This window comes from Agrobacterium sp. LR_9 (assembly GCF_041954855.1).
GTDB lineage: Bacteria > Pseudomonadota > Alphaproteobacteria > Rhizobiales > Rhizobiaceae > Agrobacterium > Agrobacterium leguminum.
In genome coordinates this window covers 1-57,671 of the sequence record NZ_JAVAYA010000024.1, presented here as the reverse complement: position 1 = coordinate 57,671, position 57,671 = coordinate 1, and the positions used below count along the sequence as shown (strand labels likewise).

The window sequence follows — 57,671 nt, the reverse complement described above, 5'->3', positions numbered from 1 at the left end:
CCGCCGCTGGATCGCACCGGGCAATCCATATCCTTTGCCGCCAGCAATGCCAGGGTCTCGCGAAGGAAGTTTTCCACCGTCGCGGCGCCTCCCGGTGCCGGATAGGTCAAAATGCCTTTGAATGTGAGGCCCGGTGCTGCAGCGATCTTTTCCGCAAGCGCCAGTGCCGCTTCCGGCGTCTGCACACCGCAGCGCTTGCCGCCCGTGTCGCATTCGACCAGTACGGCAAGCGGCCTTGTCGCATCGAATGTATCGGCAAGGCCGGCAATCGTGACCGCGCTATCGGCAACCACGCTCAACCGGCCGATGCGCGCATTCAGCGCCTTCAGCCGCGACAGCTTTGCTGCACCGAGAATATTATAGGTAATCAGAATGTCATCAAAACCGGCATCCGCAAAAACCTCCGCCTCACTGACTTTCTGGCAATTAATGCCGATGGCGCCGGCCTGAAGCTGCTGCTTTGCGACGGCGGGTATCTTGTGCGTCTTGATATGCGGCCGAAAGGCCTTGCCGTGATCATCCAGATAAGATTGCGCCTTGAGGATATTGGCTGCGAGCCTGTCCTCGTCGATGACAGGCATCGGCGTCGAAATCGCATTGAGGGGTGTGCCCGCATCAGGCCAGGGATAGGTCATCATCTACTCTCAAACATCGGCAAATTGGGCTTCAGGTCAGCGGCTTATAGGCGATAACGTCCATTTCCACCTTGGCATCGACCATCAACGGAGATTGCACGGTGGAGCGTGCGGGCGGATGATCGATGAAATATTTCTGGAAGACAGCGTTAAAGCTCGAAAAATCCCGGGCATCGTCCAGCCAGACATTGACCTTGACCACATCCGCAAGCGTACAATCGGCAAGCGCCAGAACATCCTTGATATTCGCAACCACCTGCTCGGTCTGCGCCACGATTCCGCCGGTCACGACCTCGCCATCGACGGTCGGCACCTGCCCGGAAACATAAACGAAATCGCCGGCCCGGACGGCCTTGGCAAATGGTCGCCGCTGTCCACCAGCCTGATTGTCCGCCGCCTCATATCGTATCAGTTTCGGCTTTTGCATAAGTCCTCGCAAATTATTTTCATAATTTCAGAAATTTTCGCGATTTGTAGCTGATTTCATGGCACATTTCCATAAGAGATGTAAATTATTTAGCAATCGGGCACATTACGAGCGAACTCCGCCGCCACGCTTTCTGCTGTTGATTACAGGGAAATATACGGCTTATGGTCGATATATGCCATGATTCAAGTAAGAACAGCGCGCTTATCTTGCGGTTCCCATCGGCATTCGCGCTGCGTTCCACTCGCCAATTGGGCATCCATGGAATTTCCAGCACATTATTCAGAGAACAAGTTTGCCGCGGCTAACCTCTTAGGACAGGTACTAGGCACGTCTGACTGCGGCCGGCCCTTCACCAGCTCATCCCCGTGCGGAAAGCCGATCGCTCGCTGTCACTCTGTCCGTGATCTCTTGCGCGATCTTCTGCGCCTGCACACGAATATCCGGAACGGCGGTAATTTCCCAGAAGCGGCCCGCCGTCAACGCACCGGCGGCGAAAAGACCGGGCCAGCTTCGTCCGTCAGTCCGCAGCAAACGAGACTGGCGATCGACTTCTACACCGAGCCCGAAGGGATCGAGCAAAATAACACCGTCCCCACGCATCGTTTCAAGAAGCCGCGAATGGCCGATGCCGGCCCGCTCCATTCCCGTGCAATTGACGACCCAATCGACCTGCAGTTCCTTCAATATCTGCGTATGCCTGCGGCGGTAACGCACGGCGATCCCCTCCTCCACTTCTTTTATGGAGCGAAGGTAACCCGCATGAATTTCAAGAACACCATCTGAAAGCAACCTCCCGAAAGCGCCAGACACTTCCGGCGCGATACGGTGCCGATGGATGTTCCACCAGGGCAAGGCATGCCGAAGGAACCGGCTGCGTTGCGCAGGTGTAAGACGCTGCCAAAGCAATTGAGTTTGCGGCCGCAAGCCATCCATGACGGTGCGCCATGGCGTCCCATCGCGCACCTGCTTGCGCAGAGAGTGCAGCAACCAGCTAATCTCCGTCGAGCCTTCGGGTAAATTGGGCTCCACGGGCGGTGACGGTGGACTGACATGCGGATGAGGCACCAGACCACGACGGGACAGGACATGGATTGGCCCTTGATGTCCCTTTCCCCTCAGAGTCAAAACCTGATCGATCATCGTCAGGCCCGACCCCAGAATACAGATGCGATCCCCGGCTTTGATTTTGGACAACCATCCCGGCTGCCAGCAGTGGCCAATGATACGTTGCGGCCCCTCTTCTTCCCTTGCGACAGTTTGCACCGGCAAACTCGCAGCGCCGACACCCAGACACAGAACGACATTCTGCGCGCGCAGCTGCTCACCATTTTCCAGCGCAAAAGAAAACCCGCCTGCACCATCCGGCCGACAGGCAGAAGCCTTGGCCCGAACGAAGTCCACCCGGGCCCGTTGCTCCCTGCTTCTGAGCAGGCCGGCCAACCTGTCGCGAAGATAAAGACCGTAATCACCGCGCGAGGCGAACAGAAGGGGATTGTCCGCGATCCCGTTTTCCGCCAACCAGTCGACAAAGTCATCAGGCCTGTCAGGGAAGACACTCATTCGCCCGGCCGGCACATTCAGACGATGATAGGGCAGTTCCGTGCGATAGGCGGTGCCGCGCCCGAAATCCGACTCATCACCGACGATAGCGATAGAGGCTTCCGCGGGCAGTGATGATAGAAGATGGGCAGCGGTACAGATTGCCGAAAAACCCGACCCGACGAGAGCGACATCATAGGACATTCATTCCTCCAACCTGCGACAGCTTGAACAGCCAGACGACGGGTGCCGAACCCAACGATACTCTAGTCAACGAGTAGAGATTAAACAGATGCGAATGTCCACCCTTCACTTTCTGGCGCCGGGATTATCGGAGGCATAGAAGATCAAACCCAAAAGTTAGCCGCGGCAAACTTCCGCAAGGGGGCGGATATTCGGGCACCAAACGACGCGACAATGCCCTTCTTTGTGATCAACAACGAGAAGTTAGCCGCGGCTAACCGTCAAACGGTCACAAAAAGCAAATGTGATTCTTCCACAATGCTTTAGCGGCACTTTCCAACCTGAGAAAAAAGCCTATTGCGCCAAAAAGAGAATCGGCGCTTATATCTCAGTTGCGGAAAAAACCGCCTTTTTCGAAAAAAACCGCTACTGCAATTTCGAGCGAAAGAAGACCGATGACACAGAGTGCCGATTTAAGACGTGCCGCAGGAGCACCCGACCTGACGAGTCTTATACAACAGCATTCGGCTGCGTTGTCAGCCCAATTGCAGGCTCATAATGCAAATACATTTTCACCGCACACCGAAAAGAGCATGCGCCATTTTTCACCGGCGGAAACCGCACGGTTGATCGGCATCGGCGAAGCCTATCTTCGCCAGATCGCCGCTGAGCGTCCGGAGCTCGATGCGGCGCAGGCTTCCGGTCGTCGTTCCTATTCCGTCGAGGATATGGACGAGATCAGAAAATTCCTCGATCAGGGCGCGCGTGGCACACGCCGTTATCTGCCGCACCGCCGTGACGGCGAAGAGTTGCAGGTCATTGCGGTCATGAACTTCAAGGGTGGCTCGGGAAAAACCACGACATCGGCGCATCTGGCGCAATATCTGGCGTTGCGCGGTTACCGGGTGCTTGCCATCGATCTCGATCCGCAGGCCAGTCTGTCCGCTCTCTTCGGTCATCAACCGGAGATCGATGTCGGTCCGAATGAAACGCTTTACGGCGCGATCCGCTACGACGATGAACGCCGACCGATCGCGGAGATCGTTCGTGGTACCTATATTCCCAATCTCCATATCGTTCCGGGCAATCTGGAACTTATGGAATTCGAACACGACACGCCCCGCGCGCTGATGCGTCGCGCACCGGGAGATACCTTGTTTTTTGCCCGCATCGGCCAGGCAATAGCCCAGGCGCAGAACTTCTATGACGTTGTGGTCATCGATTGCCCGCCACAGCTCGGTTATCTGACACTTTCGGCGCTGACGGCTGCCACATCGGTTCTCGTCACCGTTCATCCGCAAATGCTCGATGTGATGTCGATGAACCAGTTCCTTGCCATGACCGGCGATCTTCTCGCTGAAATCGGCAGGGCGGGCGCGCGTTCCGACTACAACTGGATGCGTTACCTGATCACCCGTTTTGAACCGAGCGATGGGCCGCAAAACCAGATGGTCGCGTTTCTGCGCTCGATTTTCGGCGAAAACGTCCTCATCCACCCGATGCTAAAGAGCACGGCCGTCTCGGATGCCGGACTGACCAACCAGACACTTTTCGAAGTGGAAAGAACCCAGTTCACCCGGTCCACCTATGACCGCGCACTGGAAGCCATGAACAACGTAAACGCTGAAATCGAAGGACTGATTAAAAAAGCGTGGGGTAGGGCAGCATGAGCAGAAAACAGATTTTCGCCAATCTCGGTACGCCGGGCGCCGACAGCAACGAGGCTGCCACCGAGCGGTCGCGTCCGCGTATCCGGCCGATCCTCGGTTCTCCTCAACTCGTGACGGATGTTCTGAATTCCCCGGTCGGCATGATCGGCCAGTCGCTCAATGAAGTATCGGAACGCGCCAAGCGCGCAGAAGAGATCGAAAAGCAGCTCGCCGAAGGTCTTACGATCGTTTCGCTCAACCCTGCCGATATCGATCCCTCTTTCATACCGGATCGCATGCCAGCCTCGGAAGAGGCGGATGCGGGTCTGGTCGAGGCCATTCGTGAACAGGGCCAGCAGGTTCCCATTCTGGTGCGCCCGCATCCCGAATTCCCCGGCCGTTATCAGGTCGCCTTCGGCCATCGTCGCCTGCGCGCCGTCTCCAGCCTCAGTATTCCGGTCAAGGCGGTCGTTCGTGATCTCAGCGACGAGCAGCTGGTGGTCGCCCAGGGACAGGAAAATAACGAGCGCCGCGACCTCACCTATATTGAAAAGGCGCGTTTTGCCCAGAAACTGCAAATGCGGTTTCCTCGGGATACGATCATGGCCGCCATGTCGCTGCACAAGGGCGATCTCTCCAACATGCTTTCGGTTGTCGGCCGCATTCCCGAGGATCTGGTCGATCTGATTGGCCCGGCCCCGACTGTCGGCCGTCGTAACTGGATGGATCTTGCCGATCAGCTTTCCTCCTCGCAGGTCAAGGAAGCAGCCCGCGCCTATGTCAAGGACGCATCGATTGCCGCCCTGCCATCGGAAGAACGTTTCAAGTCGCTTCTGGATTTTCTGAAGCCCAAGGCGCAGGCGAAAAAAACCGGCGTCTGGTCATCGCAAACCGGCGGCCGGCTGGCAAAGGTGGTCGAGAGCGACCGCAAGCTGGATATCTCCATCGACAAGAACGAAGCCCCGGAATTTGCCGAGTTCGTTCTCGAACATCTTCAGACGCTGTATGCCGAATACCGGTCCAAGCAGTGATTTTTAACTCGAACGACTAACAGGAGACGCATCACAAAAGAAAAAAGCCCCCGAACGTTGCCGCGCGGAAGCCTTTCTTTGATTTAAGCACCCGAAGAATCTCATTTCCGCGAATCATAGTCAAGAGTCTTGGCATCGAATTTTTCGGTGAGCGATTTTCTTTTGCCTTGTGAAAGGTGAAAGACATGGACAGCACATGTGTAACGACGCCCTTTGGGCGGCGAGCGATGTCGTTTGGCGTCCTCGCAACCCAGTTTGCCGCGCAGAAAAACAAGAAAATCGAAGCGGTCGATAAATGGAAACTCTATCGTTCGGTCTGCGAAGCCAGGCCATTGCTCGGCGTGACTGATCGCTCGCTCGCGGTTCTGAACGCGCTTTTGAGTTTTTATCCGAAGAACGAGCTTTCCAGCGAAGCCGGATTGGTCGTCTTCCCGTCGAATACGCAATTGTCACTCAGGGCCCATGGCATGGCCGAGCAGACATTGCGCCGGCATCTTTCGGCTCTTGTCGAGGCCGGTCTTATCATTCGCAAGGACAGCCCGAACGGAAAACGATACGCGCGCAAGCATAGGGGAGGGGAAATCAGCGAGGCTTACGGTTTTTCGCTGGCGCCGCTTCTTGCCCGCAAAGCGGAAATCGAGGAACTGGCCGAACGCATCGTCAGCGAGCGGCTCGATCTTCAGCGGCTTCGTGAAAATATCAGCCTTTGCCGCCGCGATATCCAGAAACTCTGCGAGATGATTGCCGCAAGCGGAGAAGTCGAAACCTTCGAAGGGTTTCAGACCCGCTACAATGCCATTGCCCGCTCTCTCGGCCGCAATTCCAAGCCTGCGGAGCTTCGGGAAATCGCCGGATTTTTGGCCTCTTTGCGCGCGGAAGTGACCAACTATCTGGAAAATATTGAAAAATCGGAAAAAACGGGCGGCAATGACTGCCAAAATGAGCGCCTCATAAAGAATTCAGAATCCGAATCCATATCTGAACGGCAAGATTTGTGCGAACCGGCAACCGTTGCACCTGCCAGCACAGCAAGCACCCAGCCGGCATATGTGGCGCCCGTCAGTGCAAAAGCTTCGCCGCAGTCAGCAAAGCCTGTTTTTCATAAGCAATTTTTTGTTCCTGATATTGTTTTGGTTTTGAAGGCTTGCCCGGATATCTCGCTCTATGCCCCAGGCGGAGCGGTTACCGGATGGCGCGATCTTGAAGTGGCGACATCCGTCATCAAAACAATGTTCAACATCAGCCAGTCAGCGTATCAGGATGCCCTCCTCACATTCGGCCGACAGGGAACGGCAGCCATTCTCGCATGCCTTTTGCAGAAAGCGGACCAGATAAGCTCGCTCGGCGGATATCTGCGTAATCTGACCCGTAAGGCGCAGGAAGGCGGCTTCGATGTGCAGACAATGCTTCTGGCGCAGTTGCGAGGGCGTAAGGACACCATGGAGGCGAACATGCTTTCGTGAGTTCTCACGGGCCGCGGGAAATGGTCATCGCTTGCGGAAAAAGCAGACGGAAGTTACATTAACGCCGTTTCCGCAAGTAGAAAGAGATTCGCATGAGGGTGCTGTAGCAACAGTGCAGCCTGTGGATTTCTATGGTTAATGCAAAGTAATGAAAACTAAGTTCTGTTTAGCTTTCGTTTGCGTTTTTCCGTGATTGGTTTCAATCGCTTGAGTCGAGGGTGTTTTTCGTCGAAATTGCGACGAGAGGAGCGGAAAGCGCAATTTGTCTGCGCAGAGCACCTGGCAAAACAGGCATGTGGTACTGAATAGAAGTGCATACGCGGGCGCCACAAAACCACGATATGGCCCGTCGGAAGTAAATGCACTGTCGACAGACAAAGCCCCGCGCCGAGGGCGGCGAAGTTGAACTTTCTGCAAGGTCCTGCGTTTGGGCTTGATTGCTTGAACGGATGGCTGAGCTGATGAATTTTCCGGATGACATGGAACTGGCCGTCGCCCTCTACATGGCGGATAACGCCTTGCCGCGGGAAAGGGCTATCGAAAAGCTCCTGAGAGCGGAGCTCGAAAACACTGGCCATCTGCCCGGTGGTGAAGGTCGACCGCCGGAGATTGTCGGTGGGCAACCGAGCGCCGACTATGTTCAATATAGCTCCTACCTTGATGGGGATCGCTGACGAGCGGCGGAACCAAAGCGGGCGAGGGCTGTTTATGGCGCAACTAACTGTGCCAGGATATGCGCCCCATGTTTCCCAGATCATTTATTATCTCAGCCGCACTCACCGCGATGACGAGCCTGCCTGCAATTGCCCAGCCTCTCGAGGTCAGCACGCTTGCGGTTTCCAGCGCCGACAGCATTCCACTTTCGCCCAAGGCTGTGACCCCGAACTACATTACCGACGTCTCTGGGAAGAAAGTCCGTCTGGTTGGGCCGCGCTTTTATCCCGACAATGCGCGGGCGCTGGAGTTTCCCGGCCGAAGGTCGAACCCGGTTGTATCGGGGAGCGAAGAGGCTTTATCGCAACGGTGAGGGGGCGTGGTGAGAAGACCGGTCGAAATCTTGCGGCGGAGGTGGAATGAGAACCGGGGGTGAGCTTCAACGACGCAAAGCGGATGCGGAAAGCTGGATAAGGCAGGAGGGCCAGGACGCCGGCAAAGCCAGTTTCCCCGAACTGTTCTTCGATCTGGTCTTTGTTTTCGCGCTGATCCAGCTCTCCCACGCGCTGGCCAAGGATTTTGGGCCGACGGCTGCGCTTGAGGCTGGCATCCTGATATTGTCGCTCTGGTGGCTGTGGATACACACCACCTGGATCACAAACCTGCTGAACACGGAAAAGGAGCCAGTCAGGATCCTGCTGTTCGTGCTGATGTTCGGCGGCGTTCTGCTGGCCATCGCGCTGCCGGAGGCTTTTGCGGAACAGGGCCTTGTCTTCGCCCTGATCTACAGCGTGATGCAGGTCGGTCGAAGCCTGTTCGCCCTCTATGCGTTCAGGGGTGAAGACCGGCAGTCTTATCTGGTCTTCGTGCGCGTGACGATCTGGCTCGTGGTATCGAGCCTGTTCTGGCTGGCCGGTGGGCTTGTCGATCTGGCGGATCGCATTCTCCTGTGGGGCATCGCACTTGCAATTGAATATGCCGGCCCCGCCTGCCGTTATGTCGTGCCGGGCGTAGCCTCGAGCGACGAGGACAGGCTGCATCTTTCCGGCGAGCATCTGGCGGAGCGATGTGCGCTCTTCGTCATCATCTGCCTTGGCGAAACGATCCTGACCACGGGACGCACGGCCACCGAATATATGAATTCGGGCCTGACGTTCATCGTCTTCTGCTCCGCTTTCGTCAGTACCGTGGCGATGTGGTGGATTTATTTCCATCACGGGCAGGAGGAGGCGTCGAGAAAAGCCGAGAATGCCGAAGAAAAGGCGAAGATCGCCCATAATCTTTTTAACTACGGGCATTTGCCCATCGTGGCCGGTATCATCCTGACGGCGGTGGGTGAGGATTTCAGCCTCTCCCATGCGCGGGATGGCGCAACGATGCGCGAGGCGCTTGCCATTCTCGGCGGTCCGGTCCTGTTTCTGGCCGGCAATATCGGCGTCAAGATCGCCGTCGCCTATCAGCGCCCGGTTTCGCATTTTGCCGGCGTGGCGGCGCTCTGCCTGCTTTTGCCGGTGCCGGGTATTCCGCTTTTCGTGCTGCAACTGGTGAGCACGGCAATTCTTCTGCTTGTCGCCCTTTGGGAATATCTGGCGCTGAAAAGGGCGGTCGCCAATGCCTGATCGCTGATCAGGCGTTGACCAGATTGCGCGCCCTGTCGTTCCAGAGCCGAAGGCTGCGGGCATAGGCTTCCTCGAAGGGCAGCGCCATATCGTTGACCAGCATCAGCGCGATGGCTGCCGTCGAGATGATAATGGTTTCTGCCCTTTCGTCCCTTGCGGCGCCCGTCCAGACCGCCCGCCAATATTCGAAGGTTGTGAACATGGTCGGCATTTCGGCGGGCGGCGTTTCGCGTGCGGGAACGATGAATTCCACATCCCTGCCCTTCGAAAGACCGAAAATCCGGGTGCTGCGAAACGGCGTGAATTGCGCGAAATCCCGCGTATTGCCGAGAATGGCGAGGTTTTCCACCGAAAGCAGTCGCGCGGTGTCCCGATGAAGTTCCTGATAGGACGGGCGGGCGACGCCGATGATCGTGCTTCTGGCGCGAAGCGGATTGAGAAGATGCACGACCGTGTTGAGCGGCAGGCGCATCTCCAGAATGCCGTACAGGCCGAGCAGGCTTTGAAACTGCTGGGACAGACCACCGATCGGCAGGTAGGCGATGCGTTCCGAGGCTGTGGCTTTCGCCGCCTGCGAAAGCGAGTGGCAAAGGGGAATGCCGCAGGCCTGTGCTGCAAGTTCAAGCTTGCCGCCGTTTTCTCCCTGCCCCACATGCCCGTGCAGCAGGACGCTGTATCCCGCCATGGCGACAAGACGCGCGGAATGGAGGAACCACGGCGCATCGCGATGTTTCGGCGACATATAAGCGGGCCAGTCGAGATCCGCCGATGCAGGAGCTTGCTGGTCCCTCTCTATATGTCGCCACATGGCTTCGATGAAACCGGCAAGCTCCGCCGCGGTCACTCCGCGATAATTCATGGTGGCGAGCAGCGCGCCTATCTGTATAGGGTCGGCATCGCCGTCGAGAATGATCGAGAGCGCATCCATCGCTTCCACCTGGCTGAGCGGGCGGCTGTTGCCGATGCCCATCGCGCAGGTTGCGATATATTTGGCAAGCCTCTGCTGCGGATCGGCATTGTGGCCGATGCGCGCAAGACGGTCGGCGATGTTTTCCGGTGTTGGCTGACCTTCCAGAAGAACGCTGGGGCGAAGCGAAAGCGGCGGCGCCTTCATCAGCACGGGCCGCTCCCAGCCGCTTGCACTGGCGTTGGCCGGGGCGGCGGGTTTTTCCTGCGAATAGTCGATAAGGTTCTCGGCCTCCGCCGCCAGCGAACGAATGCGCAGCCGCATGTTTTCGGCAAAGGGGGTGGGACGCAGGCCTTGACCGGTGCGCAGAAAAAGCTGATCGCCATATCTTTCGCGCAGCTGCTGCAAGATGCGGCTCATGGAAGATGTCGGCAGTCCCATGCCCGCCGCCGCGCGGCTGACGCTGCCTTCCCGCAACAACGCATCGAAAGCGACAAGTAGTTTCAGCTGCCCAAGCCTGTCGGGCCTTGTCGTGGAAGCTGGTTCATCTTTTCTCTTGCCGGTTGTCATCTTGCGATTTTTTTACTCCACCGCTTGTCCGGGGAGCCCTTTTTGCAATTTCTGGAATTTAGAACTGTTCGAAAACAAACGCGTTGCGCCCGCACTCCCTCCTAAATAAGTGGGGTTAAATTCTCAAGTTAAATGCGGGGGCATAACATGGAATTGAAGTACCGCGGCCGCGAAAAGTCCGCGACGGTAATAAAGGCCGGTCTTTCGGCAGCAATGGCGGGAACGGCCCTTAGCATTGCTCTGCCCGTTTTTGCGCAGCAGGCGTCTGAGGGGAACACGGTTCTTCAGCAGATCGTCGTCACCGCATCCGGTTTCGAGCAGAATGTGAAGGACGCTCCGGCCAGCATCACGGTTGTGACGCGGGAAGATCTGGAAAAGGGGTCCTATCGCGATCTGACCGATGCCCTGCGGGAAGTTCAGGGCGTATCCGTCACCGGCATTGCTAATGAAAAGGATATTTTCATTCGCGGTCTGCCCGGTGCTTACACGCTGGTTCTGGTTGACGGCAAGCGGCAGAGCACGCGCGATGCCCGCACCAACGGCAATTCCGGTTTCGAACAGAGTTTCGTGCCGCCGGTTTCGGCGATCGAGCGCATCGAAGTGGTGCGCGGGCCGATGTCCTCGCTTTATGGTTCGGATGCCATGGGCGGTGTCATCAACATCATCACCCGCAAGGTCGGCGATGTCTGGTCAGGTTCCGTCACCACCGAAGGCACGGTTCAGCAGCATTCCAAATTCGGCAATAGCGGCCAGGTCTCCTGGTACGCTAACGGACCGATCCTGAAGGACCAGCTCGGTCTGCAGCTCTGGGGCAGGGGTTTCACACGCGGCGAAGACCGTATTCTGAGCGGCACCACGGGCGCCAAGGAATATGATTTCAACGGTCGTCTGACGTTTACGCCGAACGAGGATCACGACATCTATCTCGAAGGCGGCAAGACGCGGCTGCGGCGCAGCGCCGAGCCCGGCGACACGCTGGCGGCAACCGACGCCAACGGCACCTACAATACCAACACGCGCGACCATTGGTCATTGTCGCATACCGGCCGCTGGGGGCCGACCACATCCGAATTCTCGTTCCAGCAGGAATGGGCGGAGCGTACCAACTTCACCAGAAATATCCGCACCGGCCGCGTGACAGAAAACCCGCGCTCGCCGGAAGTGCGCAACACCGTTCTCGATGGCAAGTTCACGACGCCGTTCGAATTGTTCGGCAACCACACGCTGGTCACAGGCGGACAATATTTCGAGGCGCGGCTGACCGACCAGAACCCGGGACGCCGCACCGGCCGCGACGAGACATTTTCGGCGACGCAATGGGCGCTCTTCCTTGAGGATGAATGGCGCATTGTCGATAATTTTGCGCTGACGGGCGGTCTTCGTCTCGATAATCACGAGAAATACGGCAATCATTTCAGCCCGCGCCTTTATGGCGTCTGGAGCGCGACCGAGGAACTGACCATCAAGGGCGGCATCTCTACCGGTTTCCGCGCCCCGGAAATCCGCCAGATCGCACCGGGTTACGCCTATACGACGGGTGGTGGCGGTTGCACCTATGGCCCGAGCGGCACCTGCGGCGTGATCATCGGCGATCCCAACCTCGAGGCGGAAAAGAGCACGAGCTATGAAGTGGCCGCGCTTTGGGACAATGGCGACGTCGCTCTCGGCGCTACCTATTTCTACACCGATTTCAAGGACAAGATTTCCAACGCGCTGGTGCTCAATCCGGATGGAACACCGGCCCGCTGGAGCGAAGACCGCAACTATCGTCTCTGGTATAATTACAACATCGACGATGCGGTCATTCAGGGCGTGGAACTGACGGCGACATGGTATGCGACGCCGGACCTGACGCTGCGCGGCAACTATACTTATACCCATTCCGAACAGAAAACCGGCGATTATGAAGGTTTCCCGCTGGCGCGCACGCCGGAACATATGGCCAATCTGCGCGGCGACTGGGTGACCCCAATCGACGGTCTGGAAGCCTGGGCCTCGCTGAACTACCACGGGTCGGAAATCAATGCCGGCCCGCGCATCGGCACCAACGGCACGCCTGTGACGATCAACGGCAAGGCCGGGCGTAAATATGACGCCTACACGACCCTCGATATCGGCGCGAAATATGCGGTTGCCGAAAATGTCGACCTCAATGCCGCCATTTACAATGTCTTCGACAAGGATGTCGGCACCGACGATTTCAACACCGTCATGGAAGGCCGCCGTTTCTGGATCAGCATGACAGCGAAGTTCTGATCCGTGGCCACATTCACGAAATTTGAAGGCGCCTTTGGGCGCCTCTTTTTTTTGGGCTATCGCCTATTGACCTCAACTATGGTTGAGGAATTATACCGGCTGCTCTTTACTATGTTTCCGCGTTTTCCGAGCGGAAATCGTTACGGAAGCAGGAGCCAGAATGGAAAATACCGTATTCAAGCACAGCCTGACGGTTGGGGAGGTTGCCCGCCGCAGCGGCATCGCCGTGTCCACCATCCATTTTTACGAGGCGAAGGGGCTGATTGAAGGTTGGCGAACCGCCGGTAACCAGCGTCGTTATCATCGCGCCGTCCTGCGGCGTATCGCCATCATCCGCATCGCGCAGCGGGCGGGTATACAGCTCAGCATCATCAGGGATGCGATGGCCGATCTGCCGCAGGATCGGGTGGCAACGACGGCCGATTGGCGCAGGTTTTCCCAATCCTGGCGGGAAATGCTGCAGCTTCGCATCAACAGCCTTATCATGCTGCGCGATCAGCTGACCGGCTGTATCGGTTGCGGGTGTCTTTCGCTGGATGATTGTCCGTTGCGCAATCCGAACGATGTTCTGGCCGATGACGGCGCAGGTCCGCGCCGCCTCGTTTCTGCGGAATGAACGGGATTTCCGAACCGGAAAGCTTGTTTCTCACTCGGAATCGGTGGCAACCCAGACGCTGACGCTGCCGCCATTGGTGGGAAAGACGCCCTTGCCACTCTCATCGAGGGTAATCCGTTCTTCACGGTGCCCGAGAAAGTCATGCCAGACCGCCCCGGCGTGATCGGGACCGAGATCGATCTGCTTTTCCGCCGGCTCGCCATTCGACATCACCACCACGCAGCCCGGCGCATCGGCGGCGCCGTGGCGAATAAAGGCGATGCAGCTTGCATCGTCGAGAATATCCGTCTGGGCTCCGTTGGCGAAACGGCTGCGGGCCTCGATGAGTTTCGGCAGGCATTCAATGGCGGGCATATCGATTTTATACTCGTTGCCGTCATTGCCGGTGTCGGTATAGCTCGTGCCGAACAGATCGGGATAAAAGACGCAGGGCACACCCTCTTCGCGCAGCAGGATGATCGCATAGGCAAGAGGCTTGAACCAGGGCTCCACCGGCGCTTCCAGCGATTGCAGCGGCTGCGTGTCGTGATTGTCGACCAGCGTGACGGCATGGTCGGGAACGGCGGAAACAAGCGAACCATCGAAGATGCTGCGCATATCGAAATCGCCGCCCTGTTTCGAGGCATCGTGGAAGCTGTGGTGAAGGGCGACATCGAAAAGCATCAGCTGCTTGTCGACGAGTTCCAGATAGCTTTTCAACGCCTCGAGATCGGGGTGCCAATATTCCGCCACGACGAAAAGATCGGGATCGACCGTTTCGCGCATATGGCCGACCCAGTCGCGGAAGAACCAGGCCGGAATATGTTTGGCGGCATCGAGGCGGAAGCCATCGACCTGCACCTGCTCGGAGAGCCAGCGGCCCCAATATTTGAGCTCTTCGTAAACCGCCCGGTTCCTGAACTCGACATCGGCACCCATCAGATAATCGAAATTGCCGTTTTCCTGATCGACTTCCTCATTCCATTCCCCATCGCCATACTCATTGACGAGGCGGAAAATGCCGTCTTCGGTCGGCTCTTCGATATGATCGACACCGCTGAAGCACTTCAAATCCCAGATGAATTTGGAGTGTTTGCCGTTGCGGCCGGGAAAGGTGAAGCGGGTAAAGGCCAGCGCCTGAAAGTCTTCATCGTCGATTTCGGTACGGTCTTCGGGATTGACGCGGCGAACCCGTACCTTTTCCTTTTCATCCGCACCCATCTTGTGATTGAGAACCACGTCATGAATGACGCGGATGCCGTTTTCCTTCAGCGTCCGGCCCGCATGTTCGAGGGCGGCGCGATCGCCATATTTGGTGGCGACGGTGCCCTTCTGGTCGAATTCACCGAGGTCGAAGAGATCGTAGGTATCGTAACCGACCGAATAACCGCCCGCAGCACCCTTATAGGCGGGTGGCAGCCAGATATCGGTGATGCCCATTTTGGCAAGGCTTGTCGCCTTTTCGGCCACCTCGCTCCATAATTTCCCTCCGTCCGGATAATACCAATGGAAGAACTGAAGCAAGGTGCGTCCGGCCATATTTCCCTCACAGTCGTTAGCAGGTCGCGCCATAAACGGCCCGGCGGCGAAAGGGTTCCGCCGCCAGCCATGCGCGATCTGCAATTGTGAGGCCGGTGGCCTGTCCGTATATTAGCCGGCTATCTCGAGAAGGGCTGCGCCCGCCTGCAGATAGTCGCCTTCCTTGACAATGAGGCGAACTTTGCCGGCCTTGGTGGCGATAATCTGCGTCTCCATCTTCATGGCTTCCATGACGGCCAGAAGATCGCCTTGCGACACCGCATCACCGTCTTTTACCTTGAAGGACTGCAGGGTGCCGGAAACCGGGGCGGTGATTTCGCCCTCCTTTTCCTTGGGGCCGGCGGTGCCGTGAACAATCGCGCCGCCGCCGCTAACCGCACCGAGGCTGGAGAGCAGCAGGCTGGGCAGACCGACCGATACACGCTTGCCGTCGATTTCCAGAAAAGTGCGGGTGACGGAAGGGTCGTCGGCCGGTGCCGGGCGCTCCATGGCATCCGGCATGGCGGCGAAATCGGTCTCGATCCAGCGGGTGTGAACCTTGAAACCGTCCGTGCCGATGAAGTCTTCGGTTTCGATTGCGGCCCGATGGAAGGGCAGCACCGTGGCGATGCCTTCGATACGGAATTCTTTGAGCGCGCGGCGGGCGCGGCGCAGAACCTGATCGCGGTCGGCACCCGTGACGATCAGCTTCGCCATCAGCGAGTCGAACACACCCGGCACGCTGGAGCCGCTGACGACGCCACTATCCACGCGAATGCCGGGACCGGAAGGGGCGTCGAAAACCGAGATCGACCCGGGGGTCGGCAGGAAGCCCCGGCCGGGGTCTTCGGCATTGATGCGGAATTCCATCGAATGTCCACGCGGTTCCGGCGTTTCGAGGACCCGCAGCTTATGGCCTTCGGCGATACGGAACTGTTCGATGACGAGATCGATACCGGTGGTTTCTTCGGTAACGGGATGTTCCACCTGCAGGCGCGTATTGACCTCGAGGAAGGAAATCGTGCCATCGACGCCGAGCAGGAATTCGACGGTGCCGGCGCCGGAATAACCTGCAGCGGCGCAGATAGCTTTTGCAGCCGCATGGATTTTCTGCCGCTGTTCGGCGGAGAGGAACGGGGCAGGAGCCTCTTCGATCAGCTTCTGGTTCCGGCGCTGCAACGAACAATCGCGGGTGCCAAGGATGAGCACATTGCCATGCTTGTCGGCCAGAACCTGCGCCTCGATATGGCGCGGCCGGTCGAGGAAGCGCTCAAGGAAACACTCGCCGCGGCCAAAGGCGGCCGTTGCCTCGCGCACGGCGGATTCGTAGAGATCGGCGATCTCTTCCATCTTCCACGCAACCTTCAGACCGCGACCGCCGCCGCCATGGGCCGCCTTGACGGCGACGGGCAGGCCGTGTTCTTCGGCGAAGGCCGTGACTTCGGCAGCGGAAGAAACCGGGCCGTCACTGCCGGCGACCAGCGGTGCGCCGACGCCGGTGGCAATGCGCCGTGCCTCTACCTTGTCGCCCAGTGCCTCGATGACATGCGGGTCGGGGCCGATCCAGATGAGGCCGGCATCGAGAACGGCACGCGCAAATTCGGCGCGTTCGGACAGGAAACCGTAACCGGGATGAATGGCATCCGCACCGGCGCGTTGGGCAATCGCAATCAGCTTGGCGATATCGAGATAGGTCTCGGCGAGACGCACGCCCTCCAGCGCATAGGCCTCATCCGCCAGCCGGGCGAAGAGCGCATCCTGATCGGGATCGGCATAAACGGCGACCGATTGCACGCCGTAATCGCGACATGCGCGGATGATGCGGACCGCGATCTCGCCGCGATTGGCAATCAGCACTTTTTTCATCGCTCTTCTCCTCGGAATTCTGTGTTCTTGGCCGCGATTTCGGCGAAGGGGCCGATTGGGTGGAATTTGATTTTGGCGTTGACGGGGATTTGTCCCGCAAGATCGAGATGATATTCGGCGACCGCGCCGATGACGGGATAACCGCCGGTTAGCGGATGGTCGGCAAGGAAGAGAACCGGCTGGCCGCTATGGGGAATCTGGATCGCCCCTGTCGCCGTGCCTTCGCTCGGCAATTCGGCGCTGTCCTTGCGCTCCACCGGCACGTCGCCGGCAAGGCGGATGCCAACGCGGTTCGATTGCGGCGTGACCTGCCAGAGCTGGCCGGTCAGCGTCTCGACGCCCTTCTGCGTGAACCAGTCGGTGCGGGGGCCGAGAACGACGTCCAGCGTGACGACCTCGCCCATTGCCGGCGCTTCGAAGGCCGGAACCTCGTCGATCGATACGCTGGAAAGGCCGGTCTTTTCGCCTTTGAGGGAAAGGATGGCGCCTGTACCCACCGGCTCTGGGCCGACGACAGCCAGCGTATCCGTTGCGAAACTGCCGAGCACCGGCTCGACATCGAAGCCGCCGCGCACCGCAAGATAACAGCGCATGCCCTTTGGCGGCTGGCCGAAAGTGACCACATCACCGGGTTCGAGCGGCACCGGGCCATGGGTCTTTGCCGCGAAGCTGCGATCTGCCGTGGTGATGGTGACGGGGCAGGGGGCGCCTGCAATGCCGATGACGGCGCGGCTCGTGCTTTTAAAGGAAAATCCACCGAGCGTCAGTTCGAGACAGGGCGTGTTGACGGGGTTACCAACGATGCGGTTTGCGGCATTGAACGCGCCACGATCCAGTGCGCCGGAGGCCGAAACGCCCTGTCCGGTCTGGCCGAAGCGGCCGAGATCCTGAAAGATGGCGGGCATGGGGGCTGCGAGCACCTCGAAATGCGGGCCTGCTTTTGCCTGGTCTTTCCCGGCGCTGCGCGGTTCCGAGACGGGGATGTCGACCGTTTTGCCGGCCTTGTCCATGTCGAAGAAACGCACGCGGTAACCCGGCTGGAAAAGCGCGCCGGGATCGCGGTCTATATCCCACATCTTCACCGGCGTGGTGCCGATGATCTGCCAGCCGCCGGGGCTGTTTTGCGGGTAGACGCCGCTGAAGGCGCCGGCCAGCGCCACCGAACCTGCCGGAATGCGGGTGCGCGGGCTTTGCCGGCGTGGCACATGCAGCGCCGGATCGCCGCCGACCAGATAACCGAAGCCGGGAGCGAACCCGCAAAAGGCCACAGTGAATTCGCTTTCGGTGTGGCGGCGGATGACCTCTTCGATGCTCATGCCGGTCAGTTCGGCAACATCGGCAAGGTCCTCACCATTATAGTGGACGGGGATTTCCACGAGATTGTCCGAAGGCGCGATTTTTGCCGAGAGATCGCGGCTTGCCAGTCGCGCGACCAGCGCTTCGGCACCGATCTTCTCAGGGCGAAAGCGGATCATCAGGGTGCGGGCAGCCGGCACGGTCTCTTCGATACCTTCGACCGGATTGTTCTGAAGTGAGGCGAAAAGCGCCAGCGTTTCATCGAGATCGGCAAGTTCGACAAGAATGGTGGTGAGGCTGACGGGGAGAAAACGCATCATGTCCTCACGCGTGATAGGCTGAATCGGGAATGTCGGTGATGAACATGTGCCCCGGCGCATGGGTGATCGCAAAGGGTACGCCCGACGCCATCACGGCGGCCTGGGGTGTGACGCCGCAGGCCCAGAACACCGGAACTTCGCCCGGCTCGATCCGCACCGCATCGCCGAAATCAGGCTTTGCAAGATCGGTGATGCCGATCTCTTCCGGTGCGCCGACATGCACGGGCGACCCGTGTACGGCCGGAAAACGTCCCGAAATGGTCGCAGCATCGGCGACCCGCGAGGCCGGGATCGGCCGCATGGAAACGACCATATTGCCCTTCAGCCGACCGGCCGGGCGGCAGGGTCGGTTGGTGAGATACATCGGCACATTGCTCTTGTCGGTCATATGGCGGATTTCGATGCCCGCTTCCACCATCGGCGTTTCGAAGGTGAAGCTGCAGCCGATCAGGAAGGCGACGAGATCGTCACGCTCCGCCCAGGCGGCGGTTGCATCCGCTGTTTCCTCGACGAGCTTGCCGTCCCGCCAGATGCGGTAGAGCGGCAGGTCGGTTCTCAGATCTGCGCCGGGCGCGAGCAGCGTGGTGGGCGAACCGGGATCGGACACGTCCAGCACCGGGCAGGGTTTGGGATTGCGCTGCGCGTAAAGCAGGAAATCGAAGGCCCAGTCGCGCGGCAGCACGATCATGTTCGCCTGCGTGAAGCCGGGTGCAATGCCGGAAGTTGGGGCGACGAGGCCGTCGCGATAGGTCGCACGGGCCTTTCGTGCGGCGTCCGCGTTGGTGTGGTTGAGATAGGATGTCGGTATCGTCATCGGCTATCCTTTCAACGATTGGATGCGAAAGAGCGGATGTCGATGCCATCAGCCTCGAAACGGCGGCGGATTTCCTGGGCGATGGCGACGGCACCGGGGCTGTCGCCGTGCACGCAGATGGATTGCGCTTCGATTTTTATGATGCTGCCATCGATGGCCTCCAGCGTGCCTTCGCGGGCAAGCTGCACCATGCGGTCGGCGATTTTGGCCGCGTCATGCAGCACGGCACCGGCTTCGCGGCGGGAGACGAGTTGGCCCTGAGGCGTATAGGCGCGATCCGCGAAAGCTTCGGCGACGACGGCAAGACCTGCCTTGCGGGCAAGATCGAGGATGGGCGCGTTCGCAAGACCCATCAGCACCAGCGAAGGATCGATGGCCTTGATGCCGTCAATGACGGCCTGCCCCTGTTTCGCATCGTTGGCGATGCGGTTGTAAAGCGCGCCATGCGGTTTCACGTAACGCACCGTTGTGCCGGCAGCGGCGGCGACGCCTTTCAGTGCGCCGATCTGGTAGATGACATCGGCGATCAGTTCTTCCGAGGTCGCGTCCAGATCGCGGCGGCCAAAGCCAACGCGGTCCGGATAGGAGACATGGGCGCCAACGACCACGCCTTTTTCGGCGGCGGCCTTGACGGTGCGGTAGATACCGGCCGGATCGCCGGCATGAAATCCGCAGGCGATGTTGGCGCTGGAAACGATGGCGAGCATCGCCTCATCGTCTCCCATGCGCCATGCGCCGTAACTTTCGCCAAGATCGCTGTTGAGATCGATAGCGGCCATGTTTGCCTCCCTTTAGAGCATTTCCAGCAAAAGTGCGTAGCGGTTTTGCGTCCGGAAAATGCGTAAAACACTAGTTTATTACAGGCCGAGCAGGCCGAAGATGGTGCCGGCGGACTTGTAGCCCATGTACCATGTCAATGCGCAGGTCAGAACGCCAAGCACAAGCAGGATGCGTGGGTAACGATAGCCGCCCATCAGGTCTTCGCGTTTCCATGCGGCGAACAGGAAGATGCTGAGGCCGATGGGCAGGATGAGGCCGTTCAGGCCGCCGACGAAGACCAGCATGGCGGCGGGCGGCGTGGTGATCAGCAGGTAGCAGACAAGCGAGACGGCGATGAAAACGACCGTCGCCATGTTGCGGGCACGTTCGGTCATGTCCTGCTTGAAGACGGGCAGGAATGAAACCGAGGTATAGGCCGCGCCGATGACGCTGGTGATGGCCGCTGCCCAGAAGATGATGCCGAAGAGCCGGAAGCCGAGATCGCCCGCGGCCGAACGGAAGGCCTGTGCGGCCGGATTGGCGGCCTGGCCCGACGTATCGATGATGACGCCGCTGGCGACGACGCCGAGAATGGCGAGGAACAGCACATAGCGCATGACGCCCGTGACGGCGATGCCGGTCAGCGCCGCGCGGTTGACGGCAGGCAGGTTTTCGATGCCGACCATGCCCCGGTCCAGCAGCCGGTGTGCGCCGGAATAGGTGATGTAGCCGCCGACGGTGCCGCCGACGATGGTGGTGATGGTTGCGAAATTGATCGTATCCGGCAGGAAGGTCTGGCGGAAGGCGTCACCCACCGGCGGTGCGGAAACGAAGGCCACATAAAGTGTCAGCACGATCATCAGGATGCCTGCGAAAATGATGAACCGGTCGACGGCAAGGCCTGCGCGTTTGGAAACGAAGATGGCGATGGAAAAGACCGCGCTGATGGCGCCGCCGATTTTCGGGTCCAGCCCGAAAATGGCGTTCAGGCCAAGGCCGGTGCCGCCAATATTGCCGATGTTGAAGAACAGGCCGCCGATAATGACGAGAATGGCCAGAAGATAACCGGAGCCGGGAATAGCGGCATTGGCAATATCGGATGCGCGCATGCGCGTCAGCGTCACGATACGCCAGATGTTGAGCTGGACGACGAAGTCGATGAGGATGGAGGCAAGGATGCCGAAGGCGAAGGCGGCACCGAGCTGGGTCGTGAATGTCGCCGTCTGCGTGATGAAGCCGGGACCGATGGCGGATGTCGCCATCAGGAAGATCGCGCCCATCAGGGATGCGCGTTTTGACATTTTCACATCGGCAGTCGGGGTGAGCTTTTTCTGCTCCATGGATTTTCTCCGCTCCTGTCGCAATCCGCCCCTCGCGGATGCTTTATGCGGACGATCTTGTCCTGTTCTGCGAAATTGTCAACTTTGTTCAACAATATAAAGTTATCGTTCTTTCATTTTGTCCATTTGTTGGACGTAATGAGCAGGATTTAATCACGTTTTTTTCGTGCTTTGCTAATGCTTTGTGCTATGGGCAATCATGCCGTGTCCGAACATGCCTGTCACGGAATTCCCGATGCTGCATTGCTCTTAAGGAAAGGAGCGCCATGACCGAAACGATAGAGGGTCTGCCGCTTGCGGATCGATTGGCCAAGGGTATTCGCACCCTACTGATCTCCGGCGAGTTGATGCCGGGACAGCGCCTATCAGAGGCAGCCTTCAGTGAACGTTTCGACGTCTCGCGCAATTCGCTGCGCGAAGCTTTCCGGTTGTTGACCAAGGACGGGCTTCTGCGCCACGAGGCAAATCGCGGCGTGTTCGTCGCCGTTCCCACCATGTCCTCGGTCATCGATATTTATCGGGTGCGACGCATGGTGGAATGCGGCGCACTTCGCCAGGCCTGGCACAAGCATCCCGCAATCAAGACGATGCGGGCAGCGGTCGAGGACGCCAAGGTCAAGCGTGAAGATGCAGACTGGCTGGGTGTGGGCAGCGCCAACATGAAATTTCACGCCGCCGTCGTCGATCTTCTCGACAGCGCTCGCCTCAGCGATTTTTACGAGCGTATCGCCGCTGAACTCAGGCTTTGTTTCGGTTTGCTGAAAGATCCCGAACAGCTTCATTCTCCCTTCGTGGACATGAACAGCAAGATCCTGTCGCTGATGGAAGAGGGCAAGGCGCAAGAGGCCGGCGACGAGATGGAAATCTATCTCAATCTGTCCGAGCGGACGGTTTTGAAGGCGCTTGAACGCGCCGTCGAACACGCTTCCTGACATGACGGGCGGCAGGGGAAAAAACGGCCCTTGCCGCTCCCGCCATTTTTTGCATCCGCAGCCGATTGCCAAGTTTGCTGCGCTGCGTCATCAATGCTGACATGACGCTTCGCGACCTGACCATTCTCGTTATCGACGAAAACGCGATCCGCGCCTCCATCATCGAGGAGGGGCTGCGCGAGGCCGGCTATCATCGCGTCACCGTCATCCACGAGGTGAACGGGGTGGCGCGCACCATCGAGACGCTGCAGCCCGATGTCATCTTCATCGATCTCGAAAATCCCAATCGTGACATGATGGAGCATCTGTTCCAGCTTACCCGCACGGTCGGCCGGCCGATCGCCATGTTTGTCGATCGCTCCGACACCGCGTCCATTGAGGCGGCCGTCGAGGCGGGCGTTTCCGCCTATGTGGTGGACGGGCTGAAGAAGGAGCGGGTCAAGCCCATTCTCGACATGGCGGTCAGCCGCTTCAATGCCTTCAGCCGTCTGCAGCGGGAACTTGCCGAAGCGAAATCGGCGCTTGAGGAACGCAAGGTCATCGAGCGCGCCAAGGGCATTCTGATGAAGATGCGCGGCCTTTCCGAAGAGGAGGCCTTTGCCCTTTTGCGGCAAACCGCAATGAACGAGAAGAAGAAGATTTCCGAGATCGCGCAAAGCGTGGTCACCGCGGCCGGTCTGTTGATGTAACGAACCGCCGGTCGGACAGTGTGGAGTGAATGATATGGCGGCACCGGAAAAAACGGCTGGATCAGACAGCGGCGTAACGCAAGCACCGGCAATCGTCGGCAGCGACCGGCAGAAAATTCTGCGTGCCGGCTTTATTCCGCTTGTCGACGCATCCGTCCTGATTGCTGCGGCCGAATTCGGTTTCGCAGAACGCGAAGGCCTTTCGCTCGATCTCGTCAAGGATGTTTCCTGGGCGAATGTGCGCGACCGGCTGGCGTTTCGGCAATTCGATATCGCCCACATGCTGTCGCCAATGCCCGTCGCCTCCATGCTCGGGCTTGGCTCAAATCCGTCGCCGACGATCACGCCCTTTTCACTCGGGCGCGGCGGCAATGCGATCACGCTTTCGACCCGGCTGTTTGCACGGATGAAGACTTTGACCGGGCTTTCCGAAACGGCCGGAGCGCTCGAAAATGCCGAGGCGTTGAAGCGGGTGCTCGATGATATGCGCGCCCGCGGCGAACCGCCGCCGACGCTTGGCATGACCTATCCATTTTCATCGCATAATTACGAGTTTCGCTACTGGCTTGCCGCCGGCGGCATTCACCCCGATCACGATGTCAAGCTTGTGGTCGTGCCGCCGCCATTGACCTCGGATGCGCTTGCCGCAGGGGCCATTGACGGTTTCTGCGTCGGAGCGCCGTGGAACATCGTCGCCGCCGAGCGCGGTGTCGGCCGGATCGTTGCGGCCAAGCAGGATTTGTGGCCTTCCGCACCGGAAAAAGTCATCGGCATGCGACCCGAATGGGCGGAAAACCAGCAGGAAACGGTCGGACGGTTGCTGAAGGCGCTCGATGCCGCCGCGCGCTGGTGCGACCTAGCCGAAAATCACGATGATCTCAGCGCTGCCCTTGCCGATCCCCGTTATATCGGCGCACCGGAAGGTATCATTCGCCGTGTGCTTGCCGGTGAATTCAGTATCGACAGCCAGGGCAACCGCCGGGTGATCGACAATTATTTCATCTTCCACGATGGTCACGCCAATTATCCGCGCCAGAGCCAGGCATTGTGGATCTACAGCCAGATGATCCGCTGGGGGCAGGCCGAGTTTTCCCAGGCCGGTGTGGAGGCCGCCCTGTCTGCCTACCGGCCGGATATTTATCGGGCGGCGCTTGGCGACGCCAATGCACCTGACGATGCCGATATCCGCATCGAAGGGCAGGAAGAGCAGGACCGTTTCGTGGATGGCCTCATATTCGATCCCGCCGACATTGCAGGCTACGTGAACGCCTTTTCCGTGCGCACCGCCGCACCGTTTTCTCCGACTTCAGGCGAGACGTAAGCGGCGTCTTGCCTTGCGGGCTGCGCAAATTTCAAGCGCAGGATTCTGCTCTTTGCACAAATGGAAGACAGAAAGCACGCTGATTAAAATTTAATCAGTAGATTGATTTTAAAAAATACTCTTTTATTTTCAATAATATAATCTGGTTTTTATAAACTGGCACGCCTCTTGCTTCTTGTTTTTTGCACCGGTCAACGGCGATCGGGGCAAAGCAAGGCGCGGCATAGGCGCTTTCAGAAGACACAGACGTCGCAAGGTTTTGCTGCCCGGAACACCTCCCGTTCCGCAGGCGCAAACACCGAGCGGCGTTTTTTTATTTTCAGGTTTTTTCGCAAGCGAAAGCGTCACCCGCAGAGGTGGCCCAATAAGGGGAACATGCGAATGAAAAAGATATTCTCCGGCGATGTCAGCCGCCGCACGATACTGAAGACGACAGCCACCGCCGCCCTTGTCAGCGCCGTGCGCGTGGCCTTTCCGTGCGGTGCTTTCGCAGCCACCGCTGAGCCCGAGGTGAAAGGCGCGAAAATCGGCTTCATCGCGCTCACCGATGCCGCCCCGCTCATCATTGCGGCGGAAAAGGGCCTGTTCGCCAAACACGGCATGCCGGATGTCGAGGTTCTGAAACAGGCCTCCTGGGGCGCGACGCGCGACAATCTCGTGCTAGGCGGCGCATCGAACGGCATCGACGGTGCGCATATTCTGACGCCCATGCCCTATCTCATGCATACCGGCAAGGTGACCCAGAACAATGTGCCGGTGCCGATGACCATCCTCGCCCGCCTCAACCTCGACAGCCAGGGCATTTCCGTCGCCAAGGAATATGCCGAAACCGGCGTTCAGCTGGATGCCTCCAAGCTGAAGGCGGCTTTCGAGAAAAAGAAGGCCGAGGGCAAGGAAATCAAGGCCGCCATGACCTTCCCCGGCGGCACGCATGATCTCTGGATTCGCTATTGGCTGGCCGCCGGCGGCATCGATCCGGACAAGGACGTCTCTACCATCGTCGTTCCGCCGCCGCAGATGGTCGCCAATATGAAGGTGGGCAATATGGACGTCTTCTGTGTGGGCGAACCCTGGAACGAGCAGCTCGTTAATCAGGGCATCGGTTTTACCGCCTGTACCACCGGCGAACTCTGGAAGGGCCATCCGGAAAAGGCGCTCGGCATGCGCGCCGACTGGGTGGAAAAGAACCCCAATGCCACCAAGGCGCTGCTGATGGCGGTGATGGAAGCGCAGCAATGGTGCGACGAGATGGCGAACAAGGAGGAAATGTCCACCATCCTCGGCAAACGCCAATGGTTCAATGTGCCGCCGAAGGATGTGCTTGGCCGCCTGAAGGGCAATATCAATTACGGCAACGGCCGCGTGCTCGAAAATACCGGCCTGCAGATGAAGTTCTGGCAGGACCATGCCTCCTATCCCTTCCGCAGCCACGACAGCTGGTTCATCGCGGAAAACATCCGCTGGGGCAAATTCGCACCCGATACGGATGTGAAAGCGCTGGTGGAGAAGGTGAACCGTGAGGATATCTGGCGCGCGGCGGCCAAGGATCTCGGCGTCGCCGATCTTCCCGCCTCCACCTCGCGTGGCAAGGAAACCTTCTTCGACGGCAAGGTCTTCGACCCGGAAAATCCGTCGGCCTATCTCGAAAGCCTGTCCATCAAGGCGGCCTCCTGAGGAGGAGACCCGGGGTGTCGCCCCTCATCCGCCAGGTGCGCTGCCCAACCGGCGCGACTGAAGACCGGATGAGGGGCGAGCCCCAGACCGCAACCGACATCAAGAGGAAATGCCCATGTCCGCATTGGCCCGAAAATTCAAGGAAGAGCCGCACCAGCCGGCAACGCAGAAAGCAAATGTCGTGTCGCTTGCGCCGAAACAGTCGCCGCGGATCGATCTGCGCAAATGGGGTGCGGCCGCTGCCCGCAACATCGTACCGCCGTTCATCGTCCTCGCCATTCTGCTGGGCGTCTGGCAATTGCTCTGTTCCGCCCCCGGCTCATCGCTGCCGCCCCCGAGCCAGGTTTTCGAGGAGAGCTACGATCTCATCGTATCGCCGTTCTTCCATAATGGTTCGCAGGATATCGGCCTTGGCTGGCGCGTGCTGGTCTCGCTGGAGCGTGTGGCTTACGGTTTCGGCCTCGCCGCCATTGCCGGCATCATTCTCGGCGCTGTCGTCGGTCAGTCGGTCTGGGCCATGCGCGGTCTCGATCCGATCTTCCAGGTGCTGCGCACCGTGCCGCCGCTTGCCTGGCTGCCGCTTTCGCTGGCCGCCTTTCAGGACAGCAATCCTTCGGCCATTTTCGTGATCTTCATCACCTCCATCTGGCCGGTCATCATCAATACCGCAGTCGGCGTGCGCAATATTCCGCAGGACTACCGCAACGTGGCGCAGGTGCTGCGACTCAACCAGCTCGAATTCTTCTTCAAGATCATGCTGCCTTCGGCGGCACCCTACATCTTCACCGGCCTGCGTATCGGTGTCGGCCTTTCGTGGCTCGCAATCGTCGCGGCGGAAATGCTGACCGGCGGCGTCGGCATCGGTTTCTTCATCTGGGATGCGTGGAACTCCTCGCGCCTGCCCGACATCATCGTGGCGCTTGTCTACATCGGCGTCGTCGGCTTCGTGCTCGACAAGCTGGTGGCGGCGCTCGGCAAGGTCATCACCCGCGGCGCTGCGGCAAATTAAGAGGGCGACGATCATGAACGCTTATCTGAAGCTCGATCACATCGACAAATATTTCGACAAGGGCGGTTCGCGCGCCGAGGTGCTGAAAGGCATCAATCTCACCATCGAAAAAGGCGAATTCGTCTCCGTCATCGGCCATTCCGGTTGCGGCAAATCCACCATGCTCAATCTCATCGCCGGACTGACGAAAGTGTCTGCCGGCGCCGTTCTGCTCGAAAACCGCGAGGTCAACGAGCCCGGCCCGGAACGCGCCGTCGTGTTCCAGAACCACAGCCTGCTGCCTTGGCTTTCGGTTTATGAAAACGTGAACCTCGCCGTCGAGAAGGTCTTCCGCAATACCAAGACCCGGGCCGAGCGGCATGACTGGGTCATGCGCAATCTCGATCTCGTGCAGATGGCCCATGCTAAGGACAAGAAACCGTCTGAAATTTCCGGCGGCATGAAACAGCGCGTCGGCATTGCCCGCGCGCTCGCCATGGAGCCGAAGATCCTGCTGCTCGACGAGCCTTTCGGTGCGCTGGACGCGCTGACCCGTGCCCATCTCCAGGACGCGGTGATGGAAATCCACGCCCGGCTTGGCAACACCATGGTCATGATCACTCATGATGTCGACGAGGCGGTGCTGCTTTCCGACCGTATCGTGATGATGACCAACGGTCCGGCAGCCCACATCGGCGAAGTGCTGGAGGTGCCGCTGGCACGCCCGCGCAACCGCATCGAGCTCGCATCCGACAAGACCTACCTCAAATGCCGCGAGGCCGTGCTGAAGTTCCTTTACGAACGTCACCGCTTCGTCGAAGCTGCGGAGTAACGACCATGACGCAAAAACTCGTCATCATCGGCAATGGCATGGCGCCGGGGCGCATGCTGGAGAACCTGTTCGAAACCGCTCCCGGCCTTTACGACGTCACCATTTTTAACGCCGAGCCGCGCGTCAATTACGACCGCATCATGCTCTCGCCGGTGCTTTCTGGCGAAAAGAGCTATGAAGACATCGTCATTCATAATGACGAATGGTATGCGGCTAACAATGTGACGCTGCACAAGGGTGCGAAGGTCACCGGCATCGACCGCGACAGAAAGACCGTGACCAGCGAAAACGGCATCACGGTTTCCTACGACAAGCTGGTGATCGCCACCGGTTCGTTGCCCTTCATCATTCCCGTCCCCGGCCACCAATTGCCGGGCGTGCTCGCCTACCGCGATCTCGACGATGTGACGAAGATGCTGGAAATCGCCGAGGGCAAGGGCCGCGCCATCGTCATCGGCGCCGGTCTTCTCGGGCTGGAAGCCGCCTATGGCCTCAAGCGCCAGGGCATGGACGTTACCGTCATCCACCTGATGCCGACGATCATGGAGCGCCAGCTCGATCCAGCAGCGGCCTATCTTCTCGAAAAGGCGCTTAACGAGCGCGGCATCGACATCATCACCAAGGCCAATACCAAATGCATTCTGGGTGAGGAGAAGGTCGAGGGCATCGAGCTGGAAGATGGCCGCGTCATCAAGGGCGACATGGTGGTGATGGCGGTCGGCATCCGTCCTGCCTCGGGCCTCGCCAAGGAGGCGGGTATAGCCGTCAATCGCGGCATCGTGGTGGATGATGGCATGATGACGTCCGACGCCTCGATCTATGCGCTCGGCGAATGCGCCGAGCATCGCGGCATGTGCTACGGACTGGTCGCGCCGCTTTATGAATCGGCGCGGGTGCTGGCGGACCGGCTGTGCGGCGGCTCGGCCGAATATCACGGCTCTGTCACCAATACCAAGCTGAAGGTCACCGGCATCAACCTGTTTTCCGCCGGTGATTTCGCCGAAGGCGACGACCGCGAGGAAATCGTGCTGCGCGATGCCACCGCCGGTGTCTATAAGCGCCTGATCCTCAAGGAAAACCGCATCATCGGCGCGGTGCTTTACGGCGAGACGGCGGACGGCTCGTGGTTCTTCGATCTGATGAAGAAATCGACCGATATTTCCGCCATGCGCGAAACCCTGATCTTCGGCCAGGCCTATCAGGGAGGGTCGCCACTGGACCCTATGGCGGCCGTTGCAGCCTTGCCGGATGATGCGGAAATCTGCGGCTGCAACGGCGTCTGCAAGGGCAAGATCACATCGGCCATCACCTCCAAGGGGCTGACATCGCTGGACGATGTGCGCGCCCACACGAAGGCATCCGCCTCCTGCGGCAATTGCACCGGCCTTGTCGAGCAGCTGATGACGATAACGCTCGGTGACAGCTACAATCCCGCTGCCGTGCAGCCCATGTGCAAATGCACCGATCTTGGCCACGACGATGTGCGCCGTCTCATCAAGGCGAAGGGGCTGAAGACCATTCCCGCCGTGATGCAGGAGCTGGAATGGAAGACCTCCTGCGGCTGCGCCAAATGCCGGCCGGCGCTCAATTATTACCTCGTCTGCGACTGGCCGGATGAATATGCCGACGATTACCAGTCGCGTTTCATCAATGAGCGCGTCCACGCCAATATCCAGAAGGACGGTACCTATTCCGTCGTTCCGCGCATGTGGGGCGGCGTCACCTCTTCCTCCGAGCTCCGGGCGATTGCGGATGTGGTCGACAAGTTCGAAATCCCGATGGTGAAGGTGACGGGCGGCCAGCGCATCGATCTTCTCGGCATCGAGAAGGAGGATCTGCCGGCGGTCTGGGCCGATCTCGGCAAGGCTGGTTTCATTTCCGGCCAGGCTTACGCCAAAGGTTTGCGCACGGTCAAAACCTGCGTCGGCCAGCAATGGTGCCGCTTCGGCACGCAGGATTCCACCGGCCTTGGCATCCGCATCGAAAAATTCATGTGGGGCTCGTGGACACCCGCCAAGCTGAAACTTGCGGTCTCAGGCTGTCCGCGCAACTGCGCGGAGGCGACCTGCAAGGATATCGGCGTGATCTGCGTCGATTCCGGTTTCGAGATCCATTTCGCCGGTGCCGCCGGCCTCGATATCAAGGGCACGGAAGTTCTGGGTCTCGTCAAAACCGAGGATGAGGCGCTGGAGCATATCGTGGCGCTGACGCAGATGTATCGCGAACAGGCCCGCTATCTTGAGCGCATTTACAAATGGGCCAAGCGCATCGGTTATGACGAAATCCGCCGCCAGATCATGGACGATGCGGAAAAGCGCAAGGCCTATTTCGATCGCTTCGTCTTCAGCCAAAAATTCGCGCAGGTCGATCCCTGGTCGGAACGCGTATCCGGCCACGACAAGCACGAATTCAGGCCCATGGCGGCGATCGGTTTCAATCAGGCGGCGGAGTGAGAACGATGGACAGCAACTGGATCGATATTGGCGATATCTCCGACATTCCCCTGCGCGGCGCGCGTTGCGTCAAAACGCCGATGGGCAAGATCGCCGTGTTCCGCACGGCGGAAAATCAGGTCTTCGCCATCGAGGACCACTGCCCGCACAAGGGCGGGCCGCTGAGCCAGGGCATCGTGCATGGCGCTTCGGTGACATGTCCTTTGCATAATTGGGTCATTTCGCTGGAAACTGGCAAGGCCTTGGGGGCGGATGAGGGCGAGGTGAGGACCATTCCGGTGCGTAATCTGGATGGAAGGCTTTCGATAGCGCTCGAAACCCTGATGATTGCGGCGGAGTGAATTGCGATGGCGGTGGCGTTACCCCCCTCTGTCCTGCCGGACATCTCCCCCTCAAGGGGGGAGATCACTCGCGGCACAAACGTCCATTCACAACTGGCGTCGTTGCCGGTGGAGAGGAAACGGGGAGCCATCCGCTTGTCGATCTCTCCCCTTGAGGGGGAGATGTCCGGCAGGACAGAGGGGGGTAACCGCCACGCACTGAGGGGGCAAACCCATGCCCACTGAAACAAAAACCACCTGTCCCTATTGCGGCGTTGGCTGCGGCGTCATCGCCACCGTCAACGACGATGGCGCGGTATCCGTCAGAGGCGATGAGGATCACCCCGCCAATTTCGGACGGCTGTGCTCCAAAGGTTCGGCTCTGGCCGAAACCATCGACCTCGACGGTCGCCTGCTCCACCCGGAAATCGCCGGCAGGCGGGCGTCATGGGACGAAGCGCTTGACCTCGTCGCTTCCCGGTTTTCTCAAGCCATCGCCGAACACGGCCCGGACTCCGTCGCCTTTTACGTCTCCGGCCAATTGCTGACCGAGGATTATTATCTCGCCAACAAGCTGATGAAGGGTTTCATCGGCTCGGCCAATATCGATACCAATTCAAGGCTGTGCATGTCGTCTTCCGTCGCCGGCCATCGCCGTGCCTTTGGGGCCGATACGGTGCCGGGCACCTATGAGGATATGGAGCTTGCCGATCTGGTGATCCTCACCGGTTCCAATCTCGCCTGGTGCCATCCAGTGCTTTACCAAAGGCTTGCGGCGGCAAAGGCTGCGCGGCCGGAAATGAAAGTCGTCGTTATCGATCCGCGTCGGACGATGAGCGCCGATATTGCTGATATGCACCTCGCCATCCGCCCGGATGGAGATGTGGCACTGTTTACCGGCTTGCTGGCGCATCTTTCTGATAGTCCCGCAATCGATCGCGGTTATGTGGAAAATCACACGCTCGGTTTTGATGCGGCGATGCAGGCAGCAAACGGACACAGCCTGCCGGAGATCGCCGAAGCCACCGGCCTGACGATTGCCGAACTGATTTCCTTTTACGAATTGTTCGAACGCACCGAAAAAACCGTCACCTGCTACAGCCAGGGCGTCAACCAGTCTAAAAGCGGCACCGACAAGGTCAACGCTATCATCAATTGCCACCTTGCCACCGGCCGCATCGGCAGGCCGGGCATGGGGCCGTTTTCGCTGACCGGCCAGCCGAACGCCATGGGCGGGCGCGAGGTCGGCGGGCTGGCCAACATGCTGGCCGCCCATATGGCCATCGAAAATGCCGAGGATCGCGACCGTGTGCGGCGCTTCTGGGCCTCGCCCGCCATTGCGGAAAAACCCGGACTGAAGGCGGTGGACATGTTCAGGGCGGTGGCCGATGGCCGCATCAAGGCGCTGTGGATCATGGCGACCAACCCGGTGGTTTCCATGCCGGATGCCGGTACCGTCGAGGCGGCCATCAAGGCCTGTCCTTTCGTCGTGGTGTCCGATGTCATGGCGAGTACCGATACGGCCCGCCATGCCCATGTGCTTCTGCCATCGCTTGGCTGGGGTGAAAAGGACGGCACCGTCACCAATTCCGAGCGGCGCATTTCCCGCCAGCGCGGTTTTCTCGATGTGCCGGGCGAAGCGAAAGCGGACTGGTGGCAAATGGCGGAAGTGGGCCGGCGCATGGGTTTCGGCACGGCCTTCGCCTATGGCCAGCCATCGGAGATTTTTGCCGAACATGCCGCTCTTTCCGGCTTCGAGAATGCCGGCAGTCGCGATTTCGATATCAGCGGCGTCGAGCGGAATTCCTATGATGCGATGACGCCGTTTCAATGGCCGAAGGCCGGGCCGGGCGATGCTGTCGTTACCCGCTTTTTCGCGGATGGGCGGTTTTACCATGCTGATGGCAAGGCGCGGTTCATCGCCACCGCTTTGCCGGAGACCGGCAGGACATCGGCGGATTATCCGCTGACACTGAATACGGGCCGTATCCGCGATCAATGGCACACCATGACCCGCACCGGCAAAAGTGCGCGCCTGACCGCCCATATCGCGGAACCCTTCGCCGAGCTTCATCCGCGCGATGCGCAGGCGCTGGGAATCGAAAGCGCCGATCTGGTGGAACTGGAAAGCCCCCATGGCAAGGTTCTGCTGCGGGCGCTGGTGAGCGAAAGGCAGGCGCGCGGCTCGGTGTTTGCGCCGATGCACTGGAACGACCAGTTCGCCTCGCAGGCGCGCATCGATGTTGTGGTTGCGCCGGTGACTGATCCGCATTCCGGCCAGCCCGCCTCGAAAAACGTTGCAGTAAGGGCAAGGCGCTTCGAAGCGAAGGCCTATGGTTTCGCCATCTCCCGCATCCGGCCGGATGCACCGGATTGTGCTTACTGGGCCATGGCCAAAGCGGATGGCGGTTATCGCATGGAGCTCGCCTTTGCCGAGGAGCCGCAGGACTGGACACTCTGGGCGCGACAGGTCTTCGGCATCGAGGCCAGGGTCGAGCCGCTGGGTTATAGTGACCGGCAGACGGGCGACCTGCGCCTCGCCTTCTTCGACGGCGATATCCTGCTGGCAGCGCTGTTCGTCGCCAGGCAGCCGGTGGCCGTCGCCCGCAACTGGGCGATCTCGCAACTTGCCGAGCGTCATGAGGATCTGCGCATGCGTTTTGCGCTGGTCGCTGGTCGCCCCGGTGCCGGCCGCGCCGATCCGGGCGCCACCGTCTGCTCCTGCTTTAACGTCGGAGTGAACCAGATTACCGCGGCCATCCGCGAAGGCTGCCGCAGCGTCGAAGCCATAGGCAAGGCGTTGAATGCCGGAACCAATTGCGGCTCCTGCCGCGCTGAAATCAGGGGGATCATCGATGGATGCCTTAAAACCGCAGCGGAATGAACCGGCCCGCATGGAAAGATTAGCCAAGTTGCCGGTCTTCTGGGGGCTTGAGGGCAAGCGCGTGGTGCTGGCGGGCGGATCGGACGGGGCCGCCTGGAAGGCGGAACTGCTGCTGGCCTGCGGGGCGGAATTGCATCTTTATTGCGAGGCAAGCGAGCTTTCGGAAAGCTTTGCAGTGCTTGTCGCAAAAAGCCAGATGCTGAGATGGCATGACCGTCCGTGGGGTCCGGATATCTTCGGCGGCGCGGAACTGGCTCTGGCGGATTGCGAGACCGATGCGGAAGCCGCGAGCTTCTACGATGCCGCGCGCGCGGCCGGCGTTCCCGTCAATGTCATCGACAAGCCGGAATTCTGCCAGTTCCAGTTCGGCTCCATCGTCAATCGCTCGCCGGTGGTGGTATCTATTTCCACCGATGGCGCAGCACCCATTCTGGCGCAGGCTATCCGCCGACGCATTGAGACATTGCTGCCGCTTTCGCTGAAGGATTGGGGCGCGCTTGCCCAGACAATCCGCGAGCGCGTCAATCTGCGGCTCGCTCCCGGTGCGTCGCGGCGCTCTTTCTGGGAAAAATTCGTCGATCGGGCTTTTACCGAAAGGCTGGATGAGCGCAGCGAGGAAAGGCTGCTTGCGGATATCGGAATGCAGGCTGCGCGGGCAGGATCGGGGCGCGGCCTTGTGACGCTTGTGGGCGCCGGACCGGGCGATGCCGAACTGCTGACACTGAAAGCGGTGCGCGCTTTGCAGGCGGCCGATGTCATCCTGTTCGACGATCTCGTCTCGGCGGAAGTGCTGGAACTGGCGCGGCGGGAGGCGAAACGCATGCTGGTCGGAAAGCGTGGCGGCCGGGAAAGCTGCAGGCAGGAAGATATCAATGACATGATGATCCGTCTCGCCAAGGCCGGCAAACGGGTGGTGCGGTTGAAATCCGGCGATCCCATGATTTTCGGGCGCGCCGGCGAGGAGATCGCTGCGCTGGAGGCTGAAAATATCCCGGTCGAGATCGTGCCCGGCATCACTGCCGCAAGCGCCATGGCCTCGCGCCTGGGTGTGTCCCTGACCCATCGCGACCATGCCCAGTCGGTACGCTTCATCACCGGCCATTCCCGACAGGGAAGGCTGCCGGAGAATATCGACTGGAAATCGCTGTCTGACCCTTCCGTAACCACGGTCTTTTACATGGGTGGGCGCACCGCAGCCGAGATCGAAGCTGCCCTGCTTGCCCATGGAATGCCTGCATTAACGCCCGTTGCCATCATGATTTCCGTCAGTCGCTCAAACGAACAGCGCTGGTGCGGTTCGCTTACGCAATTGGCTGCGGCCGTTGAGAGGCTGGGTGTAAACGAACCGGTGCTAATCGGCATCGGCGATGCATTTGGTGCCGCGTCTTCGGCGATGTCCCGTTCCAGCCCGCTCATTCAGAAAGTCGGCTAAATAATATCGTCAAATGGCGTCGTGGGGTTCACGACCTGTTTTCATCCCGCCACTATCGCTGCTGCAAAACCGTCCCTTGACATTGGTTTTTCGTTCGCTCTTCAATAAAACGAAAAAATTGAAAGAGGAGGGAGGGTGAAATGCTGCTCACACCGCGTCAGGATGAAATCGTTGCGCTGGCGAAAGCGAACGGGCGGGTGCTGGTCGACGAGCTGGCGGCGCGGTTCTCCGTCACTCCCCAGACGATCCGCAAGGATCTGAACGATCTCTGCGATACGCGGGTTTTAACCCGCATCCACGGCGGCGCGCTTTTTCCAAGCGGCAATGAAAACGTCAAATACGAGGCGCGTCGGGCGATAGCCTCTTCCGAAAAGCAGGCGATAGGCGCCGCCGCCGCCGCCCTTATCCCGAACAACTCGTCACTCTTCATCAATATCGGCACGACGACCGAAGCCGTGGGCGAAGCGCTGGCGGATCATCACGAGTTGATGGTCATTACCAACAACATCAATGTTGCCAACAGGTTGCGGGTCTTCCCCGGTATCGAGGTGGTGATTGCCGGCGGTGTCGTGCGCGGTTCCGATGGCGGTATCGTCGGCGAGGCGGCGGTGGATTTCATTCGCCAGTTCAAGGTGGATTTTGCGGTCATCGGCGTTTCGGCCATCGATGAGGATGGCGCTTTGCTGGATTTCGACTTTCGTGAGGTCAAGGTCGCGCAGGCAATCATCTCCAATGCACGCCATGTCATTCTGGTGTCGGATTCGCTCAAATTCGAGCGCACGGCTCCGGTTCGTATCGGCCATCTTTCCCAGGTGCATACTTTCATCACCGATCATTGTCCGGTGGATTCGATCCGGGCCATCTGTGCCGATCATGACGTCCGGTTGATCGAAACCGAGATGGTCGAGTCCTGATCGGGATAGCCCATGAATTTCGTTTGACATTCGTTTTGTCTTCGAATTAGATGTCCGTGCTTTCAGTATATCGATGAGGAGAGCGTCGATGAAAGCGCGGGAGGGTCCATGTCTGACGAGGCAATCCACGATATTTTCGTGATCGGCGGCGGTATCAATGGCTGCGGCATCGCGCGTGACGCCGTGGGCAGGGGCTATTCCGTCGCGCTTGCGGAAATGAACGATTTCGCCTCCGGCACCTCTTCCGCCGCTACCAAGCTTATCCATGGCGGTTTGCGTTATCTCGAACATTACGAGTTTCGTCTGGTGCGCGAAGCGCTGATGGAACGTGAGGTGCTGTGGGCCATGGCGCCGCACATCATCTGGCCCATGCGCTTCGTATTGCCGTTCCAGAAAGGTGGCGTGCGCCCGGCCTGGCTCGTGCGTCTCGGGCTGTTTCTGTACGACCATCTCGGCGGCCGCAAGCTTCTGCCCGCGACCCGCTCGCTCGATCTGCGCCGCGATCCCGCCGGGAAACCTTTGAAACCGATTTTTGCCCGCGCCTTCGAATATTCGGATGGCTGGGTGGATGATGCCCGCCTGGTGGTGCTGAATGCCCGCGACGCTGCCAATCGCGGCGCGCTCATCCTCAACCGCACGCAGGTGGTTTCGGCCCGACGCGAAGGCACCTTCTGGCATGTCGAAACGAAAAATGCGGCCGGAGAGGCCAAAACCTACCGGGCGCGCATGCTGGTGAATGCCGCGGGTCCCTGGGTGGACAAGGTGCTGTCCTCGGCGTTCGGCAAAAACAATGTCCATAATGTCCGCCTGGTGCAGGGCAGCCACATCATCGTGCGCAAGAAATTTTCCGATCCGCGTGCCTATTTTTTCCAGAATCCGGACGGGCGGATCATCTTCGCCATTCCCTATGAACAGGACTTTACGCTGATCGGCACGACGGATCGCGACTATACCGCCGACCCCCGGGCTGTTAAGATCAGCGACGAGGAGATCAGCTATCTTTGCAATGCGGCGAGCGAATATTTCGCTGAACCGGTGGAGCCGGCGGATATCGTCTGGACCTATTCCGGCGTGCGCCCGCTGTTCGATGACGGAGCATCGAAAGCGCAGGAAGCGACCCGCGATTATGTGCTGAAAACCGAAGGGGCGGAAGGTGAAGCGCCGCTTCTCAATATTTTCGGCGGCAAGCTCACCACCTATCGGCGGCTTGCCGAACATGCTCTTGAAAAAATCGGCGATGCGCTGGGTGAAAAGGGTGCGCCATGGACGGCGGGCTCGCATTTGCCGGGTGGAAATTTCGGCGCCGAGGCCTACACCGCGGAAGTTTCGGCGCTGCGGTCGCGTTACCCCTTTCTTGAAGAGCGTCATGCGGAGCGGCTTGTGCGCTGCTACGGAACGGATGCGGCGGTGCTGATCGGCAATGCCACGGAGGCGGCGGCGCTCGGGCGGTATTTCGGCGGTACGCTGTACGAGGCTGAGGTTCGCTGGCTGATGGCGCGGGAATGGGCGCTGACGGCGGAGGATATTCTGTGGCGTCGCACCAAGCAGGGGCTCTTTTTTACCCCGGAAGAGGTGCGTGAGCTGGAGGATTATGTCGAAGACATTGCAGGTGGGCGCTTAAGGGCAATCTGACGATCCGGATAAAAGCGGAGGAGGCTTTGGATCACCATGCTTGAATTGCGAAACGTCTCTAAGATGGTTGGCGGTGAATATCATATTCACCCGACCGATCTGACGTTGCAGCGCGGAAGCCTGAACGTCCTTCTTGGACCGACACTTTCGGGCAAGACGACGCTGATGCGGCTGATGGCCGGGCTGGACAAGCCGAGCGCGGGCTCGATCTTTTTCAATGGCGAAGATGTGACGGGGTGGCCGGTGCAGAAGCGCAACGTCGCCATGGTCTATCAGCAGTTCATCAACTATCCGGCGCTCAGCGTTTACGAAAACATCGCCTCGCCGATGCGCGTTGCCGGCAAGGACCAGGCGACCATCGACAGGGAAGTGAGGAAAGCCGCCGAGCTTCTGAAGCTGACGCCCTATCTCGACCGCACGCCGCTCAATCTTTCCGGCGGCCAGCAGCAGCGCACAGCACTCGCCCGCGCCATCGTCAAGAACGCCAATCTGGTGCTGCTCGATGAGCCGCTGGCCAATCTCGATTACAAGCTGCGCGAAGAGTTGCGCGAGGAACTGCCGCGCATTTTCGCCGAATCCGGCGCCATCTTCGTTTATGCCACGACCGAACCTTCCGAGGCGCTGCTTTTGGGCGGCAATACCGCAACGCTCAACGAGGGCAGGGTAACGCAGTTCAGCCGTACCATCGAGGTTTACCGGCGTCCGGTGGATATCGTCACCGCGGAAATTTTTGCAGACCCGCCGCTCAACACCATCGAGGTCATCAAGGCGGGCGGTGCATTCACCCGTGCCGACCAGGCGGTGATTGCGGTGCCGGCGCATCTTGCCGCCGTGCCGGATGGACCTTTGACCATTGCGTTCCAACCGCATCATCTTTTCCCGCAGGCGAAGGGCGAGGCCCGGCAGTCGATCCGGGCGCGGACGCTGATTTCGGAAATCGCCGGATCGGAAAGCTTCGTGCATGTGGAATTTTCGGGCCGGCGCTGGGTCATGCTCGCGCATGGCATTCACGACATCGAGCCGGACAGGGACATAGAGCTGTTTCTCGATACAAAACACCTGATGGCCTTTGACGCGAATGGCCGCGCCATCGGCGAAGCGGCTTGAGGGAGATCGGTCATGGCACGCATCACGCTCGATCACATCCGCCACGCCTATAACGCAAAGGCGCAGGCTGCCGGCGACTATGCGCTGAAGGAAGTCCATCATGAATGGGAGGACGGCGGCGCCTATGCTCTGCTCGGCCCTTCCGGCTGCGGCAAAACCACGCTGCTCAACATCATTTCCGGGCTGCTGCGCCCCTCCGAAGGCCGCATCGCCTTTGACGGAACCGACGTGACGGATTTCGCCACGGAAGACCGCAATATCGCGCAGGTATTCCAGTTCCCGGTCGTCTACGACACGATGACGGTCTATGACAATCTGGCCTTTCCGCTGCGCAACCGGCATGTGCCGGAGGCCGAGGTGGACCGTCGGGTGCGGGAAATCCTCGAAATGACCGATCTTTCCGGCATGGCCAAACGCCATGCGCGTGGTCTGACGGCGGATCAGAAACAGAAGATCTCGCTGGCGCGCGGGCTGGTGCGGTCCGATGTCAACGCCATCCTCTTCGACGAGCCGCTGACGGTGATCGACCCGCATATGAAATGGGTGCTGCGCTCGCAGCTGAAACGCCTGCATCGCCAGTCCGGTTTCACCATGGTGTATGTCACCCATGACCAGACCGAAGCGCTGACCTTCGCCGATAAGGTTGTGGTCATGTATGACGGGCAGATCGTCCAGATCGGCACGCCGGCTGAGCTTTTCGAACGGCCGGGACATACCTTCGTCGGTTATTTCATCGGTTCGCCGGGCATGAATGTGCTGCCCGCCAGTATCGACGGCGCGACCGCAATGGTCGGCGGCCTTGGTGTGCCGCTCGCCGGTGCGCCAAAGGTTGACGGAGCGCAACGCATCGAGATCGGCATCCGCCCGGAATTCGTCCGGCTGGAACGGGGCGGCATGCCCATAGCTGTCGACAAGGTCGAGGATATCGGCCGGCAGAAGATCGTGCGCGCCCGGTTCGCCGGCCAGAAACTCGCGATCGTCGTTGCCGAAGACGAGGAAATCCCGGCGGAAGCGGGTGTTCGCTTCGATCCGGCCGCCATCGGCGTCTTCGCCAACTCGTGGCGTGTAAAGATGGGGGCCTGACCATGGAAAAGAGCTGGAACAACAAGGCATGGTTCATGGTGCTGCCGGTGCTGGTGCTGGTCGCCTTTTCCGCCGTCATTCCGCTGATGACCGTCGTGAATTATTCGGTGCAGGATACGTTCGGCAATAACCAGTTCTTCTGGGCTGGAACGCAATGGTTCGAGGAAATTCTGGCCTCGGACCGTTTCTGGGATGCGCTGGGGCGCAACCTGCTGTTCTCCGGCATCATCCTCGCGATTGAAATTCCGCTCGGCATTTTCATCGCACTCAAGATGCCGAAATCCGGCATTGGCGTGCCTGTTTGCCTCGTCACCATGGCACTGCCGCTGCTTGTGCCGTGGAATGTGGTCGGCACGATCTGGCAGGTTTTCGGGCGCAGCGATATCGGGCTACTCGGTTATTATGCCAATCAGCTTGGGCTCGACTACAACTATGTCAACGATCCCGTCGATGCATGGATCACCGTCGTTATCATGGATGTGTGGCACTGGACGAGCCTTGTCGTCCTTCTGTGTTATGCCAGCCTCGTTTCCATTCCGGATGCCTATTATCAGGCGGCAAGGATCGACGGCGCCTCGCGTTTCGCGGTGTTCCGGTTCATCCAGCTGCCGAAGATGAAGCGGGTGCTGCTGATCGCCTTCCTGCTGCGCTTCATGGACAGCTTCATGATCTATACCGAGCCTTTCGTCGTCACCGGCGGCGGCCCGGGCAATTCCACCACCTTCCTGTCCATCGATCTCGTGAAGATGGCGCTCGGCCAGTTCGACCTCGGGCCGGCGGCGGCCATGTCGCTGATCTACTTCCTCATCATTCTGCTGCTGTCCTGGGTGTTCTACACCGTCATGACCAGCCACGACGCGGAGACTTGAGACATGAGCGCCTCGAATGTCACCACAAGCGTGGAGCGCAACGGCATCGGCAGTTCGCCGGTGAGAGCCACTGCGACGGGACGATCCGGCCTTGCCGTCAATGCACGGCGTCGCCACCATGGGCCGTCGCGTTTTTCCTGGCTGGTGCCGACGATCTATATCCTGCTGCTGCTGGTTCCCATTTACTGGCTCGTCAATATGAGCTTCAAGACGAACACGGAAATCGTCTCCTCCATGACGCTTTATCCGCATCAGCCGACGTTGCAGAACTACCGGACGATCTTCACGGATTCATCCTGGTATTCGGGCTATATCAATTCGATCATCTATGTCGTCATGAACATGGTGATCTCGGTCGCGGTGGCGTTGCCGGCGGCTTACGCCTTCTCGCGTTATCGCTTTCTCGGCGACAAGCACCTGTTCTTCTGGCTTTTGACCAACCGCATGGCGCCGCCCGCCGTCTTCGCGCTGCCGTTCTTTCAGCTTTATTCGGCTTTTGGCCTGATCGATACGCATATCGCCGTGGCGCTGGCGCATTGCCTGTTCAACGTGCCGCTGGCGGTGTGGATTCTCGAAGGTTTCATGTCCGGCGTGCCGAAGGAAATCGACGAGACCGCTTATATTGACGGCTACTCCTTCCCGAAATTCTTCGTGAAAATCTTCATGCCGCTCATCGCTTCCGGCATCGGTGTCGCCTGCTTCTTCAGCTTCATGTTCTCGTGGGTCGAGCTTCTGATCGCCCGCACGCTGACGACGACGGACGCCAAGCCGATTGCCGCGACCATGACGCGCACCGTTTCCGCCGCCGGCATGGATTGGGGCCTGCTTGCCGCCGCCGGCGTTCTGACCCTGATCCCCGGCGCGCTGGTGATCTGGTTCGTGCGCAATTACATCGCCAAGGGCTTCGCGCTCGGGAGGGTTTGACCATGACGAAGATGCCCGATTTTACCTGGATGGCATGGACTTGGCAGACGGCGGCCTTTTTCGGCGCCATCGCCCTGCTGCTCGTCGGAATGTGGTTCTGGGAATATCTCTCGCCCGGCGGCAATCCCCGCTTCGGCCTCTTGCGCTTCGAGACCACGCGCGGCGACAGGCTGTTTATCTCGCTGCTCGGCAGCGCCTTCATTCATCTCGCATGGCTCGGGCTGGTCGGCCCGAACCTGTGGTGGGCTCTCGCTCTATCCTTGGTTTACGCCATCGGCGTTTTCCGATTTGTCTAGAGCAGGAAAACGGTGCGGCGGAGGAAAACCGCACCCGCAGACTTCATGCAATCGCAAACCCCTGGGAGGACTGATATGCGACGGCATCTGATGACGACGACGGCGGCTATGCTGCTGGCAATGACGGGTTCCGCTTTCGCCGGAATGGAGGAAGCAAAGCAGTTTCTGGACAAGGAAATCGGCGATCTTTCGTCGCTTTCGCGTGGCGATCAGGAAAAAGAGCTGCAATGGTTTGTCGATGCCGCGAAACCCTTCGCGGGCATGGAAATCAAGGTCGTTTCCGAATCTCTGACGACCCATGAATATGAATCCAAGGTTCTGGCTCCGGCCTTCACCGCGATTACCGGCATCAAGGTCACGCACGACCTGATCCAGGAAGGCGACGTCGTCGAAAAAATCCAGACCCAGATGCAGACCGGCCAGAACCTTTATGACGGCTGGGTCAACGACAGCGACCTTATCGGCACGCATTGGCGCTACCAGCAGGTGCGCAACCTGACCGACTTCATGGCCAATGAAGGCAAGGACGTCACCAATCCCGGCCTCGACCTCAAGGACTTCATCGGCAGCGCCTTTACGACGGCGCCGGACAAGAAGCTCTACCAGCTTCCCGACCAGCAGTTCGCGAACCTCTACTGGTTCCGTTACGACTGGTTCAACAACGAAAAGAACAAGGCCGATTTCAAGGCCAAATATGGTTATGACCTCGGCGTGCCGGTCAATTGGTCGGCCTATGAGGATATTGCCGAATTCTTCACCGGCCGCGATGTCGACGGCAAGAAGGTCTTCGGTCATATGGATTACGGCAAGAAGGACCCCTCGCTCGGCTGGCGCTTCACCGATGCCTGGCTCTCCATGGCCGGCAACGGCGACAAGGGCCTGCCGAACGGTTTGCCGGTCGATGAATGGGGCATCAAGGTCAACGACAAGTCACAGCCGGTCGGCTCCTGCGTGGCGCGCGGCGGCGATACCAACGGTCCGGCTTCGGTCTATTCCATCGAGAAATACCTCGAATGGCTGAAGAAATATGCGCCGCCGGAAGCGCAGGGCATGACCTTCTCCGAATCCGGTCCGGTGCCGGCGCAGGGCAACATCGCCCAGCAGATCTTCTGGTACACGGCGTTTACCGCCGATATGGCCAAGCCCGGCCTGCCTGTCGTGAACGAGGACGGTTCGCCGAAATGGCGCGTCGCACCTTCGCCGCATGGCGTCTACTGGAAGGACGGCATGAAGCTCGGTTATCAGGACGTGGGTTCGTGGACGCTGATGAAATCCACCCCCGACGACCGTGCCAAGGCCGCCTGGCTCTATGCGCAGTTCGTGACCTCCAAGACCGTGGATGTGAAGAAGAGCCATGTGGGCCTGACCTTCATTCGCGACACCACCATCCACCACAAGAGCTTCACGGATCGGGCATCCAAACTCGGCGGTCTCATCGAGTTCTATCGTTCGCCAGCCCGCGTGCAGTGGTCGCCGACCGGCACCAACGTTCCGGATTATCCGAAGCTGGCGCAGCTTTGGTGGCAGGCGATCGGCGATGCTTCGTCGGGTGCGAAAACCGCGCAAGCGGCGATGGACTCTCTCTGCGCCGAGCAGGAAAAGGTCATGAGCCGTCTGGAACGCGCTGGCGTGCAGGGCGATATCGGCCCGAAACTGGCGGAAGAGCACGATATCGAATACTGGAACAAGGATGCCGTTTCGAAGGGCAATCTGGCGCCGCAGCTGAAGATTGCCAACGAAAAGGAAAAGCCGGTCACCGTCAATTACGACGAACTGGTCAAAAGCTGGCAGAAGTGATGTCTGCGTAAAATCTGAAACCGGGGCGGCTTGCCGCCCCGGTCATTGCGTCTGAAAGGGAGTAGCATGATGGGCGGTTATATTCTGGCGATCGATCAGGGAACGACATCGACACGGTCGATGGTCTTTGATCGCGACATGCGGGTCATCGGTGTCGGACAGCGAGAATTTCCGCAGCATTTTCCGGCCTCCGGCTGGGTCGAACACGATGCCGAGGATATCTGGAAAAGCGTGCTCGAAACCATCCGGCTGGCGCTTGCCGATGCCGGCATCGCCGCCTCCGATATCGAGGCCATCGGCATTACCAACCAGCGCGAAACGACCGTGCTGTGGGACCGGAACACGGGCGAGGCCGTGCATCGGGCCGTGGTTTGGCAGGATCGCCGCGCTGCTCCCGTCTGCGAGGAGCTGAAAAGAAGGGGGCTGGAGCCGCTTTTTTCGAAAAAGACCGGTCTGCTGCTCGATCCCTATTTTTCCGGCACGAAGCTGAAATGGCTTCTCGATAGTGTCAGCGGCCTTCGCGAAAAAGCCGTCAAGGGCGAAATCTGCTTCGGCACGGTCGATAGTTTCCTGATCTACCGTCTCACCGGCGGCCGCCGCCATGTGACCGACGCCACCAATGCCTCGCGAACGCTGATCTACAATATCGAGGAAAATGCATGGGACGATGAACTCCTGTCGATCCTCGATATCCCCCGCGCCATGCTGCCGGAGGTGCTGGATTGCGCCGCCGATTTCGGCGTGACGGATAAATCGCTTCTGGGCGCGGAAATTCCGATCCTTGGCGTCGCCGGCGACCAGCAGGCAGCCGTGATCGGCAATGCCTGCTTCGAGCCGGGCATGATGAAATCCACCTACGGCACGGGCTGCTTTGCATTGCTCAACACCGGCACGGATCGCGTCGCCTCCACCAACCGGCTGCTGACGACCATCGCTTACCGTCTCGACGGCGTCACCACCTATGCGCTGGAAGGCTCCATCTTCATTGCCGGTGCCGCCGTGCAATGGCTGCGCGATGAGCTTGGTTTCATCTCGGTCGCTTCCGAGGTCAGCGCGCTTGCGGAAAAGGCCGACGCCAATCAGCGTGTTTATCTGGTTCCGGCCTTCACCGGCCTTGGTGCACCCTACTGGGACGCGGAGGCGCGTGGCGCTATTTTCGGGCTGACGCGTGGCACCGGTCCGGCGGAATTCGCCCGCGCGGCGCTGGAAAGCGTCGCCTATCAGACCTTCGATCTGCTGGACGCCATGCGCAAGGACTGGGCGGGTGACAATGGCAAGACGGTGCTCCGGGTCGATGGTGGCATGGTCGCTTCCGATTGGACCATGCAACGGCTGGCGGATATTCTTGCGGCACCCGTCGACCGGCCGGTCTTCCTGGAAACGACCATTCTCGGAGCGGCCTGGCTTGCCGCCTCACGCGCCGGCATCTGGCCGGATCGCAAGGCCTTTGCTGAACATTGGCGGCGTGACCGCCGTTTCAGCCCCGCAATGGAAGAGGCTAAACGGAAAGACGCCATTGCCGGCTGGCGTGACAGTGTCGGCCGCTGCCTGTCGCGGCGGGAGAATTGAACAGGCTATACGAAACTGCCGGGTGCGATGCTCTTGCTGGAAACGAGATCGGAAAGGGCGCGCACCAGCTTCGCATCCGCGCCCTTGCTCGGCTGAAGCACAAATTCCACGTCCTCCAGCGGTGGTAGCACGCCTGCGGCAATCTCCTTCAGACCTGCCGGCGCCATGCTGCGCGGCTGCACCAGAATGCCCATGCCCGCTCTTGCCGCAGCGGTCAGTCCGCTGAGACTGCCGCAGGTGCAGACGATCCGCCAGGCGAGGCCGGCCCGGTCTAGCGCCTCCTGCGCCGCCTTTCGGGTGATGCTCGGCGGCGGAAAGGCAATCAGGGGCAGGGCGTCCGGCTGGTTCAGCATTCGCTCCGGGTCGCGCGCTAGCCACACGAGCGGTTCGCGGTAGAGAAAGTGCCCGAGCTTGTCGCCGAGACGGCGTTTGGCAAGCACCACATCCAGTTCGCCATTGTCCTGCATCTGGTAAAGCACGCCGCTCAGCGAAACCGTCAGTTCCAGATCGACGAGGGGATAAAGCCGGATGAACTCTTCCAGAATGGCGGTCAGCCGGCTGGCGACGAAATCTTCCGAAACGCCAAGCCTCAGCCGTCCGCGCAGACGGTTCTCGCTGAATAGCGATGACACCTTGCTGTCGATTTCCAGCATGTTGCGGGCGTAACCCAGCAGCGCCTCACCTTCGCCCGTCAGTTTCACCTGATGGGTGCTGCGGGCAATCAGCCGGCGGCCAAGTACGGCCTCAAGCCTTTGAATATGCTGGCTGACAGTGGACTGGCCAATCCCCAGCCGTTCGGCCGCCAGCGTGAAGCTGCCGGTCTGCTGAAGCATCACGAAGCTGGCAAGATGTTGAAGGTTCAGCATTATCCTGAATCGCGATAACTGTTAATCTTTGCATCGGAATTCATGATGAGCGATAGTAGCGCGCGTTTCAAGCAAAACCGATGCCGGAAAGATCTCCCATGACCCGCTTCCTACCTGATCGCTTCACCATGATGCTGGTGGCCACCGTGATTTTGGCCTCCATTTTGCCGATCAGCGGTGAGCCGGCGGAGTACTTCGGGCTGGCGACAAAACTCGCGATCGCTTTGTTGTTCTTCCTCCACGGCGCGCGGCTTTCCCGGGATGTGGTGATTGCCGGTATCCTGCACTGGCGCCTGCATCTGGCGATCCTTCTCGTGACCTTCGGCCTGTTCCCGCTGCTCGGTGTGGCAATCGGCTTCATTCCCGAGAATATTCTGCCTGCGCCGCTTTATATGGGCGTGTTGTTCCTCTGCGTCCTGCCATCCACCGTGCAGTCCTCCATTGCCTTCACCTCCATGGCGGGCGGAAACGTGCCGGCTGCGATCTGTTCGGCCTCCGCTTCGAATATTTTCGGCATGTTCCTGACCCCGCTGCTGGTCGGTCTGCTGTTTACGGTGGGGGGCCATGGCGGTGGATTTTCGCTGGATGCGTTCCTGCAGATCTTCCTGCAGCTGCTTTTGCCCTTCATCGTCGGTCAGGTGCTGCAGCCGTGGATCGGCGACTGGATCAGGGCGCGCAAGAAACTGCTGGCTCCGGTCGATCGCGGCTCCATCTTGATGGTCGTTTATCTCGCTTTTTCCGATGCGGTCATCGAAGGCATCTGGCACACGTTTTCGCTCAGGGATATCGGTGTGGTCATTGTCATCAATATCCTGCTGCTGGCGCTTGTCCTGTGTGTGACGATGTTCGGCAGCCGTTTGCTGGGTTTCGATAAGGCCGATGAAATCACCATCACCTTCTGCGGCTCGAAAAAGAGCCTCGCCAGTGGCGTGCCCATGGCGGGCGCGATTTTCGCCGGCCAAAGCATTGGTGCAATCGTCCTGCCGATTATGCTTTTCCACCAGATCCAGCTGATGGTCTGCGCGGTGCTGGCCCAACGTTATGCCAGAAAGGCCCATGAAAAAGCGGCCATATCGGAAGCCGCTGCCGCAGAAGGTGCGGTAGTCTCCACCCGCTGAAGAACGAATTTTCATCAAACAAAAACGGCCCCTTTACGGGGCCGTTCGTTTGAGGTCCGGATCGGTTTAGTTGACCTGAGCCGGCGAAATCTGGGCTTCGATGGTCTTCGGCGCATCGGCGCTGTCGGACGAGATCGCAATGCGGCGCGGTTTCATGGCTTCGGGAATATTGCGGACGAGATCGATGTGGAGCAGGCCGTTCTTCAGGGAAGCGGTCTGGACCTCGACATGGTCGGCAAGCTGGAAGCGGCGCTCGAAAGCGCGGGTGGCAATGCCGCGATACAGGAACTCACCTTCGGATGACTTCTCATCTGCGGCCTTCTCGGCCTTCACCGTCAGCGTATTCGCACGGGATTCGATGCTGAGTTCAGTTTCATCGAAACCGGCAACGGCCATGGTGATGCGATAGGTGTTTTCGCCGGTCCGCTCGATATTGTAGGGCGGATAGGACTGGGCCTGTTCGGGCTGGCCGAGGCCGTCAAGCATCGAAAAAAGACGGTCGAAGCCGACGGTGGAACGATAGAGGGGGGAAAAATCAACGTGACGCATGGTGTCCTCCTTAAGAAGCGACTGTTTGCGGTTAAGCCCGGCGTCCCGTTCTGGCAACGGCCGGACATGTGGCGCGGTCCCGTTCTGGCGACCGCATGAATGAGATGGGAATGGCCTGCCGCTGCGTCAAGGGGGGCGTGAAAAGGCGAAAGCAACATGAACCATGGCTGAACGTCAGGTTCCGGCATCGTTCAGTTTGAGAGCCATAAAACATCGGTCATCGGAGACATTCTCCGTGGACAGAAGCAATAACGTCCCTTCTTCTTCTGTCTTATTCGCCGGAACCGCGACTGCTTTAACCGACGGTTCCGGCAATTTTTTCTTTGACCTTCCCGCGCCGCCGACCTATCCCGAAAAGGCAGAAAAGCCGGAAAAGACCGATGATCGAAGCCACATTGCGCGAGAGCGAAGACAACCCGGTTCCCGGCAACCATACCGTTGGATATTTTACCGGCGATCGCGGCAAACAGCTTCGCTATGCGATCTTTCGCGCCAGCCGCCAGGTGGCTCGCGGAACCGTGGTTCTGCTGCATGGCAGGAACGAATGTATCGAGAAATATTTCGAAACGGTTAGCGATCTCACCGCCATGGGTTTCTGGGTTGCGACCTTCGATACGCGCGGGCAGGGCGGTTCCGAAAGATTGCTGAAAAAACCGGGTGCCGGGCATGTGCGGCGGTTCTCCGACTATCAGCGTGATATCGGCCTTTTTCTCGAACAGGTGGTGTTGCCGGATACGCGGCTGCCATTCTTCATGATCGCGCATTCCACCGGCGCGCTTGCAGCGCTTGCCGCCGCACCCGGCCTGTCGAACCGGATCGACCGTCTGGCGCTTTGTTCGCCTTTCATCGAGCTGGACAGCCAGCAATCCGTCCCCTCATCCGTCATTCGGGCGGTGGCGACGGCTTTAAGTCTCGTTGGCCTTGGGCGGGTGCAGCTCGGCAAGGATCAGCGCGAGCGGGATTTCGACGGCAATCCGCTCACCTCGGACCCCAGACGTTTTAAAAGAAATCTCTCGCTGCACAGGCAGTTTCCGGAACTTTTTATCGGTGCGCCGACGGCGCGCTGGGTGTATGAGGCGCTGAAGACCATGGGACGGGTGGTCCGTCAGGATCATCTGACGAATATCACCATTCCGACCCTTATTCTGGCGCCGATGCTGGATACCATCACGCCCTATAAGGCGCAGGAGGAACTCTCACGCAATTTCCGGGCAGCGCAGCTTCTTCCGATCACCGGTGCGCGCCACGAATTGCTGCATGAGCGTGACGTTTTCCGCAAACAGGCGCTGGCGGCCATCGACGCGTTTTTCGCGCCGGAGTGATGGCCGCTTAAGCGCGCTGCCTCAGAGTTTTGAGAGAATGGCGAGCGCCTGTTCGTGCACTGCCTTTGAGCCGGCTGCGAGAATGCGGCCGCCATTTTCCGGACGCCCGCCATCCCAGGTCGTCATAATGCCGCCGGCCTGCTCGATGACAGGGATCAACGCGCCGACATCATAGGGCTTCAGGCCGGATTCGATCACCAGATCGACGTGGCCGGCTGCAAGCAGGCAATAGGCGTAACAATCCACGCCGTAGCGGAAAAGGCGAACCTGATCCTGTACCTTTTCATAGAAGGGCTTTTCTTCCGCAGTGAAGATATGCGGGGTAGTGGTGAACAGCACCGCATCCGACAAAGACGCGCAATCACGCGTCCGGAGTTTCTTTTCGCCGTCGGGCCCGAAATACCAGGCTGTCTCGCCATCGGCGAAATAGCGCTCTTTCGTGAAAGGCTGGTCCATGATGCCCATGGAGGCGCGTCCGGCCGACTGGAAACCGATCAGCGTGCCCCAGACCGGCACGCCGGAAATGAAGGCGCGGGTGCCATCGATCGGGTCGATGACCCAGATATGCTCGCGGTCGAGACCGATATTGCCGTGTTCTTCGCCCAGAATGCCATGCTGTGGAAACCGGGCCTCGATCAGGGCGCGAATGGCTGTTTCTGCGGCCTGATCGCCTTCCGTCACCGGATCGTAGCCGCCATCCTCTTTGTTGGCGACGGCAATGCCCGTGCGGAAGCGGGGAAGCGTTTCTGCGCTGGCGGCATCGGCAAGTTTGAAGAAGAAATCCCGGTCGGGCAGCATGCGAAACCTCATTGCCTGAAAATTGGGTCTGAATTCTATGCGGCAATGCATAGACCGGAATCGCATCCGCCGTCCACTCATACGAATGAAGGCGCCGGTGTTTCCATATTTTCAGCATAAGCCTAAAAAATATGCATAAAATAAAATGATTGACAATTGTGCAATTACTGCGTAGCGTGATCCTACAGTCTTTGACTGTAAATACCCTCCTTGGGTGTTTCCTCCCTAGACTTGACCGCGCCAAGGCGCGGTTTTTTTTGTCCGGCGGGCCGCCAGACCGTCCGGGATAAAAGATTGAAATAGCGGATGATTCGAGCTGCTATTCGGCAGCGAGCGACGTTTCTATCGCGTATTCGGAAACGAAGGCGCCGAGCTGGCGCATGAAGATTTCAAGCGACGCCTGAATGGCGGGAAAATCGGCTTTTTTCAAAAGCGTCTTTTCATCCACGTAAAGCGCCCGGTTGATCTCGATCTGCAGCGCATGGAGAGAGCGGATGGGCCGGCCATAATGTTCGGTGATGAAGCCGCCGGCATAGGGTTTGTTGCAGACCGCGACGAAACCCAGTTCCTCAAGGAAATGCAGCGCGGCGCGGGAGACTTCCTGGGATGCGCTGGTGCCGTAGCGATCGCCGATGATTACATCCGGCCTCAGATTCGAGCCGGCAACGCGGATATTGCCCGGCATGGAATGGCAGTCGATCAGCACCGCCATTCCGAAATTGGCGTGGGTGCGAGACAGCAGGCGGCGCAGGCAGGCATGATAGGGCTTGTAGATCGTCTCGATCCGCGAAAGCGCCTCGTCGACCGGCAGGCGGTGGGCATAGATATCCATATTCTCGGCGACGATGCGCGGCACCGTTCCCAGGCCACCTGCGACCCGCATGGAGCCGATATTGGCATAAGGCGGAAGCGTGCCTTCGAACATGCGGGGATCGAGCTCGTAGGGCTCGCGATTGACGTCCAGATAGGCGCGCGGGAAATTCGCTTTGAGAAGCGGCGCGCCGATCTCCGGTGCCGCCGCGAACAGCTCGTCGACGAAGTGATCTTCGGAGCGGCGGATCTCGTGCGAATCGAGCCTTGCCGATTCCAGGAAGGAGATGGGGTAGCAGCGGCCGCTATGGGGGGAATTATAGACGAATGGCAGGGTTTGAACGGCAGGTTCCGTTACTTCAAACAGCTCATATTCACCCGTTATCCAGTCCATTCAGGGTCATTTACCATGTCGCAAAACTATCAGGATGTTCATGTTGCCAGTTACGGCGCGGCAAGTCCATACTATCGCCCAATCAGCGCTATACCGATTCACGCGTTCACAGGATATTTACCGTGAAAATCCTATAATCGGGCTAGGGTATTCCAAACATTGAGTAGTTACGGTCACTTATGATGAATCAGAAAATTCTTCTCGCTGAAGACGACAACGATATGCGCCGCTTCCTCGTCAAGGCGCTGGAAAAAGCCGGTTACAAGGTTTCTTCCTTCGACAATGGCGCCAGCGCCTATGACCGGCTTCGCGAAGAGCCCTTTTCGCTTCTGCTGACCGATATCGTCATGCCCGAAATGGACGGCATCGAGCTTGCGCGGCGCGCGACCGAACTCGACCCGGACCTGAAAGTCATGTTCATTACCGGCTTTGCAGCCGTTGCGCTGAATGCCGATTCGAAGGCTCCGAAGGACGCCAAGGTGCTTTCCAAGCCGTTCCATCTGCGCGATCTGGTGGATGAGGTCAACAAACTCCTTGTGGCGTAAGGCCTCTCAAAAAACCTTCACAAAACCGAAAAAAAGCAGTTGACGCATGAACCGGTTTTGTGGTCTATCCGCCGCCACGGAGGGCGTGTAGCTCAGCGGGAGAGCACTACGTTGACATCGTAGGGGTCACAGGTTCAATCCCTGTCACGCCCACCATCCGAATTCTTAAGTATCAAGGCCTTGCGAGAGATCGCAGGGCCTTTTTACATAGTGGCCCCCAGCGAGTGACACTTGCGTCTGCCTTACCGTCTTCGATGCCACGCGGTTCGTAGATAAGGTTCGTATCGCGCAGGTCTTTCACGACAGAGCAACACCCGGGTTGCGATTTTCGCGCCGGGGGTATTCAGAACAGTTGTCCACAGTCCTGGCATTGAAAGAGCACCGACGAGGTCAAGGCTTCCCATCAACTCACAATTTATTGTTGTTGCGCTTCGGAGCAATATCGCCTTGTTTGTAGACTCAAAATCTTCACGGGGAGAGAAACGATGTCCATAACAACAACAACTCGCGCCACTCTGCTGGTAGGATCGCTTCTGATTGGGGCGAGTTCTGCACTTGCAGAAACAGTTCTACACCGCGGCAATGCCGGGGAACCGCAGACGCTCGATCAGGCGCAGACCTCCATCAACATCGAAGCCTTTATCCTGAAAGACCTTTATGAAGGTCTCACCATTTACGATGCCGCCGGCAAGATCGTTCCCGGTACGGCGGAAAGCTGGACACTGTCTGAGGATGGCACCGTCTACACGTTCAAACTGCGTGCGGATGCGAAGTGGTCGGATGGCACGCCGGTAACGGCCGGAGATTTTGTGTTCTCCTACCAGCGCGTCGAAGATCCAAAGACTGCAGCAAAATATGCAAATATTCTTTACCCGATCAAGAACGCCGAAAAGATCAACAAGGGCGATGTTCCGGTTGACCAGCTTGGCGTCAAGGCGGTGGATGACAAGACCCTTGAGATCACACTCGAGCGCCCGACACCTTTCTTCCTTGAACTCCTTTCTCACCAGGCGGCTCTGCCAATCTCCAAGGCAAGCTACGAAAAGAATGGCACCGACTTCGTAAAGCCCGGCATCATGGTCTCGAACGGCGCCTATAAACTCGAAGCGCATGTTCCCAATGACAGCTTGACGGTCGTCAAGAACACCAGTTTCTGGGATGCATCCAACACCAAGATCGACAAGGTCATCTTCTACCCGATCGACGATCAGGCCGCATCCGTTCGTCGTTTCGAAGCAAAGGAAATGGACCTCGCCTACAACTTTTCCGCGGATCAGATCGACCGTCTGCGCAAGGCCTATGGCGAACAGGTTCACGTTTCGCCGACGCTTGCCACCTATTACTACACCTTCGATACCCGCGAAGCGCCGTATAATGACGTCCGTGTCCGCCAGGCGCTCTCCATGGCAGTGGACCGCGATTTCCTCGCCAAGGAAATCTATAGCGGTTCTCAGATTCCGGCCTATTCCATGGTTCCTCCGGGCATGGATTCTTACAAAGAGCCGGCAAAGGCCGACTTTGCCACGCTGTCTCAGCTTGATCGTGAAGACGAAGCCCTCAAGCTCATGAAGGACGCTGGTTACGGTGAGGGCGGCAAGCCGCTTTCCATCGAAATCCGTTACAACACCAACCCGAACCATGAACGCGTCGCGACGGCTATCGCTGATATGTGGAAGAACACTTTCGGCGCGAAGGTGTCGCTGGTGAACCTCGACGTCGCCTCGCACTATGGTTACCTTCAGGAAGGCGGCAAATTCAACGTGGCGCGTGCCGGTTGGGTTGCCGACTATGCGGATGCCGAAAACTTCCTCGCGCTTTCGGTATCTTCCAACAAGACCTTCAACTATTCCAAGTTCAACAACGCCGAATATGACGCGCTGATGCAGAAGTCCTACGACGAGAAGGATCCTGCCGCTCGCTCCAAGCTCCTGCATGAGGCAGAAACCATCCTCATGAAGGAACAGCCGGTTGTTCCGCTTCTGACGCAGGCCGATCTCTGGCTGGTTTCCAACCGCGTCAAGGGTTGGGTCGACAACGCTGCCAACGCACACCTCAGCCGCTTCCTGAGCGTTTCCGAATAAGCAGCGTCGGCACGGTGGCTCACACCACCGTGCCATGCCGGAGCCCGAAAAAGCATGATCTCGTTTATCCTGCGCCGTTTGGCGAGTGCGGTGCCGACGTTGTTTATCGTCGTCACGATTTCGTTTTTCCTGATGCGTTTCGCACCGGGCGGTCCGTTCAATCTTGAACGTCCCCTGCCGCCGCAGACGATGGAAAACCTGATGAGAACCTATCATCTGGATGAACCATTGTGGCGCCAGTATCTCATCTATCTCGGCAATGCCGTCACCGGCGATTTCGGTCCGAGCTACGTCTACAAGGACAATACCGTCGCGCAGTTGATCGGCAAGGGTCTGCCCTACTCCCTGGAACTCGGCAGCTATGCTCTTTTGCTGGCGCTGGTCGGCGGCGTTCTTGCCGGCACTCTCGCCGCGCTCAGGCAGAACAGTGCCTTCGATTTCTCGATCATGTCGATTTCGACGGTCGGCGTTACTGTGCCGAACTTCGTTGTCGCACCCGTTCTCACGCTTGTCTTTGCCGTCATACTCGGGCTTCTGCCCGCCGGCAGCTGGGGCGACGGATCGCTGCGATATCTCATCCTTCCGATGATCGCGCTCGCTTTGCCGCAGCTTGCGGTCATCGCGCGTCTGACACGCGGCGCAATGATCGAGGCTTTGCGAATGGACCACATCCGCACCGCCAAGGCTTACGGCCTTCCAGCGCGCAACGTGGTGGTATTCCACGCCATGCGCGCGGCGATGCTTCCGGTCGTTTCCTATCTGGCTCCGTGCGCCGCAGCACTGCTGACGGGTTCGGCCGTCATCGAGACGATCTTCACTATTCCGGGTGTGGGCCGCTACTTCGTTCTTGGTGCGATCAATCGTGACTATACCTTGGTGATGGGAACCGTCGTTCTCGTCGCCATTTTTGTCATCCTTTTCAATCTCGTGGTCGATATTCTCTACGGCCTGCTGGATCCGAGGGTCAGACATGACTGATATCCCCGGCAATATTGCCCCTCAACCATCGGTGAAAAGCCGAAGCCTGTTCCAGCTGGCAGCCCTGCGTTTCAAACGAAACAAGGCCGCCATGGCAGGTTCCGTCATGCTGCTGCTGATCACGCTTTTCTCGTTCATCGGCCCGCATTTCCTCACGCACACCTACGATCAGGTGTTCTCGTCCTATGTCTCCGTCCCGCCGAGCCTTGAGCCACGCCCGGATGTGAACAACCTGCAAGACGTGATGGAGGGCGTTGCCAGCCGGGCGCGCGTCGAGCTGAAGGAATTCTCCGTCGAAGGGCAGGCCTTCACGGCAACCGTCACCTCCAGCAGCACGATTGACCCGCGCACCACACGCTATTTCGACCGCGCCAACGAATTCGAAAATACGAAGGTCATCGCCACAGAAGATGAGGGGCGAACGCTGAAGCTGGAAGGCGACGTCAACCGCGAATACTTCTTCTTCGGCACGGATTCCAACGGTCGCGACATGCTGGCGCGCGTGATGCTGGGTGGGCAAATCTCAATCGCCGTCGGCGTTCTCGCCAGCCTCGTTTCGCTCGGAATCGGCGTTCTTTACGGCGCAACTGCGGGGTATATCGGGGGGCGTGTCGACAATGTGATGATGCGTTTCGTCGAAATCCTCTATTCGCTGCCCTTCGTCTTTCTGGTGGTCGTGCTGGTGGTGTTTTTCGGCCGCAGCTTCATCCTGATCTTCCTGGTCATCGGTGCGGTGGAATGGCTGGACATGGCGCGTATCGTCCGCGGTCAGACGCTTGCCCTTAAACGGCGGGAATTTGTGGGCGCCGCACAGGCCTTGGGTTTGAGCGACTGGCAGATCATCCGCCGTCACATCATCCCGAATACGATCGGGCCCGTCGTCGTGTTCGTTACGGTCGTCGTACCCAAGGTCATTCTTCTGGAAAGCTTCCTCTCCTTCCTCGGTCTTGGCGTGCAGGCGCCGCTGACGAGCTGGGGTGCGCTGATTTCCGAAGGTGCCAACAATATCCAATCGGCCCCATGGCTACTGATATTTCCGGCGATCTTCTTCGTACTGACCCTGTTTTCGCTGAATTTCGTGGGTGACGGGTTGCGTGATGCACTCGATCCCAAGGATCGTTGACATGAATACGACATCTGAAACCATTCTGACCGTCCGTAATCTCAAGGTCGATTTCACGACGCCGGACGGCACGGTGAAAGCCGTCAAGGGCATCGATCTTGACGTCAAGCAGGGTGAAACGCTTGCCGTTGTCGGAGAATCCGGTTCCGGCAAAAGCCAGACCATGATGGCCATCATGGGGCTGCTGGCATCCAACGGCGTTATTGAAGGCTCGGCAAAATATCGCGGACGCGAGCTGATCGGTCTGCCGGTCGGCGAGCTGAACGATATCCGGGGTGCGAAAATCACCATGATTTTCCAGGAGCCGATGACCTCGCTCGATCCTCTCTACCGGATCGGCGCGCAAATCGCCGAACCTATCCTGCACCACAGGGGCGGCAGTAAAAAAGAGGCGCGCGCCCGCGTTCTCGAACTGCTGAAGCTCGTGGGAATTCCCGAGCCGGAGCGGCGCATAGACAGCTATCCCCATGAACTTTCCGGTGGCCAGCGCCAGCGCGTCATGATCGCCATGGCTCTCGCGAATGAACCGGATATTCTGATTGCGGATGAGCCGACCACTGCGCTGGACGTGACGATCCAGGCGCAAATCCTCGACCTCCTGAAGTCGTTGCAACAACGCTTCGGCATGGCCATCGTCCTGATCACGCACGATCTTGGCGTGGTCCGCCATTTTGCCAATCGTGTGGCTGTCATGCGCCGTGGCGAGATTGTCGAGTCCGGTACGACGGAAGATATCTTCGATCGCCCGCAGGCGGATTACACCAGGATGCTTCTCGACGCCGAACCCAAGGGACACAAACCGGCAATTAGTACAGAGGCGCCGGTCGTGCTCTCCGGCCAGGGCGTGACGATCGATTATACAATTCCTGGTGGCTTCTTGTCGAAGTCTCGCAGGTTCCGAGCCGTAGACGGCGTCAATGTCAACCTTCACCAGGGACAGACCATAGGCATCGTCGGTGAGTCCGGATCAGGCAAGTCCACGCTCGGTCGTGCGCTTCTGCGTCTAATTGTGGCAGATGGCCGTATTTTCTTCGACGGGAGGGAAATTACCGGACTTGATCGGAAGGCAATGCGGCCATTGCGGCGGCGTTTGCAGCTTGTGTTCCAGGACCCCTATGGCTCGCTTTCGCCAAGACAGACGGTCGGAGAGATCATCACGGAAGGCCTGTTTGTGCATGAGCAACGGCTGAGCAGAGCGGAACGGGACAAGCGGGCAATAGAAGCACTGAAAGAAGTCGGTCTCGATCCCGCCGCTCGCAACCGTTACCCTCACGAGTTCTCGGGCGGACAACGTCAGCGTATCGCAATCGCCCGCGCAATCATCCTCAAACCGGATGTCGTCATTCTCGACGAACCCACATCCGCACTGGACCGATCCGTTCAGGGACAAGTTATCGATCTGCTGCGTGATTTGCAGAAGACGCATGGCCTTTCCTACATCTTCATCAGCCACGACCTTTCTGTCATCAAGGCGATTTCGGACTACGTCATCGTCATGAGAAACGGGAAGATTGTGGAGGAAGGAGAAACGGACGCCATATTCAACAGTCCGACGGCTGAATATACCGAAACACTCATCAAATCTGCTTTTTCAGTGGAGGCGGCACCATAGATTATCGCACGGCCGTGGCAGACCCTCTCTGGCCCTGCGCCGCGATTTCCGCGACGGTTCTATACGCACGCTTCCGGTTTTCATCGACGCTAGTTGAGGCGTTGACTGGTTCTGGCATCGAACAGGTGGATCGATGCCAGATCCGGCTGAACCTGGATGGTTGCGCCCGGCTGCGCTTGGACGCGCTCGCGGAAGACACCGATGACCTGGTGATCGCCGATCATCATCGTGACCTGCGTTTCCGACCCCATCGGCTCCACCAATAAAACGGTTGCGGTGAGGCCATGGTTGACCAGTTCGAAATGTTCCGGGCGG

At 59.1% G+C, this 57,671-nt stretch carries 49 protein-coding genes and 1 tRNA gene (1 of these 50 running past the window's edge); 35 read left to right on the top strand and 15 right to left on the bottom strand.

Translation table 11 applies throughout. The annotated features are described in order from the left end of the window. The 3 genes from RAC79_RS21595 to RAC79_RS21585 all read right to left on the bottom strand — a co-directional run. Positions 1–635, bottom strand: the 5' portion of a protein-coding gene (locus RAC79_RS21595; RefSeq protein ID WP_174040136.1) for a D-TA family PLP-dependent enzyme. It extends 454 nt beyond the left edge of the window; the window shows 635 of its 1,089 coding nt (coding positions 1–635); its start codon is at positions 633–635; the stop codon falls past the left edge of the window. Positions 636–666: 31 nt separating this feature from the next. Further along, complete coding sequence (locus tag RAC79_RS21590) at positions 667–1,062, bottom strand: RidA family protein (RefSeq protein WP_065656677.1); 396 nt, start codon at positions 1,060–1,062, stop codon at positions 667–669. A gap of 360 nt (positions 1,063–1,422) precedes the next feature. After that, positions 1,423–2,808: an FAD/NAD(P)-binding protein gene (locus RAC79_RS21585; protein ID WP_374997524.1), complete on the bottom strand. Its 1,386-nt coding sequence runs from the start codon at positions 2,806–2,808 to the stop codon at positions 1,423–1,425. A 434-nt stretch (positions 2,809–3,242) separates the two neighbouring features. On the opposite strand from RAC79_RS21585, the gene repA reads away from it, so the two are divergent. The 6 genes from repA to RAC79_RS21555 all read left to right on the top strand — a co-directional run bounded on the left by repA (position 3,243) and on the right by RAC79_RS21555 (position 9,203). Continuing rightward, on the top strand, positions 3,243–4,457 hold the full coding sequence (gene repA, locus RAC79_RS21580) for a plasmid partitioning protein RepA (RefSeq protein ID WP_026363408.1): 1,215 nt from the start codon (positions 3,243–3,245) through the stop codon (positions 4,455–4,457). Next, complete coding sequence (gene repB / locus RAC79_RS21575; protein ID WP_220319143.1) at positions 4,454–5,467, top strand: plasmid partitioning protein RepB; 1,014 nt, start codon at positions 4,454–4,456, stop codon at positions 5,465–5,467. Before repA ends, repB begins: the two co-directional genes overlap by 4 nt. A gap of 185 nt (positions 5,468–5,652) precedes the next feature. Further along, a complete protein-coding gene (gene repC / locus RAC79_RS21570) occupies positions 5,653–6,930 on the top strand; it encodes a plasmid replication protein RepC (RefSeq protein ID WP_374997523.1) in 1,278 nt (425 codons plus the stop codon). A 461-nt stretch (positions 6,931–7,391) separates the two neighbouring features. Beyond that, entirely contained in the window at positions 7,392–7,604 is a 213-nt protein-coding gene (locus tag RAC79_RS21565; RefSeq protein WP_065656707.1) for a hypothetical protein, read from the top strand. A 68-nt stretch (positions 7,605–7,672) separates the two neighbouring features. Next, entirely contained in the window at positions 7,673–7,957 is a 285-nt protein-coding gene (locus RAC79_RS21560; RefSeq protein WP_080858172.1) for a hypothetical protein, read from the top strand. A 46-nt stretch (positions 7,958–8,003) separates the two neighbouring features. After that, positions 8,004–9,203 carry a low temperature requirement protein A gene (locus RAC79_RS21555; protein WP_174040132.1) on the top strand — a complete coding sequence of 400 codons (1,200 nt, stop codon included), beginning with the start codon at positions 8,004–8,006 and terminating at the stop codon, positions 9,201–9,203. A gap of 7 nt (positions 9,204–9,210) precedes the next feature. Here RAC79_RS21555 and RAC79_RS21550 read toward each other — a convergent pair whose 3' ends face one another. Next, on the bottom strand, positions 9,211–10,680 hold the full coding sequence (locus RAC79_RS21550; RefSeq protein WP_078052200.1) for a glycosyl transferase family protein: 1,470 nt from the start codon (positions 10,678–10,680) through the stop codon (positions 9,211–9,213). A 147-nt stretch (positions 10,681–10,827) separates the two neighbouring features. Here RAC79_RS21550 and RAC79_RS21545 point away from each other — a divergent pair, with 147 nt between their 5' ends. Together RAC79_RS21545 and soxR are read left to right on the top strand one after the other, a co-directional pair. After that, entirely contained in the window at positions 10,828–12,936 is a 2,109-nt protein-coding gene (locus RAC79_RS21545; RefSeq protein ID WP_174037135.1) for a TonB-dependent siderophore receptor, read from the top strand. A 160-nt stretch (positions 12,937–13,096) separates the two neighbouring features. Beyond that, a complete protein-coding gene (gene soxR, locus RAC79_RS21540; protein WP_003519761.1) occupies positions 13,097–13,552 on the top strand; it encodes a redox-sensitive transcriptional activator SoxR in 456 nt (151 codons plus the stop codon). A gap of 30 nt (positions 13,553–13,582) precedes the next feature. Here soxR and amyA read toward each other — a convergent pair whose 3' ends face one another. From amyA to RAC79_RS21510, 6 genes are all read right to left on the bottom strand, one after another. Continuing rightward, entirely contained in the window at positions 13,583–15,070 is a 1,488-nt protein-coding gene (gene amyA, locus RAC79_RS21535; protein ID WP_142845584.1) for an alpha-amylase, read from the bottom strand. Positions 15,071–15,181: 111 nt separating this feature from the next. Beyond that, positions 15,182–16,915, bottom strand: coding sequence for a biotin carboxylase N-terminal domain-containing protein (locus RAC79_RS21530; RefSeq protein WP_142845583.1), 1,734 nt, complete (start codon positions 16,913–16,915; stop codon positions 15,182–15,184). Further along, positions 16,912–18,528, bottom strand: coding sequence for a 5-oxoprolinase/urea amidolyase family protein (locus RAC79_RS21525; RefSeq protein ID WP_142845605.1), 1,617 nt, complete (start codon positions 18,526–18,528; stop codon positions 16,912–16,914). The genes RAC79_RS21530 and RAC79_RS21525 overlap by 4 nt, the downstream gene beginning before the upstream one ends. 7 nt (positions 18,529–18,535) lie before the next feature. Beyond that, on the bottom strand, positions 18,536–19,345 hold the full coding sequence (locus tag RAC79_RS21520; RefSeq protein WP_080857581.1) for a putative hydro-lyase: 810 nt from the start codon (positions 19,343–19,345) through the stop codon (positions 18,536–18,538). Between the two features lie 11 nt (positions 19,346–19,356). Beyond that, positions 19,357–20,124, bottom strand: coding sequence for a LamB/YcsF family protein (locus RAC79_RS21515; protein WP_059758319.1), 768 nt, complete (start codon positions 20,122–20,124; stop codon positions 19,357–19,359). Positions 20,125–20,202: 78 nt separating this feature from the next. Next, positions 20,203–21,444 (bottom strand): NRAMP family divalent metal transporter, encoded by a 1,242-nt coding sequence (locus tag RAC79_RS21510; protein WP_142845582.1) that lies wholly within the window; start codon positions 21,442–21,444, stop codon positions 20,203–20,205. A gap of 266 nt (positions 21,445–21,710) precedes the next feature. Between RAC79_RS21510 and RAC79_RS21505 the strand changes: the two genes are divergently transcribed. From RAC79_RS21505 to glpK, 19 genes are all read left to right on the top strand, one after another. Beyond that, the gene (locus tag RAC79_RS21505) at positions 21,711–22,376 is read left to right on the top strand and encodes a GntR family transcriptional regulator (RefSeq protein WP_065656665.1); all 666 of its coding nucleotides are present in this window, start codon (positions 21,711–21,713) and stop codon (positions 22,374–22,376) included. A 101-nt stretch (positions 22,377–22,477) separates the two neighbouring features. Next, positions 22,478–23,065, top strand: a complete 588-nt coding sequence (locus tag RAC79_RS21500) for an ANTAR domain-containing response regulator (protein WP_003519752.1) — start codon at positions 22,478–22,480, stop codon at positions 23,063–23,065. 34 nt (positions 23,066–23,099) lie between these two features. Beyond that, complete coding sequence (locus RAC79_RS21495) at positions 23,100–24,386, top strand: CmpA/NrtA family ABC transporter substrate-binding protein (protein WP_142845581.1); 1,287 nt, start codon at positions 23,100–23,102, stop codon at positions 24,384–24,386. 381 nt (positions 24,387–24,767) lie between these two features. Continuing rightward, positions 24,768–26,060, top strand: a complete 1,293-nt coding sequence (locus tag RAC79_RS21490) for a CmpA/NrtA family ABC transporter substrate-binding protein (protein WP_142845580.1) — start codon at positions 24,768–24,770, stop codon at positions 26,058–26,060. 115 nt (positions 26,061–26,175) lie between these two features. Then, complete coding sequence (ntrB, locus tag RAC79_RS21485) at positions 26,176–27,069, top strand: nitrate ABC transporter permease (protein WP_142845579.1); 894 nt, start codon at positions 26,176–26,178, stop codon at positions 27,067–27,069. 13 nt (positions 27,070–27,082) lie between these two features. After that, a complete protein-coding gene (locus RAC79_RS21480; RefSeq protein ID WP_003497964.1) occupies positions 27,083–27,880 on the top strand; it encodes an ABC transporter ATP-binding protein in 798 nt (265 codons plus the stop codon). Between the two features lie 5 nt (positions 27,881–27,885). Then, positions 27,886–30,333, top strand: a complete 2,448-nt coding sequence (nirB, locus tag RAC79_RS21475) for a nitrite reductase large subunit NirB (protein WP_142845578.1) — start codon at positions 27,886–27,888, stop codon at positions 30,331–30,333. Between the two features lie 5 nt (positions 30,334–30,338). Further along, a complete protein-coding gene (gene nirD, locus RAC79_RS21470) occupies positions 30,339–30,674 on the top strand; it encodes a nitrite reductase small subunit NirD (RefSeq protein ID WP_003519747.1) in 336 nt (111 codons plus the stop codon). A gap of 214 nt (positions 30,675–30,888) precedes the next feature. Then, a complete protein-coding gene (locus tag RAC79_RS21465) occupies positions 30,889–33,537 on the top strand; it encodes a molybdopterin-dependent oxidoreductase (protein ID WP_374997522.1) in 2,649 nt (882 codons plus the stop codon). After that, positions 33,509–34,969 carry a siroheme synthase CysG gene (cysG, locus tag RAC79_RS21460; protein WP_174040130.1) on the top strand — a complete coding sequence of 487 codons (1,461 nt, stop codon included), beginning with the start codon at positions 33,509–33,511 and terminating at the stop codon, positions 34,967–34,969. The genes RAC79_RS21465 and cysG overlap by 29 nt, the downstream gene beginning before the upstream one ends. Before the next feature lie 140 nt (positions 34,970–35,109). After that, a complete protein-coding gene (locus RAC79_RS21455; RefSeq protein WP_078052186.1) occupies positions 35,110–35,883 on the top strand; it encodes a DeoR/GlpR family DNA-binding transcription regulator in 774 nt (257 codons plus the stop codon). A gap of 108 nt (positions 35,884–35,991) precedes the next feature. Beyond that, positions 35,992–37,515: a glycerol-3-phosphate dehydrogenase gene (gene glpD / locus RAC79_RS21450; protein ID WP_078052185.1), complete on the top strand. Its 1,524-nt coding sequence runs from the start codon at positions 35,992–35,994 to the stop codon at positions 37,513–37,515. 36 nt (positions 37,516–37,551) lie between these two features. Further along, positions 37,552–38,622 carry an ABC transporter ATP-binding protein gene (locus RAC79_RS21445; protein ID WP_078052184.1) on the top strand — a complete coding sequence of 357 codons (1,071 nt, stop codon included), beginning with the start codon at positions 37,552–37,554 and terminating at the stop codon, positions 38,620–38,622. A 12-nt stretch (positions 38,623–38,634) separates the two neighbouring features. Continuing rightward, positions 38,635–39,705: an ABC transporter ATP-binding protein gene (locus tag RAC79_RS21440; protein WP_142845573.1), complete on the top strand. Its 1,071-nt coding sequence runs from the start codon at positions 38,635–38,637 to the stop codon at positions 39,703–39,705. A 2-nt stretch (positions 39,706–39,707) separates the two neighbouring features. Further along, entirely contained in the window at positions 39,708–40,574 is an 867-nt protein-coding gene (locus RAC79_RS21435; RefSeq protein ID WP_065117167.1) for a carbohydrate ABC transporter permease, read from the top strand. Positions 40,575–40,577: 3 nt separating this feature from the next. Beyond that, positions 40,578–41,498, top strand: a complete 921-nt coding sequence (locus RAC79_RS21430; RefSeq protein ID WP_035261093.1) for a carbohydrate ABC transporter permease — start codon at positions 40,578–40,580, stop codon at positions 41,496–41,498. Positions 41,499–41,500: 2 nt separating this feature from the next. Beyond that, positions 41,501–41,794, top strand: a complete 294-nt coding sequence (locus RAC79_RS21425; protein ID WP_003519736.1) for a DUF2160 domain-containing protein — start codon at positions 41,501–41,503, stop codon at positions 41,792–41,794. A 75-nt stretch (positions 41,795–41,869) separates the two neighbouring features. Beyond that, on the top strand, positions 41,870–43,591 hold the full coding sequence (locus RAC79_RS21420; RefSeq protein ID WP_003519735.1) for an ABC transporter substrate-binding protein: 1,722 nt from the start codon (positions 41,870–41,872) through the stop codon (positions 43,589–43,591). A 69-nt stretch (positions 43,592–43,660) separates the two neighbouring features. Next, a complete protein-coding gene (gene glpK / locus RAC79_RS21415) occupies positions 43,661–45,160 on the top strand; it encodes a glycerol kinase GlpK (RefSeq protein WP_142845572.1) in 1,500 nt (499 codons plus the stop codon). Positions 45,161–45,165: 5 nt separating this feature from the next. Here glpK and RAC79_RS21410 read toward each other — a convergent pair whose 3' ends face one another. Beyond that, positions 45,166–46,026 (bottom strand): LysR family transcriptional regulator, encoded by an 861-nt coding sequence (locus tag RAC79_RS21410; protein ID WP_142845571.1) that lies wholly within the window; start codon positions 46,024–46,026, stop codon positions 45,166–45,168. Between the two features lie 98 nt (positions 46,027–46,124). Here RAC79_RS21410 and RAC79_RS21405 point away from each other — a divergent pair, with 98 nt between their 5' ends. Then, complete coding sequence (locus RAC79_RS21405; RefSeq protein ID WP_078052179.1) at positions 46,125–47,144, top strand: bile acid:sodium symporter family protein; 1,020 nt, start codon at positions 46,125–46,127, stop codon at positions 47,142–47,144. 66 nt (positions 47,145–47,210) lie between these two features. Here the strand turns inward: RAC79_RS21405 and hspL are convergent, their stop codons facing one another. Beyond that, positions 47,211–47,693: a heat shock protein HspL gene (gene hspL / locus RAC79_RS21400; protein ID WP_065656653.1), complete on the bottom strand. Its 483-nt coding sequence runs from the start codon at positions 47,691–47,693 to the stop codon at positions 47,211–47,213. Between the two features lie 380 nt (positions 47,694–48,073). Between hspL and RAC79_RS21395 the strand changes: the two genes are divergently transcribed. Further along, positions 48,074–49,015 carry an alpha/beta fold hydrolase gene (locus RAC79_RS21395; protein WP_174040129.1) on the top strand — a complete coding sequence of 314 codons (942 nt, stop codon included), beginning with the start codon at positions 48,074–48,076 and terminating at the stop codon, positions 49,013–49,015. Between the two features lie 21 nt (positions 49,016–49,036). On the opposite strand, the gene hisN is transcribed toward RAC79_RS21395, so the two are convergent. Further along, on the bottom strand, positions 49,037–49,813 hold the full coding sequence (gene hisN / locus RAC79_RS21390; protein WP_065656651.1) for a histidinol-phosphatase: 777 nt from the start codon (positions 49,811–49,813) through the stop codon (positions 49,037–49,039). Positions 49,814–50,132: 319 nt separating this feature from the next. Continuing rightward, on the bottom strand, positions 50,133–51,017 hold the full coding sequence (locus RAC79_RS21385) for an N-formylglutamate amidohydrolase (protein WP_065656650.1): 885 nt from the start codon (positions 51,015–51,017) through the stop codon (positions 50,133–50,135). A 182-nt stretch (positions 51,018–51,199) separates the two neighbouring features. On the opposite strand from RAC79_RS21385, the gene cpdR reads away from it, so the two are divergent. The 6 genes from cpdR to RAC79_RS21355 all read left to right on the top strand — a co-directional run bounded on the left by cpdR (position 51,200) and on the right by RAC79_RS21355 (position 57,356). Then, on the top strand, positions 51,200–51,562 hold the full coding sequence (gene cpdR, locus RAC79_RS21380; protein WP_003497910.1) for a cell cycle two-component system response regulator CpdR: 363 nt from the start codon (positions 51,200–51,202) through the stop codon (positions 51,560–51,562). A gap of 81 nt (positions 51,563–51,643) precedes the next feature. Then, positions 51,644–51,718, top strand: a tRNA-Val gene (locus RAC79_RS21375). 329 nt (positions 51,719–52,047) lie between these two features. Continuing rightward, positions 52,048–53,643: a peptide ABC transporter substrate-binding protein gene (locus RAC79_RS21370; RefSeq protein ID WP_104679769.1), complete on the top strand. Its 1,596-nt coding sequence runs from the start codon at positions 52,048–52,050 to the stop codon at positions 53,641–53,643. Positions 53,644–53,697: 54 nt separating this feature from the next. Next, positions 53,698–54,621, top strand: a complete 924-nt coding sequence (oppB, locus tag RAC79_RS21365) for an oligopeptide ABC transporter permease OppB (protein ID WP_035265000.1) — start codon at positions 53,698–53,700, stop codon at positions 54,619–54,621. Continuing rightward, positions 54,614–55,744, top strand: a complete 1,131-nt coding sequence (locus tag RAC79_RS21360; protein WP_174040128.1) for an ABC transporter permease — start codon at positions 54,614–54,616, stop codon at positions 55,742–55,744. The genes oppB and RAC79_RS21360 overlap by 8 nt, the downstream gene beginning before the upstream one ends. 1 nt (position 55,745) lies before the next feature. Continuing rightward, entirely contained in the window at positions 55,746–57,356 is a 1,611-nt protein-coding gene (locus RAC79_RS21355; protein ID WP_174037105.1) for an ABC transporter ATP-binding protein, read from the top strand. An 89-nt stretch (positions 57,357–57,445) separates the two neighbouring features. Here RAC79_RS21355 and RAC79_RS21350 read toward each other — a convergent pair. Beyond that, a partial coding sequence (locus RAC79_RS21350; RefSeq protein ID WP_374997521.1) for a TOBE domain-containing protein occupies positions 57,446–57,671 on the bottom strand: 226 nt, incomplete at its 5' end.

What these genes read in the sequence shown, in the direction of transcription:
- glpK (WP_142845572.1), top strand. Translation starts at nt 43,661, where the DNA reads ATGGGCGGTTATATTCTGGCGATCGATCAGGGAACGACATCGACACGG.
- RAC79_RS21435 (WP_065117167.1), top strand. Translation starts at nt 39,708, where the DNA reads ATGGAAAAGAGCTGGAACAACAAGGCATGGTTCATGGTGCTGCCGGTG.
- RAC79_RS21395 (WP_174040129.1), top strand. Translation starts at nt 48,074, where the DNA reads ATGATCGAAGCCACATTGCGCGAGAGCGAAGACAACCCGGTTCCCGGC.
- repA (WP_026363408.1), top strand. Translation starts at nt 3,243, where the DNA reads ATGACACAGAGTGCCGATTTAAGACGTGCCGCAGGAGCACCCGACCTG.
- RAC79_RS21420 (WP_003519735.1), top strand. Translation starts at nt 41,870, where the DNA reads ATGCGACGGCATCTGATGACGACGACGGCGGCTATGCTGCTGGCAATG.
- RAC79_RS21525 (WP_142845605.1), bottom strand. Translation starts at nt 18,528, where the DNA reads ATGCGTTTTCTCCCCGTCAGCCTCACCACCATTCTTGTCGAACTTGCC.
- RAC79_RS21410 (WP_142845571.1), bottom strand. Translation starts at nt 46,026, where the DNA reads ATGCTGAACCTTCAACATCTTGCCAGCTTCGTGATGCTTCAGCAGACC.
- ntrB (WP_142845579.1), top strand. Translation starts at nt 26,176, where the DNA reads ATGTCCGCATTGGCCCGAAAATTCAAGGAAGAGCCGCACCAGCCGGCA.
- RAC79_RS21515 (WP_059758319.1), bottom strand. Translation starts at nt 20,124, where the DNA reads ATGGCCGCTATCGATCTCAACAGCGATCTTGGCGAAAGTTACGGCGCA.
- RAC79_RS21545 (WP_174037135.1), top strand. Translation starts at nt 10,828, where the DNA reads ATGGAATTGAAGTACCGCGGCCGCGAAAAGTCCGCGACGGTAATAAAG.
- RAC79_RS21510 (WP_142845582.1), bottom strand. Translation starts at nt 21,444, where the DNA reads ATGGAGCAGAAAAAGCTCACCCCGACTGCCGATGTGAAAATGTCAAAA.
- RAC79_RS21465 (WP_374997522.1), top strand. Translation starts at nt 30,889, where the DNA reads ATGCCCACTGAAACAAAAACCACCTGTCCCTATTGCGGCGTTGGCTGC.
- RAC79_RS21565 (WP_065656707.1), top strand. Translation starts at nt 7,392, where the DNA reads ATGAATTTTCCGGATGACATGGAACTGGCCGTCGCCCTCTACATGGCG.
- RAC79_RS21425 (WP_003519736.1), top strand. Translation starts at nt 41,501, where the DNA reads ATGACGAAGATGCCCGATTTTACCTGGATGGCATGGACTTGGCAGACG.
- RAC79_RS21495 (WP_142845581.1), top strand. Translation starts at nt 23,100, where the DNA reads ATGGCGGCACCGGAAAAAACGGCTGGATCAGACAGCGGCGTAACGCAA.
- RAC79_RS21490 (WP_142845580.1), top strand. Translation starts at nt 24,768, where the DNA reads ATGAAAAAGATATTCTCCGGCGATGTCAGCCGCCGCACGATACTGAAG.
- nirB (WP_142845578.1), top strand. Translation starts at nt 27,886, where the DNA reads ATGACGCAAAAACTCGTCATCATCGGCAATGGCATGGCGCCGGGGCGC.
- RAC79_RS21560 (WP_080858172.1), top strand. Translation starts at nt 7,673, where the DNA reads ATGTTTCCCAGATCATTTATTATCTCAGCCGCACTCACCGCGATGACG.
- RAC79_RS21500 (WP_003519752.1), top strand. Translation starts at nt 22,478, where the DNA reads ATGACGCTTCGCGACCTGACCATTCTCGTTATCGACGAAAACGCGATC.
- RAC79_RS21520 (WP_080857581.1), bottom strand. Translation starts at nt 19,345, where the DNA reads ATGACGATACCGACATCCTATCTCAACCACACCAACGCGGACGCCGCA.
- cpdR (WP_003497910.1), top strand. Translation starts at nt 51,200, where the DNA reads ATGAATCAGAAAATTCTTCTCGCTGAAGACGACAACGATATGCGCCGC.
- RAC79_RS21550 (WP_078052200.1), bottom strand. Translation starts at nt 10,680, where the DNA reads ATGACAACCGGCAAGAGAAAAGATGAACCAGCTTCCACGACAAGGCCC.
- RAC79_RS21370 (WP_104679769.1), top strand. Translation starts at nt 52,048, where the DNA reads ATGTCCATAACAACAACAACTCGCGCCACTCTGCTGGTAGGATCGCTT.
- RAC79_RS21440 (WP_142845573.1), top strand. Translation starts at nt 38,635, where the DNA reads ATGGCACGCATCACGCTCGATCACATCCGCCACGCCTATAACGCAAAG.
- RAC79_RS21480 (WP_003497964.1), top strand. Translation starts at nt 27,083, where the DNA reads ATGAACGCTTATCTGAAGCTCGATCACATCGACAAATATTTCGACAAG.
- RAC79_RS21505 (WP_065656665.1), top strand. Translation starts at nt 21,711, where the DNA reads ATGACCGAAACGATAGAGGGTCTGCCGCTTGCGGATCGATTGGCCAAG.
- nirD (WP_003519747.1), top strand. Translation starts at nt 30,339, where the DNA reads ATGGACAGCAACTGGATCGATATTGGCGATATCTCCGACATTCCCCTG.
- soxR (WP_003519761.1), top strand. Translation starts at nt 13,097, where the DNA reads ATGGAAAATACCGTATTCAAGCACAGCCTGACGGTTGGGGAGGTTGCC.
- RAC79_RS21405 (WP_078052179.1), top strand. Translation starts at nt 46,125, where the DNA reads ATGACCCGCTTCCTACCTGATCGCTTCACCATGATGCTGGTGGCCACC.
- RAC79_RS21430 (WP_035261093.1), top strand. Translation starts at nt 40,578, where the DNA reads ATGAGCGCCTCGAATGTCACCACAAGCGTGGAGCGCAACGGCATCGGC.
- RAC79_RS21445 (WP_078052184.1), top strand. Translation starts at nt 37,552, where the DNA reads ATGCTTGAATTGCGAAACGTCTCTAAGATGGTTGGCGGTGAATATCAT.
- repB (WP_220319143.1), top strand. Translation starts at nt 4,454, where the DNA reads ATGAGCAGAAAACAGATTTTCGCCAATCTCGGTACGCCGGGCGCCGAC.
- RAC79_RS21385 (WP_065656650.1), bottom strand. Translation starts at nt 51,017, where the DNA reads ATGGACTGGATAACGGGTGAATATGAGCTGTTTGAAGTAACGGAACCT.
- glpD (WP_078052185.1), top strand. Translation starts at nt 35,992, where the DNA reads ATGTCTGACGAGGCAATCCACGATATTTTCGTGATCGGCGGCGGTATC.
- RAC79_RS21360 (WP_174040128.1), top strand. Translation starts at nt 54,614, where the DNA reads ATGACTGATATCCCCGGCAATATTGCCCCTCAACCATCGGTGAAAAGC.
- cysG (WP_174040130.1), top strand. Translation starts at nt 33,509, where the DNA reads ATGGATGCCTTAAAACCGCAGCGGAATGAACCGGCCCGCATGGAAAGA.
- hspL (WP_065656653.1), bottom strand. Translation starts at nt 47,693, where the DNA reads ATGCGTCACGTTGATTTTTCCCCCCTCTATCGTTCCACCGTCGGCTTC.
- RAC79_RS21590 (WP_065656677.1), bottom strand. Translation starts at nt 1,062, where the DNA reads ATGCAAAAGCCGAAACTGATACGATATGAGGCGGCGGACAATCAGGCT.
- RAC79_RS21455 (WP_078052186.1), top strand. Translation starts at nt 35,110, where the DNA reads ATGCTGCTCACACCGCGTCAGGATGAAATCGTTGCGCTGGCGAAAGCG.
- repC (WP_374997523.1), top strand. Translation starts at nt 5,653, where the DNA reads ATGGACAGCACATGTGTAACGACGCCCTTTGGGCGGCGAGCGATGTCG.
- RAC79_RS21585 (WP_374997524.1), bottom strand. Translation starts at nt 2,808, where the DNA reads ATGTCCTATGATGTCGCTCTCGTCGGGTCGGGTTTTTCGGCAATCTGT.
- RAC79_RS21530 (WP_142845583.1), bottom strand. Translation starts at nt 16,915, where the DNA reads ATGAAAAAAGTGCTGATTGCCAATCGCGGCGAGATCGCGGTCCGCATC.
- hisN (WP_065656651.1), bottom strand. Translation starts at nt 49,813, where the DNA reads ATGCTGCCCGACCGGGATTTCTTCTTCAAACTTGCCGATGCCGCCAGC.
- RAC79_RS21355 (WP_174037105.1), top strand. Translation starts at nt 55,746, where the DNA reads ATGAATACGACATCTGAAACCATTCTGACCGTCCGTAATCTCAAGGTC.
- amyA (WP_142845584.1), bottom strand. Translation starts at nt 15,070, where the DNA reads ATGGCCGGACGCACCTTGCTTCAGTTCTTCCATTGGTATTATCCGGAC.
- RAC79_RS21555 (WP_174040132.1), top strand. Translation starts at nt 8,004, where the DNA reads ATGAGAACCGGGGGTGAGCTTCAACGACGCAAAGCGGATGCGGAAAGC.
- oppB (WP_035265000.1), top strand. Translation starts at nt 53,698, where the DNA reads ATGATCTCGTTTATCCTGCGCCGTTTGGCGAGTGCGGTGCCGACGTTG.